Below are 57,671 nucleotides of genomic sequence, written 5' to 3' on the forward strand. Positions count from 1 at the left end.
AATGAGCCCGACACAATATCGGGCTCATTATTATCAAAATTAATTATAAATTTGTCTAAACTTTTGGGTGCAGTCTACCTTGGGCAGCTTTTTTTTTGGAGCAGAACGATTGTTTTCCAGAATTACTTTCGTCCCGCTATGCGCTGCAATCTTCGCTTTTGGCTCCCGCCAAAGCAAAGGATTTTCACTTCTATCGGGGCTATTTAGAGCGTTTTAAGGTTAAAACTTCGTTTAGCAGAAAAAGTAAATAAATAATAATTTGTAAAGGATTATTTATATATTTGTTTTAATAATATATTCTAAATTACTTCAATACTAAATATAAGTTAAGCAAAATCGTATGAAAAGCTAGATTTTCATGCAATTTTGACATTAATAACATAGAAAAACTAACAGAATATAAAGACTTTAAAACACCTAATTATGAATAATTTAGAAGTAGAAATTATAAAATTGATGCAGAAATCTAAAGATTATCTTGCAAATACAAAATACAAACTACAATTTAAAATTACAGCAGTTTCCTTAAGTGTTTTTGCAATATATGCAGCAGGTAAAAGTTTAGGCGAAATAATCTATTTTATCAAAAATTAAGTTTTAAACGATCTTCAAAAGTTATGATAAATCTTCTATCCGCCTGGCGCAAGCATCTCGTTAGTGAAAATTCTTATAGATAGATTACTCTAAATTTCACTAGGCACGAGCGGTGATTAAATAAGATTCCCAGCTAGCGCGCAATGTCATTAAGTTAAGGGATTTTCATATTGCATCTTTCTGATTTTTAAGAACCAAAGGTCTTATTCGAGTTCTATACTTGCCTGTTTCACGTTTGTTACCCCGATCGCGCCGGTATACCACAATCGTTAGCGCAGTTTTGCAAACTGTGCCCACAACAGAGAGCAAAAAACGAAAAAGCTATGAGTACTTCATTACTTTTTGCTATTTAAAAACAAACAAAATGTCTGCTAAGAATAAAGCCCTAAAAACCGAAGACCAGATTAGAAAATGAATTAGAGGTGGTTTTATTAGATTTATATTAATTGCCAATTGAAATGGGCACAGTTTGCAAAACTGCGCTAACGATTGTCTGTAAATAAGAGCGATCGGTTTCATACACAAACTTTAAAGTTGGTTTTGTACTTGGAAGTTGGTTCTTAAATCGATACATTTGGCTAAACAAATCCCCAACTGACGCCAAGCCAAAGGACGTCAAACTGTCTAATAACCTCCTTTCTCTATGTTAGATAATTTGTACAAAAAATCGTTCAAATAATTTATGCAACTCGTTGGTTTTTTGTATATTTAAGCATGAAATTCCCCCGCTAGCGTGAGCGTCCCGCTCGTGAACATTCTCAAGAGTAACTAAATCTAAATTGCAATAGGCTTCTACAGGAATTAATCATATTATACTAAAAACAAATAAATTATGTCAAGAATTGTAATGGTAGTAGGTTTAGTAATCGTTTTTATAGGTTGGATTTTATACCGACTAATAATTAAAAAAGACTTAAATAAAAATTTAAATAATGTATACCTTGGACTATTTTTTATAATAATATGGGCAGTGTTTTATTTTTTTATTGTTGAATATTTTTAAAAATCGTGTACAAGTGGTTATGCACCCTCAGAAGCTAGATCGCGGATTTACTTTTTTTTGACAGCGACAGCGCGGATTTACAATCCGTGCGCACATAGAATATCTACAAAGGGAATTTGCAATTTCAAAATTTCAAAAAAAGTATCCTGTAACATATTTAATTGATTAATTGGAATAGGCACGGATTGCAAATCCGCACTAACGGATTTTCATATTTTGTTTAAGAGAAGTATAAATAAAAACTATTTTTTTATCCTGAAAATGAATTCATGAGATGTACAGGAATAAATAATTAACGCTGCATTTTATATTGGGGTAAAATTGTACAAAAATTAAAAAGTAGTTCAAGTATTTTATAGTACAATATTTCATAAAATTAAATGGGAATGAACACGATTTTTTGAATACATTTGATTTATGAAAAGGGATAAAGGTTGTCCACAATAAAGTTAAAATCAATCAAATCGCAAAAAAAATGAGAAAAATCATATTATCAATAGTGCTCTTATTTTGTAGTCATTTATCAATTGCTCAAGAGAAAGAAATTAAAGCAGTTTTAGAAAAACAACGTTTAGATTGGAATAATGGGGATATGATTGGGTATATGCAAGGTTATTTAAAATCCGATTCTTTACTATTTGTTGAAAAAACAGGACCATTTTACGGCTGGCAAAAAAACTTAGAGATCTATCAACAAGTTTATCCTGACAAAGCTGCAATGGGTACTCTAACTTTTGATATCAAACAAATAAAAATGATTGATAGCGAACATGCCTTTGTTTTAGGTGCTTGGAATTTGCAAATGGAAAAAGGAGAACAAAAAGGATTTTTTACTTTAATAGTAGAAAAATTTAAAGAAGGTTGGAAAATCGTAGTTGACCATTCTAGTTAGTTTTTTTTTAGTGAAAGGTTGTGACGAAATATTTATATGAAATGAGTTTTCTAAATTGCATTCCAAATTACATCATCAGGAGTTGGCGCCAAGATTTCCATATTTTCTTTGGTAACAGGATGGGTAAAGACTAGTTTTCGAGCATGTAAATGAATGCCTCCATCTGAATTACTTCGATCAAAACCATATTTTAAATCGCCTTTTATGGGTGAGCCAATAGCCGAAAGCTGTGCGCAAATTTGATGGTGTCTGCCCGATCACGCCGACATACCACAATCGTTAGCGCAGTTTTGCAAAGTGTGCAAAAAATAGTGAGCAAACAATACAAATAACACAAAAAATGTCGACAAAGTATAAAGCCACAACAACTGAAGACGCTTATTTTATTACTATAACTACAATGGGTTGGGTAGATATTTTTACACGATTAAATCAAAAACAAATTATTATACAAGCGTTACACTATTGCCAAGATCAAAAGGGCTTAGAAATTTATGGATATTGTATAATGCACAGCCATATTCATCTGCTTTGCAAAGCAACAAACGGTTTTATATTATCCGATGTGATGCGTGATTTTAAAAAATATACATCTAAAAAGATTATTCAGGCTATTATTGAAGAACCGGAAAGCAGGAGAGAATGGATCTTGGATTATTTTAAAAAAGCTTGTCAGCATTTAAAACAAGAACAACAATACAAAGTTTGGCAAAACGGCTATCATGCAGAACATATTTACAGCAATAAATTTATTAGACAAAAAATGGATTGCATACACAACAATCCTGTAAATGAAAAAATTGTAACGATGCCGGAAGATTATTATTTCAGTTCTGCAAGAAATTATGCTGCATTAGAAAATGAATTAGAGGTAATTTTATTAGATTTATTTTAGTTGCCAATTGAAATGGGCACAGTTTACAAAACTGCGCTAACGATTCTCTGTAAAGAACATTCATGTTATTACCAATAGTTTTTGAAACAATTAATAAGTGCTACTACATTGGTCAAAGCAACTGTCTAAAGGTGACACAGCACAATTGAAAAATAAATGGGCATCCCAAAAGTAATGTTAAAAGGAAACGTTACTGCCAAAGCCATGGGTAAAAATATTCCTGGATTCGCCTTTGGAACGGCTATTTTCATTGCTGCCGGAACCGCAATATAAGAAGCACTGGCCGCTAAGACAGCAAAAATAAAACGATTCCCAACATCATCGGTAACGAATTGACTTAAGAAAGCCACAATACACCCGTTGATCAATGGGAAAACAATAGCAAAAAAGACGCTAAACCAGCCACTTTTGAAAAAATCATTTAATTTTCGTCCACTAACAATTCCCATGTCCAGTAAAAATAAAGCCAAAAACCCTTTGAAAATATCAGTAGTAAACGGCTTAATTCCTAAAGCCTGTTGCTCACTGGCCAAAAACCCAATAACCAAACTACCTAGAATCAAGAGCACGCTTCCATTAGTAAATGAATGTTTGATAATCGTGGTCATCTTCGTTTTTTGAACTTTTTCCTTACTAAATAATCGGATTAAAATCACTCCGATAATGATTGCAGGAGCTTCCATCAGCGCCATAACAGCAACCATGTGGCCGCTAAAATTGTAATTTTGAATTTCTAAAAAAGAGATGGCCGTTACAAAGGTCACTGCACTCACAGATCCATAAGCCGCAGCAATGGCTCCCGAATTCTCAATGCTAAACTTTTTCTTTAAAATAAAAAAAGTATAAAGTGGAATTAATGCCGCAATCAATACCCCAAAAACAATAGACCAAAGTATGTCAACAGTAAAGTGACTGTGCGCTAGTTCCTGTCCGCCTTTAAAACCAATGGAAAAAAGCAGGTACAGCGATATAAATTTAGAGGTATTCTCCGGAATTTCTAAATCACTTTTGACATAGACGGCTATAATTCCCAACACAAAAAACAACAAGGCAGGATTAGTTAAATTATCCAGTAATAAACTAAGATTCATATTTTAATTATTTTAAAATTATTTTATACATTTTGATTATCTTATCTTTTCAAATCGCAATCTTTTTCCTTTTACATCCGTTTGGACAAGTCCTTTTTCATACACCAAATTTCCATTTACAAAAGTTGAATTGATGCTGCTTTTAAAAACCTGTCCTACAAAAGGAGACCATTTGCATTTATATAAAAGAGAGTCTGGAGTTACTTCCTGTTTTTTATTTAAATCGACTAAAACTAAATCGGCAAAATAGCCCTCCCTTATATAGCCTCGTTCTTTTATTCTGTAAATTTCGGCTACATTATGGCTCATTTTCTCCACTACCTTCTCCAAAGGAATCTCACCACGGTGAAATAATTCTAACATTGCTAAAAGAGCATGTTGTACTAATGGTCCGCCGGAATGCGCCTGAAAATAATTCCCTGCTTTTTCGGCAACAGTATGAGGAGCATGATCCGTTGCAATAATATCTATTGAATTATTGAGCAAATACTGCAGTAAACCTTTTCTATCTTGCTCTGTTTTTATGGAGGGATTCCATTTGATCTTGGAGCCCAGTCTTTCATAATCGGCATCCGAAAACCAAAGATGATGTATACAAGCCTCGGCGGTGATTCGTTTTTCTCTGATCGGTGTATGATTATCAAATAATTTGGCTTCCGCCAAAGTTGAAATATGAAAGAGATGCAAGCGTGTTTGGTGTTTTTTAGCAATTTTCAATACTCGTTCAGTTGCTTTTAGGCAAACTTCCTCATCCCGAATAAGAGAATGATAAAAAAAAGGAATTTCAGTTCCGTAAATTAGTTTATAATCCTCCGTATTCTTTTTTATCAGTGAATCATCTTCGCTGTGCAAAGCTACCAAGGTATCGGTTCTTGAAAAAAGTTGCTCCAAAAATTCTGGATAGTTGGCTAAAATTCCCTCGTCATTATTAAAATAAAGCCCATCATCCGTAATTCCACATACATTTTCGGTATTTGTTTTTAAAGCTTCTTCCAAGTTATTTTTTGAAATTCCCATAAAAAACGAATAATTAGCAATTGATTTTTCCGCCGCCATCTTGTATTTTTCTTCTAATAACTCTTGAGTCAGCGTATTGGGAATCGTGTTGGGCATATCCATAAAGGAGGTGATGCCGCCAGCCACAGCGGCAACCGACTCTGAAAAAATAGTGCCTTTATGTGTTAGTCCCGGATCTCTAAAATGAACCTGATCATCAATGACTCCCGGAAGCAGATAAAGTCCTGTCGCATCAATTTCGATATATTTTTTTGCAGGATTTAGTCCAATTGATGGTGCTATCTTTTCAATTCTTTCTCCTGAAATCAGAAGATCTAAATTAAGTATTTGTCCTTCATTGACCACTTTTGCATTTCTTATGATGGTATCCATATTTTATTTTTTGGTGGCTCTTTTTAAACGATCGTTTATCGTTTTGCCTAAACCCACATCTGGAAATCGTTCCGCTATAATGCAGTCGAGATGGCACTTATCTAATCTATGCAAGGCAGCATACAATTGCGATGCGGCTTCTGCTAAATTGCCTGTTGTCGATAGAATTTCCTGTTGTACAATTTTTGGATCATCAATCCCTTTTTGGAATACTAAAACTCCAATTTTTTGATCCGGAAACATTTTTAGCTTCTCCGTCACATCAGCTGTCAAAAAAGTCGTCGTCGAAGGAGCATAGTGCTTAGAAAACATGCCTGGTGCCGCTGGAGCAATATCATCATGGGTAATCATTTTTACCGGCCCAACAATTGCTTCAATATCCTCTACAGCCAAAGAACCCAAGCGATATAAAATAGGCTCCCCATTTTCAAATCCGATGATCGTTGACTCTATTCCCCTTTGACAAGCTCCACCATCCAAAACCATTGGTAACACCTCTTCAAAATAGTCAGCAACATGTATTGCTGTAGTGGGACTAAGAGAGCCAAACGGATTAGCACTCGGAGCCGCTAGAGGATAGGCTAACTGATTCAGCAGGGCTAAGGCTACTGGGTGATTTGGAACTCTGATCGCTACGGTATCTTTACCACCGGTAACCAAATCCGGAATGGAAATTTGCTTTTTTAAAACCAAAGTTAAAGGTCCCGGCCAGAAAGCTTTTGCTAACAAGTTCGCTTTTTCAGGAATGTCTCTCGCTATTTCAGAAAGGACAGTTGCCGATTTTATATGAACAATTAACGGATTAAAAAACGGACGTTTTTTAATCGAAAATATACGCTCTACCGCCTTTGAGCTGTAAATATTGGCGGCTAAACCATAAACCGTTTCGGTAGGAATTCCTATGGTTTGCTCCTGATTTAAAAGCGCAACAGCTTTTGGAATCGAACTACTGATTACACTCATATCTTATGGATTACAGGAATCGCAGAATCCTGGTTCTTCGGTTATTTTTTGATGGGGATACATTTTTTCGGAACTAAAACAACACTTTTTACAACTATAAATAAAACTCAAGGTAGATCGTGTGGGCGCTGAACACCATGAACAAGGCAAGCCCTGTTTCGCATCTATCACACAATAACCCGGTGCTTTACAGCTTGGGCATTCCGTTTTTATAGTTTCCAATAATTTTTGCGCCGCTACTTTTATCACACCCATACGAGTGGGGTTGTACAGCGCACGCATATCAGTTTCAGCATAAACACTCCCATATTTGTTCACAAGGTGCTGAAAAGTATCTTCCAATTCACCTTTTGTGGTAATCCCTTTAACTAGTGTTGTTAGATCATCAGGCTTGCTTCGCAAAATTATGGCATGGGCAGGAAATTGAATCTTATTTGCAAAATCCAAGAGCATTTCTTTACTAGAAATATTTTCTCCATAAAAATTAGTCTCCAAACTGAGTTCTCTGGCAATGATTTCTAAGTCGTTTTTTTTATCGATAAAAATTAAAAACTCATCATCGGCCTGGGCAAAAAAGATAGAAGGATGTGAACCAAAAGAGCCTTCGCTGGCAATAGCCAAATCGCAGTCAAATTCTTCCATTGCCGCCAAACATTTAGCCCTGACGGTTTCAACTGCCGTATTTTTCCGCTCCACTTCACCTGAAAAAGTGCCGAAAATATCCGAATCATAACTTTCAGGAACAAAACAGTGAACACCTAATCCTTTTTCAAAAATTGGAGCAATCACTTTTTCTTTGTGATGCTTGGTGGCAATGAGTAATTGTCTACCCTCAAACATTCAATTCAGTTTTTACTTTAGGACACAGTACAATTTGAATTACACTGTCAATTTTCAGTTCCAAATCCTTTGACGACGCTTCTTTGATGAGTTCCTTGATGTATTCAGAGGCTTCTAAAAGAGTTTCAAGCCTTATTTTTGAATGCGAACAGTCTTCATCAAATCGAATTTGATTGCTAAATTTTTCTAAATTATGATAATTAATCTTATTGTTGATTAACGAAAACAGTACTTTTCCTGCTTCTGATGGTGCAAACTGACCTTCAACTAGCTTAAATTGATATTCTTTTTCCATAATACTTTATAATGAAATTTTATTTTTTTGTAATGTGTAGATCGTGAAAAATATTCCCAAACCTAGAAACAGTGTGAAAAATAAGTTATTAGGTGCTACGATTGTCAATAGTATTCCACCAATCAACCAAACTATTCCAAAGACCAAACTAATTTTTTTATTTTTATTTTTCATAGGGACTAATTTTTTTTACTACTTAATGGAGCGTGTTAGGAATAACTCACCTTATTAAATTCTTTAAAGGAAACAGCACATTTAGTGAAAGAGTACCAATTAAATAAAGGAGAAGTTAACGCATTTCTTACTGTCCTTGACCCAATGAAAAAGCCATTTTCCCGTCAAATTTATATAAATTTTCAGTTTTGATGCTATCGATATTATGGTCGATGCATTGCTGCAATAATCCAATGATCTCCTCTTTGTTAACTAGTACTCCATCCTCAGCTTTGAAACGGCATCTCCAGTGATCTGTACAAAAGGTTTGTTTAAATCCTTCGGGCCAAACTTTGATTCCTCTATTGGAAATCATATTCAGTTTTAGATTTTCAGTCCCTATATTTTTTAGAATTTCGGCTAGCGAATTAGGATCGGTTCCATTCCAATGCACAAATACATCGTGACCTACCAATTCTTTTTTTGCAGCTGGTCTTCTCTTATATTTCGGGAGATCTAAGGCTTGAACATTTTTATAATCTACAGCAGGAAGCTGTTTTGGTTTTTGCCCTAAATTTAGGATTACTGCGTCGGCAAATTCTGAAGTCCCTACTTTTGCAGTGCTTACGCCTTCTTTGAAGATATCATAGGTATGTATTCCGTCTTCAAGCGTTTTCAGCCATGCATTTTGTACTTTACTAGCCACTTCGTTTTGCCCAATATGATTCAGCATCATTACTGCTCCTTGTAATAATCCCGACGGATTCGCAACATTTTGCCCGGCTCTTCTGGGTGCAGATCCGTGAATTGCTTCAAACATTGCACATTCTTCTCCAATATTTGCTGAGCCTGCCAGCCCCACAGAACCGGCAATTTGTGCAGCGATATCAGAAATCACGTCACCGTATAAATTTAAGGTTACAATAACATCAAAATTCTCTGGTGTATCGCTCATTTTTGCAGCACCAATATCTATAATCCAGTGCTCGTTTTCAATTTCAGGATACTCTCTCGCTAACTCATCAAACACTTCATGGAATAATCCGTCCGTCTGCTTCATGATGTTGTCTTTTGTGAAACAAGTTACCTTCTTTCTTCCATACTGTTTGGCATATTCAAAAGCATAGCGGACAATTTTTTCACAGCCGGGACGACTGATGATTTTCAAACACTGCACAACTTCATCCGTTTGCTGATGTTCTATTCCCGCATATAAATCTTCTTCATTTTCACGAACAATGACAATATCCATTTTTGGATGTTTTGTTTCCACAAAAGGGTGCAAACTCATACATGGTCTAACATTAGAATATAATCCTAAGAATTTTCTAGTGGTAACATTCAAACTTTTATAACCACCACCTTGCGGAGTAGTAATTGGAGCTTTGAGAAATATTCTATTGTTTATTATAGAATCCCAAGATGACTTTTCAATTCCGGAGGTATTACCTTTTAAATACACTTTTTCACCAACTTCAATTTCATCAAATTGAAGCTGTGCGCCCGCTGCCTTAATAATTTTTAGAGTAGCATCCATTATTTCAGGTCCTATTCCGTCTCCTTTTGCTATTGTTATTCTTTGCATATCTTTTTGTTTATTTTTTTTTACAAAAGTAAAACGGGCTATCCATATATTTTTATTTATATTTGTAATACAAAACATAAAAATTATTTATGAATTATACGCTACACCAGCTGCATGTCTTTTTAAAAATTACCCAAAATAAAAGCATCACTAAAGCCGCAATGGAACTGCACCTTACACAACCCGCAGTATCCATTCAATTAAAAAATTTTCAAGATCAATTTGATGTACCGTTAACAGAAGTAATCGGAAGAAAGCTGTTTGTTACTGATTTTGGCAAAGAAATCGCCACGGCTGCAGAAAAAATTCTAAATGAAGTACATGCAATCAATTATAAAACAATGGCATTCAAGGGACAACTGACAGGACGATTAAAAATTTCTGTCGTATCAACCGGGAAATATGTAATTCCTTATTTTTTATCTGATTTTTTGAAACAAAATCAAGGTGTCGAATTGATTCTGGATGTGACCAATAAAACTAAAGTGTTGAAAAACTTAGAAAGAAATGAAGTAGATTTTTCTCTGGTTTCCGTGTTACCAGAAACCCTGCAAATCGAGAAAGTGGAGCTTATGCCTAATTCCCTTTTCCTAGTTGCTAATAGTGATCAAAAAATGGGAAAAGGAATTCAGGAAAAAAAAATCATAGAAACCTTACCCATCATCTATCGCGAGCAAGGATCAGGAACAAGATATGTGATGGAAAAATTTATAGAACAGAATCAATTAACCGTTTCAAAAAAAATGGTGCTGACCGGAAATGAAGCGGTAAAACAAGCCGTACTGGCTGGACTTGGATGCTCGATCATGCCTTTAATTGGTATAAAAAACGAGCTTAATAATGGAGACCTACAAATTATTCCGGTAAAAGGCTTGCCTATTCAATCCAACTGGAATTTAATTTGGTTAAAAGGCAAAAAGTTTTCACCTGTAGCCGATGCCTATTTAAAATTTATTCAAAAAGAAAAAACTAGAATCATCGAACAAACCTTTAACTGGATTACACTTTAAAAATTTAAGTCAGTAAAGGAAAACTCCTCTTATTCATTGCAATACTAAAATGCATCAAAAGATTAGCGATCTTTGCCTTTACAATGATTCTATTAAATTATGATTTTACAAATAGAAACTCCAGCATTACTTTTTAGCGCAACTTCGTTGATTTTATTGACGTATACCAACCGGTTTTTGGCTAATGCTGCAATCATAAGAGGATTAAAAAAAACCTACCACGAAAAGCAAAATGATGTAATTTAATTGGAAATCAAAAACCTGAATTTATGGTTGACTCTGATATTATCTACCAATTCACACCTTATAACTAGGAACTAAACCCTATCTTTGCCCGCTTTTTAAAATTAAAAAAATGATAAAAAATAGTGTCTTAAAAGGAGTTTTCTTAGTTGGTCTCGGCGCAACGAGTTACGGAATGCTGGCTACTTTTGTAAAGATAGCCTACGGTCAAGGCTACACCACACCCGAAGTTACCGTTGCCCAATTTGTATATGGAATCATGGGAATGCTGCTGATCAATATGTTTCAAAAAGCTAAGAAAGGAAAAACCGTTATAAAAGCATCCCAAAAAAACATCACTCAGCTGATGCTTGCCGGAACTTCTTTAGGATTTACGAGTATCTTTTATTATTTGGCAGTAAAATACATTCCTGTTTCTATTGCGATTGTTTTATTGATGCAAACCGTCTGGATGGGTGTTTTATTCGAAATGATTTTAGAAAAAAAAATTCCTTCTACTCAAAAAATAGTTTCCGTATTTATTGTCTTAACCGGAACTATCCTTGCTACCAATGTCTTCAAGAATAGTATCGTTTTAGACTGGCGCGGTATTGCTTTAGGGCTTTTAGCAGCAGCTTCTTTTACTACAACTATGTTTACCGCTAATCGTGTGGCAACTCATATTTCCTCGGCACAACGCAGTTTATTCATGTTGTTGGGAGGTGCTGTCATCGTGACCTTTTTTGCAATCTCAACACAAACTACTCCTTTTAACTTTGAAATTTTCATGAAATGGGGAATCATTTTAGCCCTTTTCGGAACCATAATTCCACCTTTATTGTTGAATGCCGGTTTTCCGCTGACTGGAATCGGACTGGGAAGTATTGTTTCGGCACTGGAACTTCCCGTATCGGTACTTATGGCATATCTCTTATTGAATGAGCAGGTAAACCTGATCCAATGGCTTGGCATTATTTTAATTATTTTAGCAATTATCATAATGAATGTAAACCTGAAGCGAACCTCCTAATTGCAGTTTCAATCCATTTGCACTGATTTTAATAAAATTTTTATAAATTCGTATTAAATAACTTTACTATGAATTTACCTTGGCATTTATATGTGATGGCTTTCGTCTACTTTATCGCAGGATTAAACCATTTCAGGAATCCCAGACTGTACTTGAAAATCATTCCTTCGTACTTTCCAAATCCAAAATTATTAAATTACATCAGTGGTTTAGCAGAAATATTTCTGGGAATTTCGCTTTGTATTCCGTTACTTTCCAACTATGCCGCTTGGGGGGTGATCGCTTTGTTGATTGCTATTTTTCCAACACATTTGTATATGTATTTTGATGAAAAAGCAAGAATGGGTCTGCCAAAATGGGCCTTACTATTGCGAATGCCACTACAATTATTTTTAATTTACTGGGCGTACCAATATACTTAATCTCGTGAAATCACTTTTCGAATCCACATCAGAACCCGTATTTATTGACTTGCCAGATGCGGAGATCATCTACTATCCTCATTTTTTTGACCAAGAACAAGCCGATATTATTTTTGCCGAATTAATGCAAGATATCCCTTGGCAACAAGACGATATTCGTGTATACGGGAAAATTCATCCGCAGCCTCGTTTGACGGCTTTATTTGGAAACGAAGGAAAACCTTACTCGTATTCGAATATAACGATGCAGCCACATCCTTGGAATTTGCTTTTGCAAAAGCTAAAATCTCAAGTCGAAAAAAGTGCTGATACTACTTTTACAACCGTCTTACTCAACCAATATCGCGACGGAAAAGACAGCAACGGTTGGCATGCTGACAACGAAAAAGAATTAGGAATCAATCCCATAATTGCGTCGTTGAGTTTTGGAGCCCAACGAACCTTTCAACTCAAACATAATTTAGATAAAGACCTAAAAAAAACTATCATACTGGAACATGGAAGTTTGTTGCTGATGAAAGGAACGACACAACATTTCTGGAAACACCAGATTCCAAAAACCACAAAACCTATTGGCCCCAGAATAAATGGCACTTTCCGGGTAATCAAATAATTACTTTCATAAAAAATTATTAAATTTGGAATAAATATCTGAATTATGAATGATATCATTACTTATTTTTCTACCATTCCATCGTCACACCGAAGTTTAATTCTTGTGGGCGGAATCACTTTTTTCTGGCTGATCGAAAATGCTTTTCCGCTTTTTAACTTCACCTATAAAAAATGGCATCACGCCGGCATCAATATTTTTATGACCTTCACGACTATTGCTGTCAATTTTTGCCTAGCTTTTATTTTATTAAAAGCGGCTGACTGGACAATTGCTGCAAATTTTGGAATTTTACAATGGCTTCCTGAAATGCCGCTATGGCTTTACGCCCTTATTGGATTGCTTTTATTGGATTTAATAGGCGCTTATCTGGTGCATCTAGTCGAACATAAAACCAAGTTCCTGTGGCGTTTTCATTTGATTCATCATACAGACACCTGGATTGACACCACAACCGCCAATAGACACCATCCAGGAGAAAGTGTGATCCGATTTACATTTACCGCTTTGGGTGTTTTAATCATTGGAAGCCCCATGTGGATGGTTTTTCTATACCAAACCTTATCTGTTGTAGCCACGCAATTCAATCATGCTAACATTTCACTTCCTAAAAAAATAGATACTATTATGAGCTATTTTATAGTATCGCCAGACATGCACAAAGTACACCACCATCATGTTTTGCCTTATACGGATAGTAATTATGGCAATATATTTTCAATCTGGGATCGGTTATTTGGCACATTTATGACACTTCCAAAAGAAGAAATTATTTACGGAATTGATACCCATCCCAATCCTGAGGAACACAATGCATTAAAGAATTTATTGAAAATACCGTTTCAAAAACAGCCATTAAAGAAAAAAAATTAAAAAAATTAAAAAAAATCATCTTTTGAGAAAAAGTAATTATAATTTTTCTTAATATTGAATGAAATTAAAAAATTTAATTTAATAATCATTAACACCTATTTGAATTAATTTTCACGTGATGAAAAAGAGTAACCGCAAAGAATTGAACTGGGAGCAAACAGAAAAACTTGTTACAATGGCTTTAGAAGAAAAAAATCCTTTTGAAATCATTAAAAAAGAATTTGGTTTGGCCGAAAAAGAGATCCTAGAGATAATGAAGAAGAAGATGCCGGCAGAAAAATTTGAAATGTGGAAAAAGAAAGCTACCGCAAATAAACCAAAACCAAAACCCATAAAAGTGGATGATTTTGACGAAGACTTAGACGGTAAATATTACATAAAAAACAAACTAGATTAAATTTAGACTCCCTTTTTAGGGAGTTTTTTTGTTTTAAAAAATAAATATTAACAATAAATATATAAACAATGTTTATTTATTTATAAATATTATTTAAATTAGCATAAAATAATCTTACTATTATGCAGCCAAAACTTCCTGTTCAATGCCCAAGTTGCGAAAACTCACTTTCGGTTACACAGCTTAGCTGTGAAAATTGCTCAACAATTGTTTCCGGCAAGTATTCTTTACCCTTACTTCTTCAAATTTCTGAAGAAGAGCAAAACTTTATCCTTCAATTTTTCCTAAGCAGTGGCAGTTTAAAAGAAATGGCTTCTCAAATGGGTAACAGCTACCCCACTGTCAGAAACAAACTGGACGATATCATCCAAAAAATAAACCAGCTAAAACCAAAATCATAATACTATGAGGACACTGCTATTTAATCCTTTCGAAAAATATTCGGATAAGATTTTAATCATTTTTGGATTGCTATTTACCCTAATTGGTGGTTATTGGGGTTTTGTTTTTAACGCTCGCTTTGATGGAGTCATTGATCTCCATTTTGTGAAAAATGTTAGCATTTACAACCCTTTATTAGATATCGGTATTGATATTCTAACGTTAACGATTTGTCTTTTTGTTATTGGAAAACTAATCAATAATAAAACACGATGTATTGATATTCTTTCTGCAACTATGATTGCCAGAATTCCTTTTTATTTCATCACTTTTTTCAATGCAAATAATAAAGCTTATGCCATTTCTGAAGGTATTTTAACCTTAGCTAAATCAAACCAAATAAATACTCTTGAAGCTTCAGGTATTTTTTATTTAATGATAATGACATTTGCAATTATAGCTTCTTTAATTTGGTCTATGGTTTTACTTTTCAACGGATTCAAAACAGCTGTAAATGCCAAAGAAACTAAACACACCTTGTTTTTTATTGGCGCATTGATTTCTGCTGAGATTCTTTCTAAAATTCTAATCATAACCCTTAATTAATAATGGTAGCCGTAACATCAAACGAGAATGAATTTGTTTTTGATATTCTCGGAAGTCATAAATTCTGGGCTTTCGAAAATAAGATTCGAGTACCAAAAGATAAAATAATCCGAGCGTATCAAAGCAACGATGAATTTACATTTTGGATCGGCTGGAAAATGCCAGGCACCCAATTACCATGGGTCATAACTGCTGGCACTTATATCAAAAAAGGAAAACGCAACTTTTGGGACGTTTGCAATAAAAAAAATGTCATTATTGTTGAACTCAAAGATTCCTATTACAATAAACTAATTATTGAAGTCGAAAATCCGGAAGAGATAATGAACTTATTAAACACAAAATAAAATGAAAAAAATACTACTAATTTTGCTTGCAGTTTTTACATCGTTAACTATTTACAGTCAAGAGATCACTGGACAATGGAACGGAATTCTAAAAGTCCAAGGCATTCAGTTAAGAGTTGTCTTTAATGTTTCCAAAACTGAGAATGGTTTTAACGCTACAATGGACAGCCCTGACCAAGGAGCAAAAGGTATTCCTGTGACAACAACTACATTTGAGAATTCAAAATTGAAATTAGAAATTACTAATGCAAGAATTGAATTTAACGGCGAACTTAAAGAAAACCTAATAACTGGAACTTTTAAACAAGGCGGACAAGAGTTTCCTATGAATTTGTCAAAAGAAAAAATTGAAAAGCAAACTGTTATAAGAACGCAAGAACCCAAAAAACCATATCCCTATTATACAGAAGAGGTGACTTTTCAAAATAGTAAAGAAAATATCACTATGGCTGGAACCTTAACTTTACCAAATAAGGAAGGTAATTTTCCAGTTGTAATTTTAATATCAGGAAGTGGTCCTCAAAATAGAGACGAGGAATTATTGGGACATAAACCATTTCTCATAATTTCAGACTATTTTACAAAAAACGGAATTGCTGTGTTAAGATATGATGACAGAGGAGTTGCTCAATCAAAAGGAGATTTCAAAACTGCAACTTCGTTAGATTTTGCATCAGACGTTGAAAGTGCTATTACTTATTTAAAAACAAGAAAAGAAATCAATAAGAACAAAATTGGATTGGTTGGACATAGTGAAGGTGGAATTATTGCGCCTATGGTTGCTTCTAAATCGAAAGAGGTGAATTTTATTGTTTTGTTGGCTGGGACAGGAATTCAAGGCGACAAATTATTACTGTTACAACAAGAATTAATAAGTAGAGCCTCAGGTGTATCTGAAACAGAAATACAAAAAAATAAAAAAATAAATTCAAAAGCATTTGAAATAGTTTTAAAGTCAAAAGACGCTCCAACTTTAAAAACGGATTTGACAAAATACATAAAGAAAACTTTAAAGGATAATCCAAATGATAATAAACCAAAAAACATGACAGATGATGAATTTGTTTCTCTTCAAGTGGATCAAATGACAAGTCCTTGGATGCACTATTTTATTAAATATGATCCAGCGACCACATTAGAAAAAGTAAAATGTCATGTTTTGGCAGTAAATGGAGAAAAAGACTTGCAAGTTCCTCCAAAAGAAAATTTGACCGCTATAAAAAATGCACTTGAAAAGGGTGGAAATAAAAAAGTAACAATAAAAGAGTTTCCAAACTTGAATCATTTATTTCAAGAATGCAAAACGGGTTCCCCAAATGAATATGCCGAAATCGAACAGACTTTTTCACCAACAGCATTAGACGAAATAACAAAATGGATACTAAACCAAAATAAAAATCCCCATTAATAATCTCCTTATAAAAGCGTTCAAGTTTGTAACAATTTTATAATCCGGAAGACTAACACTTGAAACAAAAAACAATACAAATGAAAAAAATATTTTTTGCAATAGCATTTGCTACTCTTCTTTGGAGCTGTAAAACTGTTGGCACTTCAGCAAATGTTTCAAAATCAATTACCGATGTAGTACACGTAGCAATCAACTTAAATGATGTTAAAGAGGACAAAGTAATGGTTACGATTACCGCACCAAAAATTAGCACTGATGAAGTCACTTACAGCATTCCTAAAATTGTCCCTGGCACCTACTCTATTGATGATTATGGAAAATACATTGAAGATCTAAAAGCTTTTGACAGTAAGGGCAATATACTTCCGGTTAACAAAACGGATGACAACACCTGGAATATCAAGAATGCCAAAACTGTCACTAAAATAACCTATTGGGTTAACGACACATTTGATACTGAAAAGGGAAGCGGCTTTGGCAAGAATGATGTTTTCTCTCCTGCCGGAACAAATATAGACGCAGGAGTCAATTTCATGCTAAACATGCATGGCTTTGTGGGCTATTTTCAAGACAAAAAAGACCTTGCTTATACGGTAAATATAGCCCATCCGGAAACACTTTGGGGAGCAACTTCCATGACAGATCAAGACGCAAGTACTACAAATGATGTATTTACAACAGCTCGTTATGCTCAATTAGTTGAAAATCCAATTATGTATGCTAAACCGGACTACACTACTTTTACTGTAGACGGTATGGAAATATTGATCAGTGTTTTTTCGCCTACCGGAAAAGTAACTGCTGAAAGTATTACTCCACAGATGAAAACCATGATGACTGCTCAAAAAACATTTTTAGGAAAAATAAACGCTACCAAAAAATATACCGTCTTGTTGTATTTATCAAGCATGAAAGATACTGATGCAAAGGGATTTGGAGCCTTAGAACACCCTACAGCCACTACAGTGGTTTTACCGGAAATGATGCCAAAAGAAGAATTGGTACAATCAATGAAAGATGTAGTTTCGCATGAATTTTTTCATATCGTAACTCCTTTAACCATTCATTCTAAAGAAATTCACTATTTTGATTACAACACGCCTAAAATGTCAGAACATTTATGGCTGTACGAAGGGGTGACGGAATATTTTGCCAATCTTTTTCAGATTAATCAAGGATTAATTACAGAAGAGGAATTTTATACGCGTATGTCTGAAAAAATTGCACATGCAAATGCAATGAATGACACGATGCCTTTCACAACGATGAGCGCAAATGTGTTGACTGAACCTTACAAAGCCCAATACTTGAACGTATATGAAAAAGGAGCTCTTATTGGAATGTGTCTGGATATCATTATCAGAGAAAAAAGCAACGGAGAAAGAGGAATTCTTGATTTGATGCAAAAGTTATCAAATGAATATGGCGCTTCAAAACCGTTTAATGACAAGGACCTTTTTGCAAAAATAACTTCATTTACCTACCCTGAAGTAGGGACTTTTTTAACAACTTATGTTTCCGGACCAACACCAATACCGTATGAAACGTACTTAGCTAAAGTAGGCATCACAAAAGCTATGGCAAAAGTACCTGGTAATGTGTTCTTAAAAGGACAATCCCCGTACATAACCGTGAACCAACAAACAAAGGAAATTATCGTAATTCCAACTATAGAACTAAACGATTTTTATACCACTTTAGAGCTAAAAGGAGGTGACATCATCATCTCTATAAATGAAAAACCTTATTCGTTAGACAATATTTATGAAATGATTGCTGAAAGTCAAAACTGGAAAGAGAACGATACAATCACAATTAAGATAAAACGGGATGGAAAAGAACAAATAATCAAAGGAAAAGTTACACTTCCTTACGAAGAAAAAGAAGTTCTTAAAGCCACTGATACGTCCAAAACCGTTTTAAAAGAAGCCTGGTTAAAAGCTTAAATTGATAATTTAATGAGGAACATCTCAATTTAGAAATAAATTGGGATTTTTTTTGATAAATTTGAATGTGTTAGCAAAATCATTCCAACAATTTTCTTTATTTTGCGCCAAAATCTAAACACTAATCAAATCGCCAGGATTCTATCCCGAGATATCAGGACAAATCATAAAAAATGACGATGCCATGTCCTAAAAAACAAATTTTAACTTCACATGAAAAAAACTATTCTAGCATTTATCACTTTAATCCTTTTATCGTCCTGTAATAAGGAGGAACCTGGAGGGAATGTACACATTACCGGAAATATTAAAGGATTAAAAAAAGGAACTTTATACATCCAAAGAGTCGTTGATACAATGCTGGTTGCAATTGACACGATTCATATTGACGGAAGCGCCGTTTTTGAAAGTCACTTAGATCTAAAATCACCTGAAATGCTATACTTGTTTCTAGACAGAGGCGTGAGTAATTCCATGGACAACAACCTGCCTTTCTTTGCTGAGCCGGGAAAAATAACTATTGAAACCAGTTTAGATCGCTACTTATCTGATGCTACAATTACAGGTTCTAAAAACAATGAAATCTTTGAAGAATTTAAAAAAATAAACAGCCGCTTCACCGATGAAAGTCTTATTTTAATAGAAAAAAAATTCAATGCAGTAAAAAGTCAAAACATAAAAACCATTGATAGCATAGGAGCAAAACAGGATTCTAACTTGAAAAGAAAATACTTATTTGCCACAAATTTCGCTCTAAACAATAGACACTACGAAGTGGCACCTTATATTGCCTTATCCCAGATTTACGACATCAACATAAAATACTTAGATACGATTCAAAAATCAATGTCTCCTAAAGTGGCAAAATCTCTTTATGGAAAGCAATTAACAGAGTATGTAGCAACAATCAAAAAACAGCAATAATCATACAAATTAAGAGAAGTACTATTAGAACCTCCTCGTATTCTATCCTGAGTAGTGTTTTTTCATAATTTATGTTCTAAAAAAAAATGAAACAAAAACCATCTTGTTAAGGCAAGATGGTTTTTTGTTTTATAATTACAGTCCGATTAACATACTGAATAAAAGCAGTTTAAGGACCTAAAAACACACTATAGCGCACTAGAAGTTATTCCAGCAACAATCATTCCTACAAATAGTAAAAGATAAAGAGAGAAAACAACCAGAGTCATAATTCCAATGTATTTATAATGTGACTTTAGGTATTCTAACGAAGTAGTCAAGGCATCTGAATCATTGTTTTGGAATGCTGCTTTGGCATTTGAAGCAAACTTATTCAAGTAATATACTGGAAAAAAATAAAGAATGGCTATCAAAAAGTATACAAAAGCCATTACAAACCCAAAAGAAGATCCCATCATTCCCATAGCAGGATTCACCTTAGCCATAGCAGAGAATAGCGTTCCGGCGAATAAAGCGGCAAAAATAATAAACCCAATTCCGATGTAACCAAGAATGGACAAAAAATAGGCCCACTTTGCGGTTTCTTTCAAAAAGCCCTTAGCAGAGGCGCTAAGTTTCATTTCGAAACTTTCAATCACTGAATGCTCTTCCATATGTATTTGTTTTTTTTGTTAGAACCCAAATTTAACAAAAAAAATTATGAAAAGCATTAAATAGGAATCAATTGTCATGTCCCCAAAAACAAAAAACCATCCCGCTTAAGACGGGATGGTTTTATCAAAGAGCCGGCGGAGGGACTCGAACCCACGACCTGCTGATTACAAATCAGCTGCTCTAGCCAACTGAGCTACGCTGGCGACTCATTACGGGTGCAAATATAGGTCTGAATTTCTGTTTTCCAAAACAAATTCAAACTTTTTTTGCTTTTTTTTTGACTACAATTCGTTGATTTTAGCAATCAATTGATTAGCAGTTTGTTCCAATTCAACATTAATTTGTTTGAAGTGTGCTTTTTTATTTTCTACTTTTTTAACATTTACCTTTGTGATTAAAGTGTCAAAAGCAGCAATCGCTTCGTCAATTAAAGCATTCGTTTCTGTTGTTGGTTTTCCTGTTGTAGAAATTTCGAACAAGTAAACTGCTTCAATAATATCTCCTAAAACGTAGTTGATGTCTTTTTTTAAATTCTTAATGTTTGCCATTTTTATTTTTTTAAAATTTGAATTTTAATTTGCGTCTGCAAAAGTACACATAATCTTTCTATTACCGACTATGAAATGTAAATTTCTAAAATTGAAGCTTTTCCATTGATAATGAATGCATGCATGGCAGCAGGAATCAAAACGGTATCTCCCTTTATATATTCTAGTTTTGAATTGTCAAATTCTATTTCAAATGCTCCTTCCACACACATATATACGGTAAAGCTTTCTCCAGATTTAGAAACTGAAATAGCTCCATCTAGCGGGATAAAGTTAGTGGTAAAGTAAGGACAATCAACCACTGGATTAGACTCATTGCTATTCTTAGAGTATTCTTTTTTAGTTTCAACTGTGTTGTAATTGATCGCTTCCAATGCCAAATCCACATGCAATTCTCTGGTATTCCCATTCGTGTCTACTCGATCAAAATCATACAATCGATACGTAATATCCGAAGTTTGTTGAATCTCGGCCACCATTAACCCAGCACCAATAGCGTGAACAGTGCCGGTTTCCAGAAAGAAAATATCTCCTGCTTGTACCTTTATATCATCCAGAATAGAGAGCAGGGTTTTATTTTTTAGGTTTTCTAAATAGGCTTCGGGATTCGATTTTTCTTTGAAACCTACAATAATTCGGGCGTCATCATCTGCTTGCATGATATACCACATCTCTGTTTTACCAAAAGAATTGTGGCGTTTTTTTGCTAAGGCATCATTAGGATGTACTTGAATAGACAAATCTTGACGGGCATCTAAATATTTAAAAAGCAACGGAAATTGCTTTCCAAAGCGATTATAAACCGCTGTCCCTAGGATTTTCTCAGGAAACTCATTAATAATATCTGTCAATGCACTGCCTTTCCAATCTCCGTGAGCCACAATACTGACATCTCCTGCTACAGTCGATAACTCCCAACTTTCGCCAATATGCGTTGAGGCAATGGGTTTATTAAGTATTGTTTTTAATTTTTCACCACCCCAGATTCTTTCTTTCAAAATGGGTTCAAACTGTAAGGGATAAAATGTCATGTAACTATTTTTTTTGAGTCCCAAATGTAAACAAATCAATATTGTTTTCTACCAAAATAGGTTTCCATTTACAGGAGTCCGTTAAACTACCGAAAAAAGTATAAATTAATTCCAATCAGAAAGGTAGCAAATCACATCTTGTAATTGATTATACTAATTTTTTAATGGCTTCAAGTGCTTTAGGAATATGTTTTGTTGCCAGAATACTGTCAAAAATCATTTGTACTACTCCGTTTTTATCCGTTACATAAGTCACTCGTCCCGGAAGCAACCCGAACATTCCAGAGGGAACCCCAAAAAGTTTTCTTATTTTTTTATCAGAATCGGACAAGAGAATAAAAGGCAGTTTGAATTGTTTGCTGAATTTTTGATGTGAGGCAACGCTATCGCTGCTAATCCCTATCACTTCTGCACCCAAATCCTTAAAATCTTCGTATTGATCCCTAAAACTACAGGCTTGCGCAGTACATCCAGGCGAATTATCTTTAGGATAAAAATAAATTACAAGCGGTTTTTGGCCTACTACGTTTCTACTGTCAAAATCAGTTCCATTGGTGTCTTTCGCCATGAAATGGGGAATAGTATCTCCTACTTTTAGCTCCATTATTCTCCTTTATAAGTTACAAAATTCCGAGGTGTTTCGTACAAAACCACTTCTAATTTAAACTCTGCCTTGATTCTTTTTCTAATTTTATTCCAAATGACTACTACAATATTTTCAGCTGTTGGATTCAAATCCTGAAACTCCGGAACATCCAAGTTCAGATTTTTATGATCAAACTGATGCTCAACTTCCTCTTTAATAATATCACTCAGAAATTTCACATCCATTACATAACCCGTTTCCGGATCAATTTCCCCAGTCACACTTACTATCAGTTCATAGTTATGCCCGTGGAAATTTGGATTGTTGCACTTGCCAAAAACGGCATCATTTTGTTCAAAAGTCCAATCTTTCCTATGCAATCTGTGAGCCGCATTGAAATGGGCTTTTCGTGAAATAGTCACTTTCATAAAACGTATAAATTAGGGGTTATCTGTGCTCGAGTTCAGAGACAAAGGGCTTTTATGTTCTTCCAGAAAATAATAAAACTCGTCAAAAATTATTTTGAACCAAACGGTATATAAGGCCGGCTGCAATTCCATATCCATTTTAACATCCTCAATTTTCATCCATTTCCAGTCTTCCACTTCCTCCGGATTGATGACCGGTGCGTCGTTATAATAGCCAATCATCACATGATCAAGTTCATGCTCCGTCAAGCCATTATCAAACGGCGCTTTATAAATAAAATGAAAAAGTTCTTTGAGTTCTGTTTTAAAACCCATTTCCTCAAATAACCTTCGGTTTCCCGCCTGAATATTTGTTTCTCCCTCGCGTTGATGACTGCAACATGTATTAGTCCACAATAACGGGGAATGGTATTTTTGACCTGCCCGCTGCTGCAGCATGATTTCATTCGTACTGTTTAGTACAAAAACTGAAAAGGCACGATGCAGAACTGCTTTTTCATGCGCTTCAAGCTTAGGCATCAGCCCTATCTGCTCATCATTTTCATTAACTAAGATTACATTTTCTTCTAACATGTGGCTTTATAATTAGGTCAAAAATACAAAAAAAGAACGGGTATCTATACCGTTTTTGAATTTGTGAAAAGTTTAACGAGTGTTGAATACCCTAATATTCTAATTTTATATTCTTTGTATTAGTCTTCTAATTTACAATTTAGCGTGGGTAAGACCCGCAAAACTAAATGGCTGTTTTTTTCGTAAATAATAGAGGAATCAAAAACTTAAATAAAAGAAAATTCAATTGCAAAGTAGCCGACATTTTAAAATAAAAAGCGCTTTACATTTGTACTGTAAATAAAAAAAAGATGAAAACAAAAAACCAATTCGTAAGTGTATTATTTTTAACCTCTTTATTCATGTTCACTGCCTGTGCACAAACAACAAAGAAACAAGATCCTATAAAAAAAACTGTCACAATGAAAAACACAATTGAAAAACCTGGAAACCCATATTACTCCAATACAGATACTGCAAAACTCAAAGTAAGTAATGCCGAATGGAAAAAAGTTCTACCCGAAGATGTCTATGAAGTAACTCGTAATGCGGATACGGAAAGACCTTTCACAGGAAAATTCTGGAATACAGATGACAAGGGGACTTATTATTGTGCCGCCTGTGGCAACAAATTATTTCGTTCCGGCGCCAAATTTTCCAGCACTTGCGGCTGGCCAAGCTTTTTCGAACAAGACAATAAAAACAGTGTGGTTTATAAAACCGATAATTCACTGGGAATGGAAAGAACTGAAGCGCTCTGCGGAAGATGTGACGGTCACTTAGGTCATCTTTTTGATGACGGGCCGGAACCAACCAAAAAAAGATACTGCATGAATTCAATCGCACTGGACTTTATACCTGATACCAAATAACATGAAAAAATTATTTTTAGTATGTATTTTAACGACCAGTAGCTTGTTTGCGCAAGGTCAAACACCAAAGCAATCCAATCTTGAATCCATTACTTTAGCCGGTGGATGTTACTGGTGTGTTGAGGCCGTTTATGAAAATCTCATTGGAGTACAATCGGTAATCTCAGGATATGCAGGCGGCAAAAATACCAATCCTACCTATGAAGATGTGTCAACTGGAAGATCGGGTTATGCGGAAGTGGTGAAAATTACCTATGACAAAAACGTAACGAATCTAGATGAGATTTTCAAAGTCTTTTTTACGGTACATGACCCAACTACACTTAACCGACAAGGTGCCGATGTAGGAACACAATACCGCTCCGCTATTTTTTATAAAAATGAAACACAAAAAAAATCAGCACAAACGATAATCAACGCAATGAAAAAGGCCAAGATTTATGATAGTCCGGTAGTAACAACACTTGAACCGTTGACTAAATTTTACAAAGCAGAAGATTACCATCAAAATTACTACGCCAACAATAAGAACCAACCCTATTGTCAAATGGTAATTCAACCTAAAATGGAGAAATTCGAAAAGCTTTTTAAAAACCGATTGAAGAAACAAAAATAAAAGAGTAAGAATACCGTCTTGTTTGAAATGACAAGACGGTTTTTTTATATCCTACTCAAAAAAAAGACACTTTACACCCCTATTTAAAATTAATGCCAGACGAAATAATTTTGCTATATTTGTTTCTAACTGACCTTCTTTAGAATCGAAACAGCTGTGTTTTTAACTAAAATAAAGGCTGTTTAGCAACCAAATTTTACACTACCAACTAATGAAAAAAATTATTCTTTTTGCTGGCTTATGCTCCTTCTCCTTTTTTGCTACTGCACAAAATTCCGTTCTTAAAGCCACGGTTGCCCAAAAAGCAGCCTCCTTAGAATCTAAAGTCAGTACCTGGCGGAGAGACTTTCACCAAAACCCTGAATTAGGCAATAGAGAATTTAAAACTGCCGAAAAAATAGCAACACATTTGCGTTCTTTGGGCATGGAAGTACAAACTGGTGTGGCCAAAACTGGCGTGGTAGGAATTTTAAAAGGCGGAAAACCCGGTCCGGTTGTAGCACTTAGGGCAGATATGGATGCCTTGCCTGTAACAGAAAGAGTCGCCATTCCTTTTGCCTCAAAAGCAATGGGAGAATACAACGGTCAGGAAGTAGGTGTCATGCATGCTTGCGGACATGATTCGCATATAGCCATGCTGATGGGAACTGCTGAAATTCTGGCCGCTATCAAAAGTGAATTAAAAGGAACGGTTAAATTCATTTTCCAACCTGCTGAGGAAGGCGCTCCCGATGGTGAAGAAGGTGGAGCTGCACTAATGGTAAAAGAAGGTGTTCTGGAAAATCCAAAAGTAGATGTGATTTTTGGCTTACATATCAGCGCAGACACCGAAGTCGGCAAAATCAATTACCGTCCAAAAGGAGCGATGGCTTCCTCAGACTGGTTCAAGATAAAAATAAAAGGAAAACAATCACACGGAGCCAGCCCATGGCAATCCGTAGATCCTATTGTTACGGCGTCCCAAATAATATTGGGATTACAAACTATTGTGAGTCGCAATGTAGATTTAACGGAGTCCGCGGCCGTGGTTAGTGTTGGAAAAATTACATCTGGCGTAAGAAGCAATATTATTCCGGAAGAACTTGAAATGGCAGGAACGATTCGGACCCTAGACAAACAAGTTCAGGAAATGATCCATAATAGATTGAAACAAATTACCACCAATATTGCAGAAAGTGCCGGAGCTACTGCCGAGGTGATCATCACTAAACAAACCCTGATTACCTATAATGATCCTATATTGACTGAAAAAATGCTCCCTACATTAGAAACTGTAGCGGGGAAAAACAATGTGGTATTGACTCCTGCAGCAACTGGAGCCGAAGATTTTTCGTACTATCAAGACAAAGTTCCCGGACTTTTCTTTTTCCTGGGTGGAATGCCAAAAGGCAAAAATCCTGCCGAAACAGCCTCACATCATACCCCCGATTTTTATATCGACGAGGGTAGTTTTGTATTAGGAATGAAAGCGATGTCCGACCTAACTATAGATTATATGGAAATGAGTGCTAAAAAATAAATCAGTACCTGAATAGACAATTTTAAAAAGTTTTTAAAACTACAACCGAAAAGAAATTTTCGGTTTTTTTACACCTTTGTATGATTCAAAAAAATAATATTCAAATGATTTATTTAAAGCAACTTAACCTGTTTTTTTTAACGATTTTTAGTAAATTTATGTCTGCATCTTAAAAGTTGATTCTGTCAAGGAAACACTAAACATATTCAAAAGAAATCTCTAGGAAAATTGCCAACTAAAAAGCTGTAAAATGAAAGCACTTGAAACCTATTTTAAATACCAAAAAGGGCGTAGAACCTCGTCTTATAAAAAACGTCTGACTCCTATACTGTTAAAACTTTCCATGAGTTGCGGGTTGAAATCAAGAAACAGAGAGCTTTATTTGAATTGGTTGCCTTTTGTAACAAAAAAATAAGCCAAACAATTTCATCTTATGAGCATAATACATGTGAAAAAACCATCTTAAAAGCATTAAAATCATAGTAACTTCAAAAAGAGAATTGTTGTTTAATAAAATAGATGCAACTTTACCGTACAAGACTCTTTCACACCTATTGGAGACAAATAAATACTAAATAACGCTAGGAATCATAAACTCCTTCAAGAATACTTAAAACCATATTTATATAACCATTATGAAACTAACCATCATGCTCATATTCGCATTTATTATACTGAGTTGCGGCGGTAATTCTATCTATAAATCTCAAAGTAAAAGTAAGGATTGGGCAATGCTCGACTTTGTAAAAGTAGATAGCCTAAACCCTATTTTAGAACCACAGTTACATCCTGTTTTTCAATCTCCAATAAGCAACAAAAAAGTCCACTGGGAAGAACGAAATGTTCTTAATCCATCCGCTATTGTCAAAGACGGAAAAGTATACCTCATCTACAGAGCGCAAGACAAAGACATGACATCAAGATTAGGCCTAGCTATCAGCGATGATGGACTGCACTTTAAAAAACAACCCACACCAATATTCTATCCGGACAACGACACGATGAAACAATACGAATGGAAAGGAGGCGTTGAAGATCCTAGAATTATAGAAAGCGAGAATGGGACTTACATTATGACTTACACATCCTATGATGGTAAAACTGCGCGTCTTTGTTTAGCCAGTTCAAAAGATTTAAAAACATGGACAAAACACGGTTTAGTATTAAGGGAAGAAAAATACAAAGACTTGTGGTCAAAATCCGGAGCTATAGTTTGCAAATTATACAAAGATAAAATCATAGCTACAAAAATTAAAGGCAAATACTGGATGTATTTTGGGGATACTGATTTGTATATAGCAACCTCTGAAGATCTCATCCATTGGGAAGTAGCCGAAAATAATGAAAACAAAAAAATGATTACTGTTTTACATCCCAGAATGGGATATTTTGATAGTCGTTTAGTAGAACCCGGTCCTTTTGCATTACTTCAAAAGCAAGGTGTCGTGCTGATTTACAACGGAAGTAATGCCGAAAATTATAATGATTCAAGTTTACCTAAATTCACTTATGCAGCAAGCCAGGCGCTATTTGACAAAGAAAAGCCCTATAAATTAATAGACCGAATGGATAGTTATTTCCTTCATCCGGACAAGCCTTATGAAAAAACAGGCGAAGTAAATGAGGTTTGTTTTGTAGAAGGATTAGTTTACTTTAAAAAACAATGGTTCTTGTATTATGGAACGGCTGATTCAAAAATTGCCGTTGCTGTCAAAAACAGATAATACCCATCTTGTTGACATTAATTAATCAACTACTAAACTTCCTAAATAAGCCAAAAATCTGAATATTATATCCCTTTTATTTTGGGGATTAATTCTTTTTTTTTAACTTTTTCAAATTCATTGAAAGTAGAAATAAAGAACGCTATAAAAAACTGGTTAGATTTAGTGGGGAAACTTAAAGTTGGCACGGCTGCAATTCTAAGTATAAGCCACCAATGCCAATTAATAATAATTGATATTGGTGGCAATTAGTGAAGTTTATTTCAAAGCTGGAAAATCTGTAGTAAAACCTAAATTCCTATTCAGATTATTTTTGGTTTAAAATCGCTCCAATCATCAACGCACATTTCTCGCCATCAATAGCGGCAGAAATAATTCCGCCTGCATAACCTGCGCCTTCTCCACAAGGATACAGCCCTTTTATTTGAACATGTTCATAGGTCAAGGGATCTCTGGGAATACGCACCGGGGATGACGTTCTGGATTCTGGCGCATGAAGCACGGCTTCATTAGTCAAATAACCTCGCATTGATTTTCCAAATTCAGTAAATCCTTCCCGTAATATTTGCGTTAAAAAATCGGGGAAAACCTGTCCCATTTCTACCGAAGTAGTTCCGGGAACATACGATGTTTTTGGGATATCCGATGAAACTCGGTTTTGTGTAAAATCAATCATGCGTTGTGCTGGCACTTTTTGGCTTTCGCCAGCTAAATGCCAAGCGCGTTGCTCGATACTTTTTTGGAATTCCATTCCGGCCAAAGCACCAAATTTAGCAAAAGGTTTAAAATCCTCCAGTTGCAATTCGATTACAATTCCCGAATTAGCAGTAGCCTGATCCCTTTTGGATGGGGACCAACCATTAGTAACCACTTCGCCGGGACTCGTGGCGCAAGGAGCAATCACGCCGCCAGGACACATACAAAAGGAATACATTCCCCGGCCTCCTACTTGTTTCACAATAGAATACGGAGCGGGAGGTAAAAACTCCCCACGGTAATCACAACTGTACTGAATGCTGTCAATCAAAGATTGCGGATGTTCTGCCCGCACGCCCAAGGCAAAAGGTTTGGCCTCGATAAAAATCTTTTTTCGGTCTAACAATTCGAAAATATCACGAGCTGAATGTCCCGTAGCCAAAATGAGTTTATTGGCAAGAATGGTGTCGCCGTTTTGAGTAACAACACCCTGAACTTCATTATTTTTTAATAAAATATCGGTCAATCGGGTTTCAAATAAAACCTGTCCACCACATTCGATGATTTTCTCTCGAATGTCCTGAATAATCTGAGGTAATTTATTTGTTCCAATATGCGGATGCGCCTCAATCAGAATATCTTCAGAGGCTCCAAAAGCGACAAACAATTCCAAGACACGCGTTACATCACCTCTTTTTTTAGAACGCGTATACAACTTCCCGTCTGAATAGGTTCCGGCACCGCCTTCGCCAAAACAATAATTGGAATCTTCATTGACGATATGATCGAGATTGATGGCTTTCAAGTCTCTTCGTCTGCCCCTAACGTCTTTTCCACGCTCGATAACTATAGGCCTTAACCCTAACTCGATCAATTGCAAAGCAGCAAAAAGACCGGCGGGTCCAGCGCCAACAACAATTACTTCTTGAGCTGAGGAAACATTTTTATACTCCGGAAGTTGTGTTTTTTGCTCTTGAAAAAGCTCTCCTTTTAAATAAATCACAACTTTAAGATTGATTTTAATGGCTTTTTGGCGGGCATCGATCGACCTCTTTAAAATAGAAACATGCTGAATCTCATTTACAGAAACGGTAATTTGTTTTGATAAATGATTTTTTAGCAACACATCATTTGCTGCAATTTCCGGGGATACTTGTAATAAGAGTTCTTGAGGCATTTTTTTAGATTATTCGATTTTCAGATTATTTGACTTTTAAAATGTCAAAATAATCCACGTACAAAAGTAGTATTTTGTACTGACTTCTTCTTGTAGAAAAACAGAATCCGTTTTCAATTTTTAAAATTGACTAGTTTTCGAATTAGAGGTTGTAACTTTGTATGCTAAAACAGTTACCCAGTTAAACCATTAACCGATTAATCTTAAGGAAAAATGTCCAGAAAAATAAAATTGATATGGGATTTCCGTGGGCCAGCTTCCGCAAAAACTGCCGAACACCATGAAATCCATTTAAAAGAATACATCGCTATTGAAAAATTGCCATTGAATATCACTGGGTTCGAAATCCAAAGCGAAATGCTTGCCATTGCTTTTATGGTGGTCACCGATGAAAACATGATTCAGGTACGAGATGCTTTGAAACCGCATCGTGGAGAATTATTTACAGTCTAAAGTCATAAAGCCGAAGGTCTAAATGTACAAAAAAATCAAAACAACGGTTGTTATCAAAATTTAAGCCTAATCATAGAACCTTACATCACTTTAAATCAAGTTTGTAATCACTAAATATATAGGTATCATTGTTTTCCCCAGACAGCCGTATACTTTTAAATTCAACGACTTCATCATTTTTGACTTCATAATTATAAACATCTATATCGTTAGTACTTTCTGAAGACTCGTAAAATTTACCCTCTTCGGTCCACCATTTCCCTTTTTCGGTAAAAGTCTCGACTTCACAGTCTTCCTTTGATGTAAACATTATTACATAAGTGCCGTCAGTAAATCTTTGTTGAATCCAATGTTTTTCAATTCCTTCTATTTGCCCATCTTTTTCAAAACCTTTCCAAATACCAACCAGCTTCTCGTCTTGCTCTTTTTTATCGATTGTAAAACTCAAAATTAAAACTGAAAATACTGCCAAAGCAACTATTTTAAAAAATGGGTATCTTTTTTTCATAACTATTAATTTGTTGGGATTTCTATTGTTTTCATATAATCATTTAAAAATGCAAACAGAAAAGCATCAACTTGCTTATCCGTTTTAAACTCGGCTTCTTTTTTCTTAAGTGATTCGTTTTTTCTTCCTAAACCTGGATTCTCTATAAAAAAAGACCCGCTAGAAAGATTGGACTGCATCGATATTTCTTTAAAATCGTTAGCCTTTATTTTATATTCTTCGGTATGTTTAAAGTATTTAAAATAATCTCTTCTAAATTGATAAAACTCTCCCGCAGTCAATTTTTTGGATTTGAGATTGATTCCGTTTTTTATTTCTATAAGATTGTAGTTTTCAAAAAGAGAACTATACCCCATATGGACATATTGCACTATTTTTCCTGAAGGACATATTAATAAACCCGAATAATAATTGCATTCAAAAGTAACATTTGTCCCAAAAACATCTTTATAAATAGAGGTCAGAAAATAATCAGTCTTACCGTTGCTATTTTCTTTATAATCTTCTTTATAAATGTTTTCAACAACAAATTTTCCATCTATAAATTTAAAATAAGCAACATAACCTCTCCAATTGGCACTGGAAAGGTTAGTTATTAATTTTTCTGGAATTGGATGATCTTTAAAATACCCTTCTAAAGGATTTGATTGTATGGCTAAAGTATCTTTTTCGATAATTAAATAATCCGGAACCTGACCGGTTGCAAATGAGCTGACTGATACTAAAAAAGCAAAAAACACTTTTAAAAACTTCATAAAATTATTTTAATTCGCCACTTCGCTAATGAATTTTATTCGCATCAGACGCAATTCACAAAGATCATATTCACCGTCAAATTCCTTGAGCGCTGCTTCAATATTATCCGATTCGGATTCCATGAAATACTCGTGAATTTCTTCTTGTTGTTCATCGTCAAGCATGTCGTCAATCCAATATTTTATGTTCAGCTTGGTACCGGAATACACAATTTGTTCCATCTCTTTTATTAAAACATCCATCTTAATCCCTTTTGCGGAAGCAATATCATCGAGCGATAATTTTCTGTCAATATTCTGAATGATATAGAGTTTATTTACTGAATTGACTCCTGTCGATTTTACGACAAGATCTTCCGGACGCGTAATGTCATTTTCTACAACATAGCGGCTGATTAATTCCAGAAATTCCTTTCCATATTTTTTGGCTTTCCCTTCTCCAACCCCATGAATATTAATCAATTCTTCTTGAGAAACCGGATATTTCAAAGCCATATCTTCTAGTGATGGATCCTGAAAAACCACAAATGGTGGAACGCCAACTTTTTTGGCTACTTTTTTACGTAAATCCCGCAACATACCCATCAGAACTTCATCTGCAACTCCGGTAGATTTTGATGCGGTTACAATAGCCTCATCGACTGACTCATTGTATTGATGATCTTCCGACATCATAAAGGATTTTGGTTTTTTTATAAAATCCAGTCCTTTGCCGGTAATTTTGACAATGCCATAGGTTTCTATATCTTTTGATAAATAGCCAGCTACCAAAACCTGTCGCAGCAAGGCCATCCAATATTTTTCATCGTGTTTTGAACCGCATCCAAAAAAAGACTGCGCATCCGTTCTATGCGCCTTGATCACTGCATTGACACGACCAATCAAGGTAAAAACAACTTCTTTTGATTTGTATAAATGTTTGGTATCACGCACCACTTCCAGCAGTTGTACTACTTCCGCTTTAGCTTCTGTTTTTGTTTTTGGATTTCTAACGTTGTCATCCATATCTGCTCCTTCGCCCGTGACATCGTCAAATTCTTCTCCAAAGTAATGCAACAGAAACTTTCTTCTGGACATCGAAGTTTCGGCGTAAGCCACAACCTCCTGTAATAAAGCAAATCCAATTTCCTGTTCTGCAACGGGTTTCCCGGACATAAATTTTTCTAATTTCTCGACATCTTTATAGGAGTAATATGCCAAGCAATGGCCTTCACCACCATCTCGACCGGCACGTCCTGTTTCCTGATAGTAGCTTTCTAATGATTTAGGAATATCATGGTGAATTACAAAACGCACATCCGGCTTGTCTATTCCCATCCCAAAAGCGATGGTGGCCACTACGACATCGACATCCTCCATAAGGAACATGTCCTGATGTTTGGCACGGGTTTTAGCATCTAATCCCGCATGATATGGCACGGCACTTATCCCGTTGACTTGCAACACCTCGGCAATAGCCTCGACTTTTTTACGGCTCAGGCAATAAATAATACCCGATTTGCCTTTATGCTGTTTGATGAACCGAATAATATCCGATTCAATATTTTTTGTTTTAGTACGGACTTCATAATACAAATTGGGTCTATTGAAGGATGCCTTAAAAGTGGTAGCATCACACATATCCAAGTTTTTGAGAATGTCTTCCTGTACTTTAGGAGTAGCAGTAGCCGTTAGTCCTATAATAGATAAATCACCCAGTTGTTTTATGATGTGTTTCAGGTTCCGGTATTCTGGTCTAAAATCATGTCCCCACTCTGAGATACAATGAGCCTCATCTATGGCTACGAAAGAAATGGGTACGGTTTTTAGAAAATTGACATATTCTTCCTTTGTCAACGATTCTGGCGCAACGTACAAAAGCTTAGTCAATCCAGAGGTAATATCCTTTTTTACTTGCGCAATTTCAGTTTTGGTCAGGGAGGAATTTAAAACATGAGCAATCCCGTTTTCTGAGGATAAACTTCGAATGGCATCAACTTGATTTTTCATCAAAGCGATTAAAGGCGATACTACTATTGCAGTTCCTTCCTGAATTAAAGCTGGCAGCTGGTAGCAAAGTGATTTTCCCCCACCAGTTGGCATTATCACAAAAGTGTTCTGCTTATTCAACAGACTTTTTATGACTTGTTCTTGCAACCCCTTAAATTGGCTGAAGCCAAAATATTTCTTTAATTCTTTGTGTATTTCAATTTCGTTTGAATTCATTCTTTATTATGTGGTATTTTGTATAAATTTGCATCATCTAAAGGTACAAATTTCTTTTACACACACAAATTTTAATTATTCAGTTTTGATAACTACAGAAAATATATTGGCCAGTGCCAAAAAAACTATTTTATCGGAAAGCCAATCCATTGCAAAACTCGCTGATTTTCTGGATGAAAACTTTATTAGTGCCACACAAAGCATCTATAATACTGCCGGAAGACTAGTAGTAACAGGGATAGGAAAAAGCGCTATTATTGCCCAAAAAATGGTGGCTACTTTTAACTCTACCGGAACTCCGTCGTTGTTTCTTCATGCCTCCGAAGCCATTCATGGTGATTTAGGAATGATACAAAATGACGATGTGATTATTTGTATTTCGAAAAGCGGCAACAGTCCGGAGATAAAAGTACTGGTTCCGTTATTGAAGCGTTTTGGCAATACCTTGATTGCCATTACTGGAAATACGTCCTCTTTTCTTGCCAAAGGATCTGATTTTGTATTGAATACTACCGTCACCTCCGAAGCCTGTCCAAACAATCTTGCGCCTACAAACAGCACTACCGCACAACTTGTCATGGGGGATGCACTTGCGGTTTGCCTGATGGAAATGCGCGATTTCAAACCGGAAGATTTTGCAGTCTACCATCCTGGGGGCGCATTAGGAAAAAAATTATTGCTCAAAGTGAAAGATATGTTAGAGCACAGTCTCAAACCGATGGTTACTCCGGATGCTTCAATCAAGAAAGTTATTTTCGAAATTTCAGAAAAGCGTCTTGGCGTCACTGCAGTTGTAGATCAGCATAAGGTAATCGGAATCATTACGGACGGAGATATAAGAAGAATGCTCAATGAACGAGATAATTTCACTGATTTAACCGCAAAAGATATTATGACAAAAAACCCAAAAATGACTTCTTCGGAAGCTATGGTAGTTGAGGCATTCAACATAATGGAAGATTTTTCTATCACCCAATTAGTAGTGGTTGATCATGGCGAATACAAAGGAGTTTTACATATACACGACATTTTAAAAGAAGGAATACTATAATGGCAAAGAAAAACTTAAACGAAATGTCCTTTTTAGATCATCTTGAAGAATTAAGATGGTTATTAGTTCGAAGTACTGTGGCTATATTAATCCTGGCCACTGTTACATTTTTTATCAGTGACTATATTTTTGACGTTATCATCTTTGGACCAACCAATCCAAATTTTATTACCTACCGTGCTTTTTGTGATTTATCACATTATTTAGGTTTTGCTGATAGTATTTGCGTAACCGAAATGGCTTTTATCATTCAAAACACCAATATGGAAGGACAGATCAATGTATTGATCTGGACCTGTATCACCGCCGGTTTTATATTGGGATTTCCTTTTGTATTATGGGAAATCTGGAAATTTATAAGCCCAGCATTGTATGAAACCGAAAAAAAACACGCAAAGCTTTTTGTGATCACCTCCTCCTTGCTCTTTTTCATGGGTGTCCTTTTTGGTTATTTCGTAATTGTCCCCATGTCGATGAACTTTTTTGCTACATTTACCATAAGTGATGTAGTAAAAAATCAGTTTAGCGTTGATTCCTACATTGGGATGGTAAAAACCAGTGTTATCGCTTGCGGATTATTTTTTGAATTACCAATAATTATCTATTTCCTGACTAAATTAGGCTTGGTAACCCCTGAATTTTTGAGGAAATATTGGAAATATGCCGTAGTCATCATCCTTATAGTAGCGGCAATTGTAACGCCTCCGGATGTGGTGAGTCAAATAATTGTAACCATCCCGATGTTGTTAATCTATGAAGCAAGTATCTTAATATCGAAAATAGTTGTAAAAAATCAAAAAAAAGTAAATGGCTGATATCATAAATGAATTCAACGAGTACCGTTCGAAAATGAACGAAAAATTATTGGCAGACAATAATAAAATTGTAAAGCGAATTTTTAATTTGGATACCAATGCGTATGCTCCAGGCGCTTTGGATGTAAAAACAAAAGAGCTTTTAGGCCTTGTTGCTTCGGCTGTTTTACGCTGCGATGATTGCGTAAAATACCATTTGGAGACGAGCTTCAAAGAAGGTGTCACCAAAGAAGAAATGATGGAGGCGATGGGAATTGCTACACTTGTTGGCGGAACTATTGTTGTGCCCCATTTGCGCAGGGCTTATGAGTTCTGGGAAGCACTGGAGGAAACCGCAACAAAATAATTTGTTAAGAAGTTCTATCGTTTAATTGTTTATTCGTTTATTTGACGATTGAACAATTAAACTATTGATGCGTTAAACGATTAAACCAAAAAAAATGAAATTACGAGCCGAAAATCTAATCAAAACCTACAAAGGACGCAGTGTTGTCAAAGGCATTTCGGTAGAGGTAAATCAAGGCGAAATCGTTGGACTCTTGGGGCCTAACGGTGCCGGAAAGACAACTTCATTTTACATGATTGTGGGATTAGTAAAACCCAATTCCGGAAATATATTCCTAGATGATTTGAACATCACAGATTACCCGATGTATAAAAGAGCACAGCAGGGAATTGGTTATTTAGCTCAAGAAGCTTCCGTTTTTAGAAAACTAAGCATCGAAGACAATATATTAAGTGTTTTGCAATTGACAAAATTATCCAAAGCGGAACAAGAAACAAAAATGGAAAGTTTAATTGATGAGTTTAGTTTAGAACACATTAGAACCAATCGTGGGGATTTACTTTCCGGCGGTGAACGCCGCAGAACTGAAATAGCCCGTTGTCTGGCTACAGATCCAAAATTCATTTTATTAGATGAACCATTTGCCGGTGTCGATCCTGTTGCCGTTGAAGACATTCAGCGAATTGTGGCGCAATTAAAAAATAAAAATATCGGAATTCTTATTACAGATCACAACGTTCAGGAAACCTTAGCCATCACTGATAAAACCTACCTAATGTTTGAAGGTGGCATCCTTAAAGCCGGAATTCCAGAAGAATTAGTTGAGGATGAAATGGTACGTCGCGTGTATCTGGGGCAAAATTTCGAGTTGAGAAAGAAAAAATTGGAATTTTAAAAAGTGATCAATTCTTAAGTGATCAGAAGCTTGGTTATAAAATTACTATTTCATAATTTTTTATTTAAACCTAAAATTCACAAAAATGGTAGATCAAGACAACCCAAGTCAAGAGACATTAGAGAAATGGAGTAAAGATCCCGACAACTGGATTTGGGGAGTGTTTTATTACAACAAAGGAGATAAACGTATTTTACCCCCTAAAAAAAATGCTTGGATGGGCAACACAATAAATTTTGCCAATCCTAAATCAGTACTTTTTTTGATTGGAGCCCTATTATTTTTTGCCTTTGTGACCTTTTCTATCCTAAAATAGCAATAATTTATTCCACAGCAATATAGCGCAACTGTTGCAAATCTCCACTATAAATATTAAAATCGACATTCCCTTTTATCCCCGGAACTGATGCCTTTTCAGTGAATTGCTAAAACAACCTCCAATCAGACGCATTAAAATAAATTTAAGTCAAACCACATAGAAGCATAGTATTTATTCCTGTGAAAAAAAAAATTGATGGTGATAAGAGTTCACAATAGAAAAAAAAGCAGTGGCTTTTTTTCTATGTCACCTAAATTTCGACTGTTCGTAACAGATTTAAATCAAAAATTAAATTAAATTCTATGCTTCTATGTGGTTCAATTTTAATGCGTTTGACCTGCGACCTTTTCAGAAACTCACAACATATAAGAAAAAATCTATATCTTTGATATATGAATCTAATAAGCCTAAATAAAGAAACAATTAAAAATTTATGTGAAACACATAATGTAGAAAAGTTATATCTTTTTGGTTCTGCAACAACTTCTTCTTTTAATGAAAAAAGTGACATTGATTTCTTAGTGAAATTTAAATCTTTTGACCTTAAATTATACTTCTTAAACTACATTGATCTTAAAACTAAACTTAAACATTTACTGCAAAGAGAAATTGATTTAGTAGAAGAACAAACTTTAAAAAACCCCTACTTAATTAGTTCTATTGAAGAAAACAAACAATTAATTTATGGATAAAAAAATCCTAAAACGGCTTTATGATGTCCAAGTGTCTATTGATGAAATAAACAGTTATTTTATAGATGAAAAGATGGATTTTTTTGAATACAGAAAAAACATAATGAGAAAAAGAGCCGTAGAACGGAATCTTGAAATTATAGGAGAAGCAATAAACAGCATATTAAAAACTGACAGTTCTTTTACTTCCAAAATTACTGATGCAACCGCAATCGTTGGATTAAGAAACCAAGTAATTCATGCCTACGATAACATATCCGATGAAACTATTTGGGCTATACTTACCAATCACTTACCAAAATTAAAAATCGAAATAGATACAGTATTGAAAAATAACTAAAGTAAAAATTCAATAACTTATTTTACTCTAAAATCGTAAGAGTTGCAAATCAGAAGCTAAAACCTTTCACTAATTTATTTTTCACTATTCACTGAACACTGCTTATTAACTACTGCTCACTGACTACTGAATACTGAACACTGCTCACTTCTCACTTCTCACTGACCACTTCTCATTAAAAAAAAACTACTCCACGGTAATATACCGCAACTGCTCCAAATCTCCATTGTAAATATTGACATCTACATTGCCATTTATTCCTGGAACAGAAGCTTTCTCCGTAAATTGCCAAAACAACCAGTCTTTGGCTATTTCCTCCCTGTAAAAATTATAATTGGCTATCCAAAAAAGATAATCGCCGAATTCCTCTTTCAAAAAATCATCGTAATAGCGCTCGCCGGTATAAATAATAGGCTTTACTCCGTAATGGGATTCTACAGCATTTAACCACCTTTTCAAGCCTAATTTAAGATTTTCAATCGACTGGTTTTTAGGTAATTTTTCAATATCCAAAACAGGCGGTAAATCTCCCTTTTGAAGGGTGACGGTTTTGATAAAAAGTTGGGCTTGTTCAATTGAATTTTCGTTAGGACGATAATAATGATAGGCGCCTCTAATCATTTTATTTTCTTTGGCACCCAGCCAGTTCCGCTCAAAATTTCGGTCTTTCCGGTCTTTCCCAACCGTAGCGCGAATAAACACAAAATGTAGTGGATATTTATTTTCTAAAGTATCCACATAAGTCCATCTGATTTTACCTTGGTATTCTGAAACATCTAAACCGATACTTTTTCCTTCGTGCTTTTCTAAAACCTGAAAATTTCGAACATCAGAAATGCGCTTGGCTTCAGTTTCTTCTTGTAGAATTTTATCCGATTTAAAACTAAAATAATACGCTAAACCATCTCTATAATGATATCCAACAGCAGCCATCAGTGCTACTAAAAGAGTACCAATAGAATAGCGTAAAAACTTTCCGGAGAAAACAGTTGCTTTCTTCTTATGTTTACGGACAAGGGTAGTTTTTCTTCGTACGGTTTGTTTTCTCATTCAAAAATTACTTTTTGACTACTTTATTATTCAAAACCGACAGTAAAACATAAAACAGTATCAGTAATGGAATTCCTAAATAGCGAAAGAAAACCAACAATAGAAAAGCACAGATCAAAAAGACAATTTGAAGGGTGTTTTCTTTGAAACTGAACTTCTTGATTTTCAGAGAAAATAACGGAATTTCCGCATTTAGCATAAAGGCGCTCAATACGGTTAGCACTAATAAAAACCATGGGTTGGTCAATAGTTCAACAATAAATATAGAATCGGTATATTTCAAAACCAACGGCAGACTCAGAATAAACAGTGCATTGGCAGGCGTTGGCAAACCAATAAAAGAATCTGTTTGACGGGTATCGATATTAAAATTAGCCAAACGATAACAAGAGCCCAACGCAATTACAAAACCCAAATAAGGGAAAAACTGCAAATAACCTGCTGGTGCTGTTGTTGCATGACTAATCATCATTTGATACATCACTAAACCCGGAACAACTCCGCTGGTCACCATATCTGCCAAAGAATCCAACTGCAAGCCAAGCGGACTTGACACCCTGAATAATCGGGCAAAAAAACCATCAAAAAAGTCCAAAAATATACCCAGACAAACAAAATAAAAGGCCATTTCAAAATCTTTATTAAAAGCAAATACCAGCGCAATGCACCCACAAAAAAGATTCAGTAACGTAATTAAATTCGGGATATGCTTTTTAATAGTCATCATAATAAAGTTTAAGTACACAAAGATGGCAAATTTAACATAATAAGTGAATGAAAAGTACGTTTTGTAATAGAGATTTAAACCGCTACAGCCAAGTAGCTTTTTAAGGACTCAAAACTCTGAAAGAGCCATTTCTAAATTATGTACAAATAATTCAAACTACAGCTGTAAAAAAGGTATTCTTCCTTTTGTAATTTACTATGATTCTAAAAAAATGAATAAAAACAAACTTTTCAAGTACTATCCGCGTGTTAGTTTAATTCTTTACGACCATTGTTACCCATAAATTTTTCAGCTCAAGGAACTAGAAGATCCAATAAATTCAGGACTAATCCACACTAAATTGATCCGCAATACTAAATTCAACAGCAAAATGAAATATCCTCAGTAAAAAATTATATTTTTGATAAAAATTAAACAGACTTTTAGTTCGTAAAAATGATGCCCTTAAAAAAAAGCTTTTTAGTAGCAATCCTCTTGGCAAGCACCCTCACGTATGGCCAAGCGGTTAGAAAATACTCCAATGAATTCATGAATATCGGGGTTGATGCGGCTGCATTGGGCATGTCAAATACTGTCGTGGCTTCAACCAGAGATGTCAATTCAGGATATTGGAATCCCGCTGGCTTGATTCATCTGGAAGACCATCAGGTTTCAGTAATGCATGCTAATTATTTTGCAAATATTGCCCAATACGATTACTTGGCCTACGCCAGCCCAATTGATGATCACAGTGCTTGGGGCATTTCATTAATACGTTTTGGAGTTGATGATATATTAAACACCACTGAATTAATCGATAGTCAGGGTAATATTGACTACAACCGGATCAGTCTTTTCTCTACGGCTGATTATGGATTTACCTTTTCCTATGCCAGAAAACTACCCGTTCCCGGATTTCAATATGGTATAAGCGCTAAAGTGATTCGCCGAATCATCGGGAAATTTGCTAATTCTTGGGGATTTGGTTTTGATGCTGGAATCCAATTCGAAAAAAACAACTGGCAATTTGGGCTAATGCTCCGCGACATTACAACGACGTATAACGTGTGGAATATTGACGAAGACGAGTATAAAAAAATTGCTGGTGCCATTCCTGAAGAAAACCAAGAATTACCGGAAAGCACTGAAATTACTGCCCCAAAAGCACAATTGGGACTTGCTAAAAGGTTCATCATTCGGTATGATTACAGCATTCAGGCTGCAGCCAATGTGAATATGCGCTTTGCCAGAACCAATGATTTAATTGCAACTAATTTTATAAGTATTGATCCCGCTTTAGGACTGGAATTTGGCTACACTGATTTGGTCTTCGTTCGTGCCGGAGTGGGTAATTTTCAGAATGTACAGCAATTAGATCAGACGGAAAGAGTAGGTTTCCAACCTAATATTGGCTTGGGATTTAAATACAAAGGCATTCAGATTGACTATGCATTGACCGATTTAGGAAATCAAAGTACCGCTTTATACTCAAATATTTTTTCGGTGAAAGTAGATTTGGGAATGTTCCGAAATTAATTTAACAGAACCTTTATAATCAAATAATGCTGTGGATTATGATTCCATTTTTTAAAAGTTCACGATACGTTAGAAAACATGAATTCTGATTTTAACCACCAAACTTTCTGCTTCATTTTTGTTTCTTTGAGTATCTTTGGAAAACAAATACAATCAATGCGGACGCAAATTTATTTTTTAAATACATAAGCGCCCTATTACCCTTTAAAAGCTAACGAATGCAAACCTCTTCTTTCAAAAAAATAATTTTCTTCCTGTTTTTATTTTTAACGGCACCGTGTAGTTTTGGACAAAACATCCAATTATCAAAAAACACGAAGGTCAGTGTACTAACCTGTGGAACAGGCAATGAATCGTATTCTCTTTTTGGCCACACGGCAATTCGCGTTCAGGATACAATAAATGCAATTGATGTGGTATATAATTATGGAGCTTTTGATTTTAACACCCCTAATTTCGTGATGAAATTTATAAAAGGAGACCTACAGTATTTTGCTGTAGCAAATTCCTATCCAGATTTCATCAATCAATATCAGTACGAAAGAAGATCTGTTTATGAGCAGGAGCTGAATATTCCTAAACATTTAAAACAAAAACTGTTTGACAACCTCAATACATCCTTAGCATCAGGAGAAAGTTATTACACCTATAAGTTTATCGATAAAAACTGCACCTCTATGGTTGTTGCCATTATCAACAAAACACTAGACACAACCGCTATTGTAAAAAATGCTGATACTGACCTCACCTACAGAACTATTTTGTATCCGTATTTTGACGGTCATTTCTATGAAAAGTTAGGAACAAGTATCATTTTTGGAAAAAAAGTAGATCAATTAGGCACGCAATTATTTCTTCCCTTTGAATTGCAAAAAAGCCTAAAAAAAGTTTTTTTTCAAAACCGTCCGCTGGCACCGGAAAACAAAACCATAATCGAATTCAAAAATGAAGTTCCCTTTTCTTGGTGGAACAATCCGTATACCTATTTTTTACTGCTTGCTCTGATCGTTTTTATAAACAAAATGGGTATCAATTTGTTGTACCTTATCCTGATGGCAACAATAGGACTATTCTTTACGTTTGTTGGGTTTTATTCAGATCATCTTGAGCTGGGTTACAACTACAATATTTTGTTGTTTAACCCAACCTTATTAGGATTATTGTATTTTTATTGGAAAAAGAGCCAAAGAGGGATCTATAATTTGGTTTTATTTAATCTATTCTCCGTTGTACTCTATTTCTTTTTTATAATCAACAAAGCACATTTAGTAATAGTTTTACCCTTAATGGTAACCAGCGGAATTATTTTAGTGCGACTGGCACTGGCCATTCAAAATAAAAAAAGAATCCCTACACTTCTGTAATACTCTCATTTACGCATACTTGAATTACTCTAAACAAATATTAATTTTTTTTAACTGCCAAACCTCTAGTTTACTAAAATTAAAAAATCATACTATTCGTCACTGAAATAAATATGAAAACAAAAGTACCTTAAAAGAATAGTTTAGGCTCAATGCGCCTTTAACGTTACTATTTTGGCTACTAACAGAAAATAGAGTTAGTGAACTCAGCTGTTCAGTTGATGCAATATTCGTTCAAATATTTTTATAAATATTCCTTTTTGACAAAAAACGAATCCTTTATTGTCATTTGTACCGAATGCCTGATCGTTTGTATTTCTTGGAAGTTCCCAAAGGAATGCTTTTGTGTGGGATAATTGTACGGGTTTTAATAATAGCACCTAATGTACACTGGTTTTTCTTGATATTACAGAAATCGCAACTAAATCATCCTATAAAAAGAGATAAAAATCAAACGTCAAGAAAACCAAAAGACATAAAAAAACCGGCATAAAGCCGGTTTCTATAGGGAATATTAATTTAATTAATATCCTGCATTTTGTTGAATAGTAGGGTTTGCATTCAACTCAACCTGAGGAATTGGCAATGCAAATTTAGGACTAGTCAATGGTAAATTAGATGGATTTCCAGCCGGATAGTTCGCTGAACTTGAACTATAGTCCGCAGGATCTCTATTGATACCTGCACCTGCTAAAACACCTATTCTTTTTAAATCTATGAAACGGTATCCTTCAAAAGCGAATTCTAGTCTTCTTTGATCTAAAATAGCTTTCCAAGCTGCCGTAGCATTAGCATATACTGGTAAAGTTTGTGCAGTAGAATAACGTTTATCTAAAATAGATTTTATTGCTGAAGCAGCACCTGCTAAATCGCCCGCAGCCACTCTTGCTTCGGCCTTGATAAAATACATCTCAGATAATCTAACGATTTTAAAATCACTATTTAAATTCCCTACTGTAGAACTACCTGGATGTTTAGCTAAAACTAATACATCCGTGTTTCTATAATCAGTAGAAGTTGCATAATTAGCATCTGGAACTGATGTTGGGTGCACTATAGTTGATCTTCTTATGTCGGTTGTACTTAAAGCATTGTACAACGATCTACCTATTTCATAGAATGGAGAACCATCCTTCGTAGGATTTACAGAGGCATAACCATTACCAAGGTTAGCTGCTTGAGAAGATTGTTGCAATGTTCTTTTCAGTCTAAAAATTACTTCTACATTGGCTGGTTCTGAATCCGTGTGAAAAACACTGTTGTAATTAGAGACATCCGCTAACACTAGACCTGATGTACTGATCACATCATTAGCCCAAATTTCAGCATTAGTATAATCGCCTTTTAGAACAAATGCTCTAGATTTTAACGCTTTTACTAAATTCTTACCTGCATATAATTTCGCAGTAGCTCCTGAGTACGGACTTGAAGTGGCGGCATTAAACAACACCAAAGCAGCATCTAGGTCACTATGAATAGACGCATAAAAAACACCATTTGTAGATCTTTGCATCCCCGGTTCAGCTGAAGTAACTACTCTGGTAATTAAAACTGCAGCCAACGCATCGTTGCTCTTAAGATCCGGAGAAAAATAAGAAAGCAACTTCATGTGAGATAGTGCTCTTACCGTTAAAGCTTCTGCTTTAAGCCTGTTCAAATTTGCTTTTTCAGCTGCATCAGTTGTAGTTGCCAATAATTGATCCGCAAATACAATTACACGATTAGCTCTTGAAAGAGTGAAATAAGAAGCGGTCCAGATATTAGAAGGTGATGCAGAACTTACGTTCAAAAAGAAAACATAATCATCATTAATTCCCTGACCTCCGTTAGCAAATCCAATACCAACTTCATCAGTAAAAACAGAACTAAAAATAATATCCTCTCTGTTGGTTAATAAACCATAAGTGGAGTTCATCAACCTTTGTAAATCCGTAGAACTAGTGAACGCAACTTCTTCTGTTAGCGATCCCGGAGTAAAAGGGTCTAATAAATCATTATTGCACGATACAAAAAGAGTACCCGCTAATATTGATAAAATAAATATTTTTTTCATTTTCATAAGATTTTATAAATTAAAATTTCAAATCTACCCCAAAAGTAAATTGTCTGGCAGTTGGGTATTGGTATACATCACTAGCTCTTGAACTTTCAGGATCAAAACCTTGCCATTGTGTGATGTTAAATAAGTTTTCACCTTGCAAAGTGAAAGAGAGATCAGTCAAGAATGTTTTAGCTAAAAATATTTTTGGCACTCTGTATCCGATTTGAGCATTTCTAAGCCTAACATAAGAAGCATCTTTGATAAATCGATCTGAAAGATTTTGAGCCGAAATATTTCCAGCTCTTAAAGAAGGAACATCAGTAGCTGTATTCGTCGTTGTCCAAGCGTTCAACAAATCATCCGTTACATTAAATGTACCAATATTACCTGGACTGTACAAGTTAGATAAATCGAAATCATAACGCACAACATCTTGAGCAAAAGTAAAAGTTGATGACACGAAGAACCCTTTATAGTCAAAATCAAACCCAAAACCACCTTGATACTTTGGAACATTGTTTTTACCTAATGGCTTTCTGTCAGCTGCTACTGGAGTTTCTGTTGGGTTACCATTTATGTCTTGAAATAATAAATTACCATTTACTGGATTAACTCCTAAATAATGATACACAAAAGGTTCTCTGATGCTACCTCCGTTCTGAGTAATCAAATTCCCCGTAATAATTCTTCCATTATTTGCTATAATTCCACCAACGCTATTGTCATTACTAGATCCGTTAGCACGAACTGTTAATCGTAAGTCATTGGTTCTAACAACATCATATCCAATACTTAATTCAAATCCTTTGTTAACAATAAAAGCATCTGAATTTTTCGTAAGCGATGTTGCTCCTGTTGAAGGCACTAATGGTTCACTTATAAATAAGTCAATTGTTTTTTTATTATAATAATCAAAAGACCCTCTAATTCTGCCTCTTAATAGTTCAAAATCAACACCTACGTTATACTGTTCAGTAGTTTCCCATTTCAACGCAGGAAAACCAAGGTTAAGATTATATCCAGTACCATTATTGTAAGCGTTATTTGAACCTGGATAAATATCTGCAAATGCGGGAGGATTTATTCCTGCGAAAATAGTACCATCTACAATTCTCTGATTTCCAGAAGTTCCTATTGATCCTCTAAGTTTCAAAACATTAATAAAATCTAATGATTGCATGAACTCTTCTTCATCTATATTCCATCTACCACCTAAAGACCAGAAATTATTAAATTGATTTTCTTCAATAAATCGACTGCTTCCATCAATTCTATAGGAAGCAACAAGTCCATATCTACTATTGAAATCATAATCAAATGTTGTGAAATAAGAAATCAAATCATTTCTCAATTGAGAGGCTGAAATAGTAGGCACGTAGAAATCATTTGCTGAAGTATCCGAAATATAACCCGCTCCTGTATTAGGTACAAAAAGTTTTGGATCCAAGCCTCTTTGTCTAATATTATTCGACGTTAATCTTGAATGATTGTACTCAGACGCTGCAGAAACATTAAACGTATGTTTCCCAAACGTTTTATTATAATCCAACATAAACAAATTATTGAATAAAAACTCTCTTCGTTCATTGATATCCTCAAAACCACCAAAAACTTGACTAGGAGCTAAAAACAACAACGCATTAAATGATCCTGGAAATTCCGCTTGATGAAATCTATTTTGCAACAATTGTCCTGAAGTTCGTACTCTACCCGTTAGTCCATCAACAAACTCATAAGAAAGCTCCGTTGCCAGATCAATTCTGGTTTCCTGAGTACTATTTTGATACGTTTTCAATTTATCAACCAACATCAGTGGCGTATACAACAATGTACCATTAGCCTGATACAAACTGAATAATTGTGCAGAATTTTGATATTCATTAGGAGAAACATAAGGCGCACCTAAATAAGCCCCAGTTACATAATTTCTATTAATAGCACCTTCTCCTAAGTTCGTTGCTTCATTATTTCTTGAATGTCCAAAAGCTGAATTTACAGAGAATTTAAATTTCCCATCATCTGACTTTCCATTCAAATTATTTCTTACTGTAAACCTTTTAAGACCTGTAGATTCTAAAACCCCCTCTTGATCAAAGAAACTGGCCGAAGTAAACGAATTTATGTTTTTACCATTATTCTCAATACTAAAATTGTGGTTTGTAGAAGTCCCTTGGTTAAAAAAATAATCTACCCAATTTGTATTAATATTATACGCATTAATCTGAGCATCTGTTAACGTAGCTCCACGACCCGCTCCGAAATTCTTCTCAATTTTCAACAATTGTTTTGAATTGGCATAAGAATATCTTGGAGTTTGTAAATCATTAATACCAAATTGTGAAGAATATCTAAAAGTAGTTTTTGGTTCACTGTAACTTCCTTTTCTTGTTGTAATAACAATTACACCATTAGACCCTCTAGAACCGTATTGAGAAATTGCAGCAGCATCTTTCAAAACGTCTAAGCTTGCAATATCATTTGGGTTAATCGATCTAAAGTTATCACTATTTGAAGGAAACCCGTCAATTACATACAAAGGATCTGTATTTCCATTGATTGTTCCTGCTCCTCTAATAATAACTGAAGATTTAGCTCCTGGCTGACCTGTACTTGCGGTAATATTAACACCTGCCAATTGTCCTTGAATTGTATTCAAAACATTTGCATTTGGTCGGTTTTCAATTGTTTCGCTGTTTACTGTGGCAGCTGCAGTTACGGCTGTTTTCTTTGTTACCGTTCTGTATCCTTGAACAACAACAGCCTCTAAAGTATTTCCGCCATCAATCATACTAACGTTGATTGAATTAGCAGTTCCTACCGTTCTTGAGACATTTTCCATGCCTATAAAACTAAACACTAATACCTCTCCAGCACTTACTCTGATAGAATATTTCCCGTCTAGATCCGTTTGTATTCCTCTTGTAGTTCCTTTGACTACGACATTCGCCCCAGGTAAGGATCCCGTGGCATCAGACACTACACCTGTAACAGTTTTCTCTTGTGCGAACACAAATTGCATTGACAAAGCCAACAGCAACGAAAAAATCCATTTGAATTTTGATCTCATATTAAATTTGTTTTTTGAATTAGTTATTTTACAAATTTCTTAATAATTTCTTAAAGAAACAAGCTTTTATAAAATTTAACATATTATATTTTTGACACCATTCCTTTTCAAAAAATAAACATACCAATGAAATTTAGTTATTATAACACTACAAACTGCGGATAATCACTTCAAAAATCTTATTTTTGTCAAAATTAATTTAATGTTAAGTCCTTTTTTTTAACGCCATATTTAGAAACTGGAGCGGATTTAATTATCAACAATTATTAGGTCCAAAAACTGAAACTATTCTTTAAATATGAGACTATTTGAATCTTGTATGCCTGAAACAGTTCAAAAGACACAAAAATCAAGGATTTTTTATCAAGACACTCGACATAGTAAACTTGACAACCTATTAGAAAAACCAAACAGAAAAGTTGATTTAAAAACTTATTGAAAAGACAAATTGGTCAAACTTTAATATCAGTAACAGATTTTTCATTTTGAGTGAACAAACCAAAACGAGCTTCATCTTGAAAACATAAGTTAACTTAGTTAAAATCACCTACCGTATTTAGTACTATTTCTATATTATATTTTCGTTTGGTATAACTCAATGAATTTTCTTATCAAATAAGCCATGAATTTTTACCTTTATAACGCTGAAATACTAAAAATCATTAAATAAAAAAACCTTCCACAATCAAAATGACTGGGGAAGGCTCTCTCTTGTTAAAATATGAATCTACATTACCAGCCTGGATTTTGCTGAGCAGCTAAAATTTTATTAGTTGTTGTTACTAATAATGGTATTGGCCATAAGAATCTAAAATCACTTCCTGGGATAGCAGCATTTGTTCTTGGACCTGTGTACGATGTTCCCAAAGTAAATGAACCAGCAGGAGGATTACCATTAGCTAATTTAGAAGGAATTCCATCAATTGGAAACAAATCATCCCCTTGTAATCTGTGAATATCTGACCATCTTCTTCCTTCACAAATAAATTCTATTCTGCGTTCTTTTAATATTGCACCAACTAAATCTTTTGCTGTTGCAAAACTTGCTGTAGTATAAGTTTGAGTAGATGGAACAGCTAATGATCTATTTCTTACTCTATTCAACTGTGTCAAAGCTGATGTTAAATCCGGCGAAGTTTTTCTAGCATTAGCTTCTGCCATATTCAAAAGTACTTCTGCGAAACGAATTACTGGAGCGGGATCAGTTGAATTTGTAATATCAGTATATTTGTTTGTTAAAACATTACCCGCATTGATCGTTGTCATCACACCATTCTCTCTTCTTTTATCATCATTTAACCACATCGCGTCTCTCCAAATGATTGGACTAATACAAATTAAAGCTCTATTTTTATACATTGACGCAAGTGAACCGTTGACACCAGGGTTTTGACCAGCTGTGGCACCATGTTGAATTGAAAAAATAGTTTCAACATTCGTACCTAACGTAAAAGCACCGGCTGGAGTTGGAGCTAAAGAAAGAGCAGATAATTTCGACCCTTCAACTACAACATTATCCCAATCTCTTTTTTGCAGATACACTCTAGTTTTAAAAGCGATAGCAGCTTCTTTTGTTGCTCTAAATTTATTAGTACCAATGAGGTTGCTCTCAGCAAAATTCAAATCAGCTAAAACTTTAGCATAGCACTCCGCTACTGAATTTCTTCCTTGCGCTTTTTCGCTCTCTACTTCCGCGTCAGTATCAACACCTACCTCTCTGTATGGTAGACCAGGGTGACTAGCACCGACAGTAAAATTGTAAGGCCTTGCGAAATAATTCAACATTTCAAAATGTGTTATTGCTCTTAAAAACCTTGCCTCCGCTATGTAACTATTTCCAAGCTGAGCTGTAATAACATTTTTACTTACAGCATCAGTTACACCTTCAATAATTAGATTACATCTGTTAATTAATCGGTAACCATCAACAAAATAATAGGTGTTGTTTGCCGTACCAGCATCGTATGTACCTGTATATGTTAACTGATAAAATCCGGCTAAATTAATTACATCTTCTCCTCTATTATCTCCTTGCTGAACAAAAGCTGCACCCCAGATATAACCTCGACCACTATTCGGATTGTTTGCTGTATTATTAAAAATACCAACCGAAGCCGCGTTATACATACCGTTCATTGAAGCCGTTATCAAAGTAGGTGTTGTGAATGCAACATCAGACGCTACCGCATTTATAGGAGTTAGTTCCAATATTTTCTCATCTGAACAAGAAAACAATCCCATTACTAGCATTACACTAGTTACTATTTTTATGTATTTTTTCATTTTTTTATAAATTTACGTTAATACCAATTGAAAAAATTCTTGCTCTTGGTGTACCGTTTAAATCAACTCCAGAAGTTTCTAATTCTGGATCTAATCCTTTGTATTTCGTTATTAAAAATAAATTTTGTACCTGAGCTGACAATCTCACTCCTTCAACGCTTATTTTTTCGGTTAAAATTTTTGGAAACGAATACCCTAAACTTATGTTATCTAAACTAATAAAGTCTGCATCTTCTACAAAACGAGTTGTTAGATTACTTGCTTGGTTAATAAATGGATTTTGGTTAGCAACTAATCTAGGCGTAACTCCGTCACCAGGATTTGTTGGACTTTGCCATCTACCAAGGATTTCTGTGCTATTGTTGCTTAAACCTAAATTAAGTAAATCTCTTCTAGTACCATTAAAAACTTTGTTTCCACCACTGAAACGAATCAAGAAGCTAAAATCAAAATCCTTATAGCTCATTCTAGAATTAAATCCACCAAAATAAGTAGGAAGTGAATTTCCCTGAATCTTTTTATCGGCTTGTGTTAAAGACGATGCAACGGATACATTTGTGGGATCGGCTGGATTAAATACTTTGTAATTAGCTGTTGCGATATTTCCTTGAACCAAGCTACCATCAGCTTTATAATAGACCGGATTACCGTTTGCAGCGTTTACACCCCAATATGTAAATCCATAAAGTGAGTTTAATGATTCACCTTCCCGAATAATGATATTTGGCTGAATATTTATATCTCCTGAGCTTCCACCAATGATATCTGCACCATTATTTGGCAAATTGTAAACTTTATTTTTCTGTAAGGTTAAATTTGCATTGACATTCCACTTGAAATCTTTAGTGTTTATAACACTATAATCTACTCCAAATTCATACCCTTTGTTTAATACATTTGCAGCATTTCTATCTATTGCATTTCCTGGAACGCCTAATGAAGGATCTATCGGAAACTGAAGTACTACATCTTCAGAGGTATTCTTGAAATAATCAAAGTTTAAAGTCAAACGATTATTAAATAAAGACAAATCTACTCCATAATCAATTTTAGTACTTGTTTCCCATTTTAAATTTCTGTTTGCAAAAGTTGTAAATGCGATACCATTGTTTGGTCCATAAAATGAAGGAGAATATGTACTCAAATAAGGATAATTACTTCTTCCCACATTTGTGTTACCCGTTAAAGAGTAAGACCCTCTGATTTTGAATTGAGAAATGACACTTTTAAAATTTTCCATAAAACTTTCATTCGCAATATTCCAACCTCCAGAAACACCAGGAAAACTTTGGTAGCGAATATCTGAATTAAATTTCGATAGTCCATCACGTCTTATAGTACCTTGAACAAAATATTTTTCTTTATAATTATAACTTGCTCTTCCAATATAAGAAATAATACCTTCTTCGCTGACACCACCCCCTGATTCTTGAGTACCAAAAGCCCCTGTTACCACATTTTCATTAAAAAATGGATCAGTTATATTGGTACCAGTACCAAAAAAACCTTCATTTCTCTCTTTTTGAGCTTCATAAACTGCTGTCAAAGATAAATTGTGATCATCACTAAATGTTTTATTGTAGGACAAAACATTTTGAACATTCCAACGAGTTAAAGTATTATTATTATTACTTAATCGTCCATTAGTTCCACGTCCATCACCATGTAATGGATTCCAATATAAAAATCCGTTTGTTGAAGCGTTATCAACTCCAATTTGGAAACGATAATTTAAACCTTTAAGGATATCAGCGGATAAAAAAGCACTGGATATAATCCTAGTTACCTTAGATTCAAACTTGTTGTTTGCTAATACAAAGCTAATATTGGATAAATTATCCGTGGCTTGTGTAAGATTTGTACCTTGACCAATATTTCCGGATGCATTAAGGTTAAAACCTGTTGGGTTTGTTGCATCAAAAGGAGAAGTATTAGGCAACTGTCTTATTGCACTAAAGATATTTCCTGAAATAGAGTTCCTTCCTGTATTCAATCCGTAAGTATTAGTTTTGGTAACCCCAATGTTAGCTCCGGCTGTTAACCATGACGTCACTTCATGTTCTAGATTTGACCTAAGAGAATAACGATCTAAACTGTTTGACTTCGCAATACCATCTTGAGTAGAGTAACCTAAAGACATGAAATATCTAGTCTTGTCAGAACCTCCACTAAAAGATAGAGAATGATCTGTTTGAACAGCACCTTTATTCAAAACCTGACTTTGCCAATCAGTATCAAAATTACTTCCAGCTGCCCAAGCCGCTTGACCAGCATTTAATCTTTTTTCGTTATTAATAACTAGAAAATCAGCAGTTTTAAGTAAATCAAATCTTTTTGTTGCTGAAGCAAATCCAGTAACATTACTATAAGAAACTTTCATTGTTCCTTTTTTACCTCTTTTAGTAGTAATTAAAATCACACCGTTTGCAGCTCTAGAACCATATATTGCAGTCGCAGCACCATCTTTCAAGACTTCGAAAGACTCTATATCGTTAGGATTAATATCGGCCAAACCATTGGTGTCAGCAGAACCTCCAATATCTCCAGAGTAAATTGGTAAACCATCCACTACATACAAAGGTTGAGTACCACTATTAATGGTAGCCACACCTCTAATTCTAACCCTCGGCGCTACACCTAAAATCCCGTTCTGAGTAGTAACTTGTACACCTGCAGCTCTTCCTGCTAGTTGACTTTCAAAACTAGGTGTAATTAAACCTTTTATAGCTTCTCCACTAATTGAGGAAATAGAACTAGTAAGGTCTTTCTTTTTCTGAACACCATAACCTACAACAATAACCTCTTCTAGGGTATTATCTGCTTGTAACATTTTAATGTTAACTGTGGATGAAGCTCCAATATTTGCTGTCATATCTTTCATACCAACAAATGAAAATACTAAAACTTCCCCATTACTTCCTTTAATGGAATATTTACCATCAAAATCTGTTTGTGTGCTTCTATTTGTTCCTTTAATAATAACATTCACTCCAGGAATAGGTCCTGTAGCATCAGACACTACTCCTGTAACGGTCTTTTCTTGTGCGAACACAAATTGCATTGACAAAGCCAACAGCAACGTAAAAATCCATTTAAATTTTGATCTCATATTAATTTGTTTTGAATTAGTTATTTCACAAAAATCTTAATAATTCTTTAAATAAACAAGCTTTTATAAAATTTAACACTTTGTGTTTTTGACACCATTCCTCTTCAAAAAATAAACATACCAATGAAATTTAGTTATTATGACACTACAAACTGCGGATAATCACTTCAAAAATCTTATTTTTGTCAAAATCAATTTAATGTTAAGTCCTTTTTTTTTAACGCCATATTTAGAAACCGGAACTGATGAGGCCGGTCGGGGTTGTCTGGCGGGCCCCGTGACTGCAGCAGCCGTAATACTACCTGCGCATTTCCAAAATGAGTTATTAAATGACAGCAAACAATTGTCTGAGAAAATAAGAGAAAAATTAAAACCTATTATAGAACAAGAATGTGTTTCATTTGCCGTAACCCATCTGGAACCGTTGATTATTGACCAAATAAATATTTTGAACGCCTCCATAAAAGCAATGCAGGAAAGTATTTTAAAACTAAATCCAAGACCTGAATCCATTATTGTAGACGGAAATACTCCATTGATTCCTAAGGGTGGGATTAAAAATCGAGGAGGAAAGATTTTTACCGATGCTGAAATTGAAATCCTACATTCGATTCCGAATGCCAGTATCATAAAAGGAGATTCAAAATTTATGAGTATTGCCGCCGCTTCCGTATTAGCAAAAACGTATCGGGATGAATATATGAATCGGATTCATGAGGAATTCCCAATGTACAATTGGAAACAAAATAAAGGATATCCTACCAAAGAACACCGGGAAGCCATTCGGAAATATGGGGTTACAAAACACCACCGAATGACATTTCGTTTGTTGCCGGAACAGTATTGTTTTGATTTTTGAATTTAGATTGCTTCGCCAGTTCGCCTTACAGGCACGTGTAACGATTTTTGAGTGCAGGTTTCTCAAAAGTGGCATCAAAAAGAATGGCAAAATGTTTCAGGATTTTTTCTTTGACTTCTTGTTCATTCACTTTGGATACGCCTAGTTCTACGTTCAAAGAAGTTACGGCTTTACCGCGAATCCCACAGGGAATAATATTGTCAAAATAACCCAAATCAGCATTTACGTTTAAAGCAAATCCGTGCATAGTGACCCAACGGGAAGCGCGAACGCCCATTGCACAAATTTTTCTGGCAAATGGTGTTCCTGCGCCTAACCAAACGCCGGTTTCGCCTTCGCTTCTGCCACAAACAATTCCATATTCTTCAAGGGTAAGAATAATAGCTTCCTCCAGAAACCGTAGATATTTATGAATATCCGTAAAAAAATTTTCTAAGTCTATAATAGGGTACCCTACGATTTGTCCAGGTCCGTGATAGGTAATATCGCCACCACGATTGATTTTATAAAAAGTAGCTCCTTTAGCTTCCAATTGTTTTTCAGACAAAAGTAAATTACTTAAATCACCACTTTTGCCTAATGTATATACATGCGGATGTGCTACAAAAAGGAAATAATTGGGTGTTTGTAAACTCGTTTCTTCTCTCCTATTTTTAATTTTTAAGTCAACTATTTCTTTGAACAATTCTTCTTGGTATTCCCAAGTTTCTTTGTAACCTTTAGTTCCTAAATCTTGAAGTTGGATGTTTTTATTCATGTGTCATTGCGAGGAACGAAGCAATCCTATTTCGTTCACTTATTTTTGAATGACAAAGGTACAACGTTTTGAGTTTACTGTTTTTTCCTATAAGGTTTTTTTTCAAACCTTGCAGGTATGATATAAAATTATGAATCAAAAATAATTAGTCTCGGACTTGAACTAATTTCGATGTTTTATCATTGCGCCAAAAAAGTCACCTACAAGATTTGAAAAAACCATTGAAGGATTAACTCATATTTCTGTCAAGTTGAGCGCAGTCGAGACTAACCAAATGAGTCTCGACTGCGCTCGACTTGACCATAAGGCGATTATTTAAGTCCAATATTATTATTCCAAAACAACTTCAAGATTTATACTCTCCGGGTTTTTAAACAATCTGTGATTAGAAATTGCATTTCCAGTGCTTTTTTGTCATCGCTTATTTTTGAATTTATATTTGAAACCGATTTTATTTTTCGAGGAAAATGATATTTTAAAACAAAAGACTGCCTGATTTTGAATTTTAAAAAGCGGGATTTCAATCCTTCAATTTCTTCTTTTTGTTTTTTTAGTTCAACTGCATTTGTTGTTTTTACTATTCTCCTGAAAAACACTTGCATCAAAAGCATAGTTCACACTATAATAATGTTCTTCGGCAACCAGTGCGTAATTATTTTCTATATCATCCGCCTATTCTTCGGTTTTGTATAAATCAGCAACTTCGGCTATTGTATTGAGTTTTTGACTGATTGTTGTGCAAAATTCTTTCTCGAAGGAACTTTTCTTACTATGGACTTTTACCGTAGTAATTTTTTAAAAAATGGCTTTTTCGGATGCTGGTAATTTGGAAAACGTCTCGGAATTTTTGGTTATCAGATCTTTAAAAACATAATTTGTATCAAGAAAAACGTCTTCTTTGGAGTGATTTTTAGCTATAAATTGCATACAACGATGTTCATCGCGGAGTAATTCTGTTTCAATTTCTCCGGTTCCGTCTTGGTTTAGACAAATGGTTTCTGTTACTTGGCAACTGATCAAAAATAACACTAAAAGCAGTAAATCGTGTTTTTTTTATTTAGTAATTTAAAATACTTATTGGTTTCTATATATGTTATTTGTACTATTTTTCATGTTGATTTAAAAAAATAAAAATCGTAGCATAGCCCCGATAGCAGTGGCATCCTTTTTTTCTTATTTTTTTTGAACAAGGAAAAAAAGATAAAACGAATAGCGGGACGGATCGTCTTGAAGAAACAAAATATTCTGCTCCAAAAAACGGTACATTTTAAACTTTAAATTTTAAAACTTATATAGTATCTTTGCGCTCTTAAAATCAGCATAAAATGGCATTATCCGAACAAGAAATATTACGTAGAGAAGCACTTACAGAATTACGCAATTTAGGTATTGAGCCTTATCCTGCAGCCGAATTTATTACAACCGCATATTCTAGCGAAATCCTGGCTGATTTTGCAAAATACGAAGGTAAGGAAGTGGTTTTAGCAGGTCGTTTGATGGGGAAGCGTATCATGGGAAAGGCGTCATTTGCCGAATTGAAAGATGCTGAAGGGCGTATTCAAATCTATGTTTCGAGAGATGATATTTCGACAGATGAGGAGAAAACCATGTATAATGTCGTTTTCAAAAAACTGTTGGATATTGGCGATTTTATTGGGATTCGCGGAACGGTTTTCAAAACGCAAGTGGGAGAAATATCGGTTCATGTTTATGGATTAACAGTTTTGGCCAAAGCCTTGAAACCACTTCCGGTTGTAAAAACGGATGCTGATGGAAAAACACACGATGCTTTTGCTGATCCGGAACAAAGATACCGTCGTCGGTACGTGGATTTGACCGTGAATGATCATGTAAAAGAAACGTTTATCAAAAGAACAAAATTGTTCAATGCAATGCGTTCTTTTTTTAATGACAAAGGATATCTTGAAGTAGAAACGCCTGTTTTGCAACCAATTCCCGGTGGTGCTGCAGCGCGTCCTTTTATCACGCATCACAACTCGCTTGATATGCCTTTGTACATGCGTATTGCGAACGAATTATACTTAAAAAGATTGATTGTTGGTGGTTTTGAAGGGGTTTATGAGTTTTCGAAAAATTTTCGTAACGAAGGAATGGACCGTACCCACAACCCAGAATTTACTGCCATGGAAATATATGTAGCCTACAAAGACTACAACTGGATGATGAAATTTGCCGAAGACCTTTTAGAACATTGCGCGATTGCCGTAAATGGAAGCTCAGAAGTTACTTTTGGAGAACATACCATCAATTTTAAAGCGCCTTACGCCAGAGTGA

At 34.9% G+C, this 57,671-nt stretch carries 56 protein-coding genes, 1 tRNA gene and 1 pseudogene (1 of these 58 running past the window's edge); 33 read left to right on the plus strand and 25 right to left on the minus strand.

Annotated features, from left to right (window positions below):
- The first annotated feature begins 423 nt into the window (after nucleotides 1–423).
- Together EKM03_RS14990 and EKM03_RS08595 are read left to right on the plus strand one after the other, a co-directional pair.
- Nucleotides 424–594 carry a hypothetical protein gene (locus EKM03_RS14990; protein WP_158614923.1) on the plus strand — a complete coding sequence of 57 codons (171 nt, stop codon included), beginning with the start codon at nucleotides 424–426 and terminating at the stop codon, nucleotides 592–594.
- 1,478 nt (nucleotides 595–2,072) lie between these two features.
- Entirely contained in the window at nucleotides 2,073–2,489 is a 417-nt protein-coding gene (locus tag EKM03_RS08595; RefSeq protein WP_126740187.1) for a DUF4440 domain-containing protein, read from the plus strand.
- A 50-nt stretch (nucleotides 2,490–2,539) separates the two neighbouring features.
- Here the strand turns inward: EKM03_RS08595 and EKM03_RS15270 are convergent.
- Nucleotides 2,540–2,746: pseudogene (locus tag EKM03_RS15270) on the minus strand (RNA pseudouridine synthase); the annotation flags it as partial.
- A gap of 83 nt (nucleotides 2,747–2,829) precedes the next feature.
- Between EKM03_RS15270 and EKM03_RS08605 the strand changes: the two are divergent.
- Entirely contained in the window at nucleotides 2,830–3,384 is a 555-nt protein-coding gene (locus tag EKM03_RS08605; RefSeq protein WP_126516040.1) for a transposase, read from the plus strand.
- A gap of 125 nt (nucleotides 3,385–3,509) precedes the next feature.
- On the opposite strand, the gene EKM03_RS08610 is transcribed toward EKM03_RS08605, so the two are convergent.
- The 6 genes from EKM03_RS08610 to EKM03_RS08635 form a co-directional block, all read right to left on the minus strand.
- Nucleotides 3,510–4,475 (minus strand): sodium-dependent bicarbonate transport family permease, encoded by a 966-nt coding sequence (locus tag EKM03_RS08610; RefSeq protein ID WP_126740188.1) that lies wholly within the window; start codon nucleotides 4,473–4,475, stop codon nucleotides 3,510–3,512.
- 36 nt (nucleotides 4,476–4,511) lie between these two features.
- Nucleotides 4,512–5,864, minus strand: coding sequence for a dihydroorotase (locus EKM03_RS08615; protein WP_126740189.1), 1,353 nt, complete (start codon nucleotides 5,862–5,864; stop codon nucleotides 4,512–4,514).
- Nucleotides 5,865–5,867: 3 nt separating this feature from the next.
- Complete coding sequence (locus EKM03_RS08620) at nucleotides 5,868–6,827, minus strand: L-threonylcarbamoyladenylate synthase (RefSeq protein WP_126462134.1); 960 nt, start codon at nucleotides 6,825–6,827, stop codon at nucleotides 5,868–5,870.
- Between the two features lie 3 nt (nucleotides 6,828–6,830).
- Nucleotides 6,831–7,667: a DUF6671 family protein gene (locus EKM03_RS08625; RefSeq protein ID WP_126562271.1), complete on the minus strand. Its 837-nt coding sequence runs from the start codon at nucleotides 7,665–7,667 to the stop codon at nucleotides 6,831–6,833.
- Nucleotides 7,660–7,962: a hypothetical protein gene (locus EKM03_RS08630; protein ID WP_126462128.1), complete on the minus strand. Its 303-nt coding sequence runs from the start codon at nucleotides 7,960–7,962 to the stop codon at nucleotides 7,660–7,662. The genes EKM03_RS08625 and EKM03_RS08630 overlap by 8 nt, the downstream gene beginning before the upstream one ends.
- A 301-nt stretch (nucleotides 7,963–8,263) precedes the next feature.
- On the minus strand, nucleotides 8,264–9,700 hold the full coding sequence (locus EKM03_RS08635; protein ID WP_126740190.1) for an NADP-dependent isocitrate dehydrogenase: 1,437 nt from the start codon (nucleotides 9,698–9,700) through the stop codon (nucleotides 8,264–8,266).
- Between the two features lie 89 nt (nucleotides 9,701–9,789).
- Between EKM03_RS08635 and EKM03_RS08640 the strand changes: the two genes are divergently transcribed.
- The 13 genes from EKM03_RS08640 (at nucleotide 9,790) to EKM03_RS08700 (ending at nucleotide 19,882) form a co-directional block, all read left to right on the plus strand.
- Entirely contained in the window at nucleotides 9,790–10,710 is a 921-nt protein-coding gene (locus EKM03_RS08640; RefSeq protein ID WP_126555109.1) for a LysR family transcriptional regulator, read from the plus strand.
- Between the two features lie 99 nt (nucleotides 10,711–10,809).
- Nucleotides 10,810–10,956 (plus strand): DUF2721 domain-containing protein, encoded by a 147-nt coding sequence (locus tag EKM03_RS08645; RefSeq protein WP_126740191.1) that lies wholly within the window; start codon nucleotides 10,810–10,812, stop codon nucleotides 10,954–10,956.
- A gap of 109 nt (nucleotides 10,957–11,065) precedes the next feature.
- Nucleotides 11,066–11,962, plus strand: a complete 897-nt coding sequence (locus EKM03_RS08650) for a DMT family transporter (RefSeq protein ID WP_126740192.1) — start codon at nucleotides 11,066–11,068, stop codon at nucleotides 11,960–11,962.
- 68 nt (nucleotides 11,963–12,030) lie between these two features.
- The gene (locus tag EKM03_RS08655) at nucleotides 12,031–12,384 is read left to right on the plus strand and encodes a MauE/DoxX family redox-associated membrane protein (protein ID WP_126462116.1); all 354 of its coding nucleotides are present in this window, start codon (nucleotides 12,031–12,033) and stop codon (nucleotides 12,382–12,384) included.
- Between the two features lie 4 nt (nucleotides 12,385–12,388).
- The gene (locus tag EKM03_RS08660) at nucleotides 12,389–12,997 is read left to right on the plus strand and encodes an alpha-ketoglutarate-dependent dioxygenase AlkB (RefSeq protein WP_126563837.1); all 609 of its coding nucleotides are present in this window, start codon (nucleotides 12,389–12,391) and stop codon (nucleotides 12,995–12,997) included.
- A gap of 45 nt (nucleotides 12,998–13,042) precedes the next feature.
- On the plus strand, nucleotides 13,043–13,870 hold the full coding sequence (locus tag EKM03_RS08665) for a sterol desaturase family protein (RefSeq protein ID WP_126740193.1): 828 nt from the start codon (nucleotides 13,043–13,045) through the stop codon (nucleotides 13,868–13,870).
- Between the two features lie 118 nt (nucleotides 13,871–13,988).
- Nucleotides 13,989–14,267, plus strand: a complete 279-nt coding sequence (locus tag EKM03_RS08670; protein WP_126462107.1) for a DUF2805 domain-containing protein — start codon at nucleotides 13,989–13,991, stop codon at nucleotides 14,265–14,267.
- Between the two features lie 122 nt (nucleotides 14,268–14,389).
- Complete coding sequence (locus tag EKM03_RS08675) at nucleotides 14,390–14,668, plus strand: DUF2089 family protein (protein ID WP_126740194.1); 279 nt, start codon at nucleotides 14,390–14,392, stop codon at nucleotides 14,666–14,668.
- A 4-nt stretch (nucleotides 14,669–14,672) separates the two neighbouring features.
- Nucleotides 14,673–15,254, plus strand: coding sequence for a hypothetical protein (locus tag EKM03_RS08680; RefSeq protein WP_126740195.1), 582 nt, complete (start codon nucleotides 14,673–14,675; stop codon nucleotides 15,252–15,254).
- A 2-nt stretch (nucleotides 15,255–15,256) separates the two neighbouring features.
- Nucleotides 15,257–15,601: a hypothetical protein gene (locus tag EKM03_RS08685; protein WP_126740196.1), complete on the plus strand. Its 345-nt coding sequence runs from the start codon at nucleotides 15,257–15,259 to the stop codon at nucleotides 15,599–15,601.
- A 1-nt stretch (nucleotide 15,602) separates the two neighbouring features.
- On the plus strand, nucleotides 15,603–17,009 hold the full coding sequence (locus EKM03_RS08690) for a S9 family peptidase (protein WP_126740197.1): 1,407 nt from the start codon (nucleotides 15,603–15,605) through the stop codon (nucleotides 17,007–17,009).
- Nucleotides 17,010–17,089: 80 nt separating this feature from the next.
- Nucleotides 17,090–18,958, plus strand: coding sequence for a peptidase M61 (locus EKM03_RS08695; RefSeq protein ID WP_126740198.1), 1,869 nt, complete (start codon nucleotides 17,090–17,092; stop codon nucleotides 18,956–18,958).
- Between the two features lie 213 nt (nucleotides 18,959–19,171).
- A complete protein-coding gene (locus tag EKM03_RS08700) occupies nucleotides 19,172–19,882 on the plus strand; it encodes a DUF4369 domain-containing protein (RefSeq protein WP_126563834.1) in 711 nt (236 codons plus the stop codon).
- Between the two features lie 188 nt (nucleotides 19,883–20,070).
- Here EKM03_RS08700 and EKM03_RS08705 read toward each other — a convergent pair whose 3' ends face one another.
- The 7 genes from EKM03_RS08705 to idi all read right to left on the minus strand — a co-directional run bounded on the left by EKM03_RS08705 (nucleotide 20,071) and on the right by idi (nucleotide 23,702).
- Nucleotides 20,071–20,535, minus strand: a complete 465-nt coding sequence (locus EKM03_RS08705; RefSeq protein ID WP_126555133.1) for a hypothetical protein — start codon at nucleotides 20,533–20,535, stop codon at nucleotides 20,071–20,073.
- 130 nt (nucleotides 20,536–20,665) lie between these two features.
- A tRNA-Thr gene (locus tag EKM03_RS08710) sits at nucleotides 20,666–20,739 on the minus strand.
- A 78-nt stretch (nucleotides 20,740–20,817) separates the two neighbouring features.
- A complete protein-coding gene (locus tag EKM03_RS08715) occupies nucleotides 20,818–21,084 on the minus strand; it encodes a hypothetical protein (protein ID WP_126453511.1) in 267 nt (88 codons plus the stop codon).
- 68 nt (nucleotides 21,085–21,152) lie between these two features.
- A complete protein-coding gene (locus EKM03_RS08720) occupies nucleotides 21,153–22,115 on the minus strand; it encodes a type I phosphomannose isomerase catalytic subunit (protein WP_126740199.1) in 963 nt (320 codons plus the stop codon).
- Nucleotides 22,116–22,263: 148 nt separating this feature from the next.
- A complete protein-coding gene (locus EKM03_RS08725) occupies nucleotides 22,264–22,719 on the minus strand; it encodes a peroxiredoxin (protein ID WP_126562251.1) in 456 nt (151 codons plus the stop codon).
- Complete coding sequence (locus tag EKM03_RS08730; RefSeq protein ID WP_126555142.1) at nucleotides 22,719–23,129, minus strand: 6-carboxytetrahydropterin synthase; 411 nt, start codon at nucleotides 23,127–23,129, stop codon at nucleotides 22,719–22,721. Before EKM03_RS08730 ends, EKM03_RS08725 begins: the two co-directional genes overlap by 1 nt.
- 12 nt (nucleotides 23,130–23,141) lie before the next feature.
- Nucleotides 23,142–23,702, minus strand: coding sequence for an isopentenyl-diphosphate Delta-isomerase (gene idi / locus EKM03_RS08735; protein WP_126462079.1), 561 nt, complete (start codon nucleotides 23,700–23,702; stop codon nucleotides 23,142–23,144).
- 290 nt (nucleotides 23,703–23,992) lie between these two features.
- On the opposite strand from idi, the gene msrB reads away from it, so the two are divergent.
- From msrB to EKM03_RS08755, 5 genes are all read left to right on the plus strand, one after another.
- Nucleotides 23,993–24,553, plus strand: coding sequence for a peptide-methionine (R)-S-oxide reductase MsrB (msrB, locus tag EKM03_RS08740; RefSeq protein ID WP_126568738.1), 561 nt, complete (start codon nucleotides 23,993–23,995; stop codon nucleotides 24,551–24,553).
- Nucleotide 24,554: 1 nt separating this feature from the next.
- Nucleotides 24,555–25,169, plus strand: coding sequence for a peptide-methionine (S)-S-oxide reductase MsrA (msrA, locus tag EKM03_RS08745; RefSeq protein ID WP_126555148.1), 615 nt, complete (start codon nucleotides 24,555–24,557; stop codon nucleotides 25,167–25,169).
- 211 nt (nucleotides 25,170–25,380) lie between these two features.
- A complete protein-coding gene (locus EKM03_RS08750; protein ID WP_126555151.1) occupies nucleotides 25,381–26,688 on the plus strand; it encodes an amidohydrolase in 1,308 nt (435 codons plus the stop codon).
- 250 nt (nucleotides 26,689–26,938) lie between these two features.
- Nucleotides 26,939–27,103 (plus strand): hypothetical protein, encoded by a 165-nt coding sequence (locus tag EKM03_RS14995; protein ID WP_156063255.1) that lies wholly within the window; start codon nucleotides 26,939–26,941, stop codon nucleotides 27,101–27,103.
- A gap of 220 nt (nucleotides 27,104–27,323) precedes the next feature.
- A complete protein-coding gene (locus tag EKM03_RS08755; protein WP_126740200.1) occupies nucleotides 27,324–28,412 on the plus strand; it encodes a glycoside hydrolase family 130 protein in 1,089 nt (362 codons plus the stop codon).
- 307 nt (nucleotides 28,413–28,719) lie between these two features.
- Here EKM03_RS08755 and EKM03_RS08760 read toward each other — a convergent pair whose 3' ends face one another.
- Nucleotides 28,720–30,285 carry an NAD(P)/FAD-dependent oxidoreductase gene (locus EKM03_RS08760; protein ID WP_126740201.1) on the minus strand — a complete coding sequence of 522 codons (1,566 nt, stop codon included), beginning with the start codon at nucleotides 30,283–30,285 and terminating at the stop codon, nucleotides 28,720–28,722.
- A 213-nt stretch (nucleotides 30,286–30,498) separates the two neighbouring features.
- Between EKM03_RS08760 and EKM03_RS08765 the strand changes: the two genes are divergently transcribed.
- A complete protein-coding gene (locus EKM03_RS08765) occupies nucleotides 30,499–30,738 on the plus strand; it encodes a hypothetical protein (protein WP_126462062.1) in 240 nt (79 codons plus the stop codon).
- Nucleotides 30,739–30,823: 85 nt separating this feature from the next.
- On the opposite strand, the gene EKM03_RS08770 is transcribed toward EKM03_RS08765, so the two are convergent.
- Genes EKM03_RS08770 through EKM03_RS08780 form a run of 3 tightly spaced genes read right to left on the minus strand, consistent with a single transcriptional unit; the run spans nucleotide 30,824 to nucleotide 34,206 of the window.
- Nucleotides 30,824–31,246, minus strand: coding sequence for a hypothetical protein (locus EKM03_RS08770; RefSeq protein WP_126555157.1), 423 nt, complete (start codon nucleotides 31,244–31,246; stop codon nucleotides 30,824–30,826).
- A gap of 5 nt (nucleotides 31,247–31,251) precedes the next feature.
- A complete protein-coding gene (locus tag EKM03_RS08775; protein WP_126555160.1) occupies nucleotides 31,252–32,001 on the minus strand; it encodes a hypothetical protein in 750 nt (249 codons plus the stop codon).
- Nucleotides 32,002–32,010: 9 nt separating this feature from the next.
- Nucleotides 32,011–34,206, minus strand: coding sequence for an ATP-dependent DNA helicase RecQ (locus EKM03_RS08780; RefSeq protein WP_126555163.1), 2,196 nt, complete (start codon nucleotides 34,204–34,206; stop codon nucleotides 32,011–32,013).
- Nucleotides 34,207–34,291: 85 nt separating this feature from the next.
- Here EKM03_RS08780 and EKM03_RS08785 point away from each other — a divergent pair, with 85 nt between their 5' ends.
- From EKM03_RS08785 to EKM03_RS08820, 7 genes are all read left to right on the plus strand, one after another.
- Nucleotides 34,292–35,257, plus strand: coding sequence for an SIS domain-containing protein (locus EKM03_RS08785; protein ID WP_199740693.1), 966 nt, complete (start codon nucleotides 34,292–34,294; stop codon nucleotides 35,255–35,257).
- Nucleotides 35,257–36,072 carry a twin-arginine translocase subunit TatC gene (tatC, locus tag EKM03_RS08790; RefSeq protein WP_126453463.1) on the plus strand — a complete coding sequence of 272 codons (816 nt, stop codon included), beginning with the start codon at nucleotides 35,257–35,259 and terminating at the stop codon, nucleotides 36,070–36,072. The genes EKM03_RS08785 and tatC overlap by 1 nt, the downstream gene beginning before the upstream one ends.
- A complete protein-coding gene (locus EKM03_RS08795; RefSeq protein WP_126453460.1) occupies nucleotides 36,065–36,418 on the plus strand; it encodes a carboxymuconolactone decarboxylase family protein in 354 nt (117 codons plus the stop codon). Before tatC ends, EKM03_RS08795 begins: the two co-directional genes overlap by 8 nt.
- A 94-nt stretch (nucleotides 36,419–36,512) precedes the next feature.
- Nucleotides 36,513–37,253 (plus strand): LPS export ABC transporter ATP-binding protein, encoded by a 741-nt coding sequence (gene lptB, locus EKM03_RS08800; RefSeq protein ID WP_126740202.1) that lies wholly within the window; start codon nucleotides 36,513–36,515, stop codon nucleotides 37,251–37,253.
- 85 nt (nucleotides 37,254–37,338) lie between these two features.
- Entirely contained in the window at nucleotides 37,339–37,569 is a 231-nt protein-coding gene (locus EKM03_RS08805) for a DUF5808 domain-containing protein (RefSeq protein WP_126562237.1), read from the plus strand.
- Between the two features lie 395 nt (nucleotides 37,570–37,964).
- Nucleotides 37,965–38,264 (plus strand): nucleotidyltransferase family protein, encoded by a 300-nt coding sequence (locus EKM03_RS08815; RefSeq protein WP_126562235.1) that lies wholly within the window; start codon nucleotides 37,965–37,967, stop codon nucleotides 38,262–38,264.
- Complete coding sequence (locus EKM03_RS08820; RefSeq protein WP_126562234.1) at nucleotides 38,257–38,604, plus strand: DUF86 domain-containing protein; 348 nt, start codon at nucleotides 38,257–38,259, stop codon at nucleotides 38,602–38,604. Before EKM03_RS08815 ends, EKM03_RS08820 begins: the two co-directional genes overlap by 8 nt.
- Before the next feature lie 186 nt (nucleotides 38,605–38,790).
- On the opposite strand, the gene EKM03_RS08825 is transcribed toward EKM03_RS08820, so the two are convergent.
- A complete protein-coding gene (locus tag EKM03_RS08825) occupies nucleotides 38,791–39,654 on the minus strand; it encodes a glycoside hydrolase family 25 protein (protein ID WP_126740203.1) in 864 nt (287 codons plus the stop codon).
- A gap of 7 nt (nucleotides 39,655–39,661) precedes the next feature.
- A complete protein-coding gene (locus tag EKM03_RS08830) occupies nucleotides 39,662–40,378 on the minus strand; it encodes a phosphatidylcholine/phosphatidylserine synthase (protein WP_126462173.1) in 717 nt (238 codons plus the stop codon).
- A 531-nt stretch (nucleotides 40,379–40,909) separates the two neighbouring features.
- On the opposite strand from EKM03_RS08830, the gene EKM03_RS08835 reads away from it, so the two are divergent.
- Entirely contained in the window at nucleotides 40,910–41,896 is a 987-nt protein-coding gene (locus tag EKM03_RS08835) for a PorV/PorQ family protein (protein WP_126462170.1), read from the plus strand.
- Between the two features lie 218 nt (nucleotides 41,897–42,114).
- Nucleotides 42,115–43,260 (plus strand): DUF4105 domain-containing protein, encoded by a 1,146-nt coding sequence (locus EKM03_RS08840; RefSeq protein WP_126740204.1) that lies wholly within the window; start codon nucleotides 42,115–42,117, stop codon nucleotides 43,258–43,260.
- 523 nt (nucleotides 43,261–43,783) lie between these two features.
- Here EKM03_RS08840 and EKM03_RS08845 read toward each other — a convergent pair.
- The 4 genes from EKM03_RS08845 to EKM03_RS08860 form a co-directional block, all read right to left on the minus strand.
- Nucleotides 43,784–45,313: a RagB/SusD family nutrient uptake outer membrane protein gene (locus tag EKM03_RS08845; RefSeq protein WP_158616369.1), complete on the minus strand. Its 1,530-nt coding sequence runs from the start codon at nucleotides 45,311–45,313 to the stop codon at nucleotides 43,784–43,786.
- 19 nt (nucleotides 45,314–45,332) lie between these two features.
- Nucleotides 45,333–48,368 carry a SusC/RagA family TonB-linked outer membrane protein gene (locus EKM03_RS08850; protein WP_126740206.1) on the minus strand — a complete coding sequence of 1,012 codons (3,036 nt, stop codon included), beginning with the start codon at nucleotides 48,366–48,368 and terminating at the stop codon, nucleotides 45,333–45,335.
- Between the two features lie 732 nt (nucleotides 48,369–49,100).
- Complete coding sequence (locus EKM03_RS08855) at nucleotides 49,101–50,651, minus strand: RagB/SusD family nutrient uptake outer membrane protein (protein ID WP_126462039.1); 1,551 nt, start codon at nucleotides 50,649–50,651, stop codon at nucleotides 49,101–49,103.
- Nucleotides 50,652–50,655: 4 nt separating this feature from the next.
- A complete protein-coding gene (locus tag EKM03_RS08860; RefSeq protein ID WP_126462036.1) occupies nucleotides 50,656–53,760 on the minus strand; it encodes a TonB-dependent receptor in 3,105 nt (1,034 codons plus the stop codon).
- A 199-nt stretch (nucleotides 53,761–53,959) separates the two neighbouring features.
- Between EKM03_RS08860 and EKM03_RS08865 the strand changes: the two genes are divergently transcribed.
- Nucleotides 53,960–54,619, plus strand: a complete 660-nt coding sequence (locus tag EKM03_RS08865; protein WP_126462167.1) for a ribonuclease HII — start codon at nucleotides 53,960–53,962, stop codon at nucleotides 54,617–54,619.
- 25 nt (nucleotides 54,620–54,644) lie between these two features.
- On the opposite strand, the gene lipB is transcribed toward EKM03_RS08865, so the two are convergent.
- Entirely contained in the window at nucleotides 54,645–55,376 is a 732-nt protein-coding gene (gene lipB / locus EKM03_RS08870; RefSeq protein WP_126740207.1) for a lipoyl(octanoyl) transferase LipB, read from the minus strand.
- A 1,325-nt stretch (nucleotides 55,377–56,701) separates the two neighbouring features.
- Between lipB and lysS the strand changes: the two genes are divergently transcribed.
- Nucleotides 56,702–57,671 carry the 5' portion of a lysine--tRNA ligase gene (lysS, locus tag EKM03_RS08880; protein ID WP_126555192.1) on the plus strand. It continues 740 nt past the right edge of the window, so the window shows 970 of its 1,710 coding nt (coding positions 1–970); the start codon lies at nucleotides 56,702–56,704; its stop codon lies off the right edge, out of view.

This window comes from Flavobacterium sp. GSP6 (assembly GCF_003984855.1).
In the GTDB taxonomy this organism is placed as follows: domain Bacteria; phylum Bacteroidota; class Bacteroidia; order Flavobacteriales; family Flavobacteriaceae; genus Flavobacterium.

Coding starts and splice junctions, on each gene's coding strand:
- EKM03_RS14990 (WP_158614923.1), top strand. CDS start 424: ATGAATAATTTAGAAGTAGAAATTATAAAATTGATGCAGAAATCTAAA.
- EKM03_RS08595 (WP_126740187.1), top strand. CDS start 2,073: ATGAGAAAAATCATATTATCAATAGTGCTCTTATTTTGTAGTCATTTA.
- EKM03_RS08605 (WP_126516040.1), top strand. CDS start 2,830: ATGTCGACAAAGTATAAAGCCACAACAACTGAAGACGCTTATTTTATT.
- EKM03_RS08610 (WP_126740188.1), bottom strand. CDS start 4,475: ATGAATCTTAGTTTATTACTGGATAATTTAACTAATCCTGCCTTGTTG.
- EKM03_RS08615 (WP_126740189.1), bottom strand. CDS start 5,864: ATGGATACCATCATAAGAAATGCAAAAGTGGTCAATGAAGGACAAATA.
- EKM03_RS08620 (WP_126462134.1), bottom strand. CDS start 6,827: ATGAGTGTAATCAGTAGTTCGATTCCAAAAGCTGTTGCGCTTTTAAAT.
- EKM03_RS08625 (WP_126562271.1), bottom strand. CDS start 7,667: ATGTTTGAGGGTAGACAATTACTCATTGCCACCAAGCATCACAAAGAA.
- EKM03_RS08630 (WP_126462128.1), bottom strand. CDS start 7,962: ATGGAAAAAGAATATCAATTTAAGCTAGTTGAAGGTCAGTTTGCACCA.
- EKM03_RS08635 (WP_126740190.1), bottom strand. CDS start 9,700: ATGCAAAGAATAACAATAGCAAAAGGAGACGGAATAGGACCTGAAATA.
- EKM03_RS08640 (WP_126555109.1), top strand. CDS start 9,790: ATGAATTATACGCTACACCAGCTGCATGTCTTTTTAAAAATTACCCAA.
- EKM03_RS08645 (WP_126740191.1), top strand. CDS start 10,810: ATGATTTTACAAATAGAAACTCCAGCATTACTTTTTAGCGCAACTTCG.
- EKM03_RS08650 (WP_126740192.1), top strand. CDS start 11,066: ATGATAAAAAATAGTGTCTTAAAAGGAGTTTTCTTAGTTGGTCTCGGC.
- EKM03_RS08655 (WP_126462116.1), top strand. CDS start 12,031: ATGAATTTACCTTGGCATTTATATGTGATGGCTTTCGTCTACTTTATC.
- EKM03_RS08665 (WP_126740193.1), top strand. CDS start 13,043: ATGAATGATATCATTACTTATTTTTCTACCATTCCATCGTCACACCGA.
- EKM03_RS08670 (WP_126462107.1), top strand. CDS start 13,989: ATGAAAAAGAGTAACCGCAAAGAATTGAACTGGGAGCAAACAGAAAAA.
- EKM03_RS08675 (WP_126740194.1), top strand. CDS start 14,390: ATGCAGCCAAAACTTCCTGTTCAATGCCCAAGTTGCGAAAACTCACTT.
- EKM03_RS08680 (WP_126740195.1), top strand. CDS start 14,673: ATGAGGACACTGCTATTTAATCCTTTCGAAAAATATTCGGATAAGATT.
- EKM03_RS08685 (WP_126740196.1), top strand. CDS start 15,257: ATGGTAGCCGTAACATCAAACGAGAATGAATTTGTTTTTGATATTCTC.
- EKM03_RS08690 (WP_126740197.1), top strand. CDS start 15,603: ATGAAAAAAATACTACTAATTTTGCTTGCAGTTTTTACATCGTTAACT.
- EKM03_RS08695 (WP_126740198.1), top strand. CDS start 17,090: ATGAAAAAAATATTTTTTGCAATAGCATTTGCTACTCTTCTTTGGAGC.
- EKM03_RS08700 (WP_126563834.1), top strand. CDS start 19,172: ATGAAAAAAACTATTCTAGCATTTATCACTTTAATCCTTTTATCGTCC.
- EKM03_RS08705 (WP_126555133.1), bottom strand. CDS start 20,535: ATGGAAGAGCATTCAGTGATTGAAAGTTTCGAAATGAAACTTAGCGCC.
- EKM03_RS08715 (WP_126453511.1), bottom strand. CDS start 21,084: ATGGCAAACATTAAGAATTTAAAAAAAGACATCAACTACGTTTTAGGA.
- EKM03_RS08720 (WP_126740199.1), bottom strand. CDS start 22,115: ATGACATTTTATCCCTTACAGTTTGAACCCATTTTGAAAGAAAGAATC.
- EKM03_RS08725 (WP_126562251.1), bottom strand. CDS start 22,719: ATGGAGCTAAAAGTAGGAGATACTATTCCCCATTTCATGGCGAAAGAC.
- EKM03_RS08730 (WP_126555142.1), bottom strand. CDS start 23,129: ATGAAAGTGACTATTTCACGAAAAGCCCATTTCAATGCGGCTCACAGA.
- idi (WP_126462079.1), bottom strand. CDS start 23,702: ATGTTAGAAGAAAATGTAATCTTAGTTAATGAAAATGATGAGCAGATA.
- msrB (WP_126568738.1), top strand. CDS start 23,993: ATGAAAACAAAAAACCAATTCGTAAGTGTATTATTTTTAACCTCTTTA.
- msrA (WP_126555148.1), top strand. CDS start 24,555: ATGAAAAAATTATTTTTAGTATGTATTTTAACGACCAGTAGCTTGTTT.
- EKM03_RS08750 (WP_126555151.1), top strand. CDS start 25,381: ATGAAAAAAATTATTCTTTTTGCTGGCTTATGCTCCTTCTCCTTTTTT.
- EKM03_RS14995 (WP_156063255.1), top strand. CDS start 26,939: ATGAAAGCACTTGAAACCTATTTTAAATACCAAAAAGGGCGTAGAACC.
- EKM03_RS08755 (WP_126740200.1), top strand. CDS start 27,324: ATGAAACTAACCATCATGCTCATATTCGCATTTATTATACTGAGTTGC.
- EKM03_RS08760 (WP_126740201.1), bottom strand. CDS start 30,285: ATGCCTCAAGAACTCTTATTACAAGTATCCCCGGAAATTGCAGCAAAT.
- EKM03_RS08765 (WP_126462062.1), top strand. CDS start 30,499: ATGTCCAGAAAAATAAAATTGATATGGGATTTCCGTGGGCCAGCTTCC.
- EKM03_RS08770 (WP_126555157.1), bottom strand. CDS start 31,246: ATGAAAAAAAGATACCCATTTTTTAAAATAGTTGCTTTGGCAGTATTT.
- EKM03_RS08775 (WP_126555160.1), bottom strand. CDS start 32,001: ATGAAGTTTTTAAAAGTGTTTTTTGCTTTTTTAGTATCAGTCAGCTCA.
- EKM03_RS08780 (WP_126555163.1), bottom strand. CDS start 34,206: ATGAATTCAAACGAAATTGAAATACACAAAGAATTAAAGAAATATTTT.
- tatC (WP_126453463.1), top strand. CDS start 35,257: ATGGCAAAGAAAAACTTAAACGAAATGTCCTTTTTAGATCATCTTGAA.
- EKM03_RS08795 (WP_126453460.1), top strand. CDS start 36,065: ATGGCTGATATCATAAATGAATTCAACGAGTACCGTTCGAAAATGAAC.
- lptB (WP_126740202.1), top strand. CDS start 36,513: ATGAAATTACGAGCCGAAAATCTAATCAAAACCTACAAAGGACGCAGT.
- EKM03_RS08805 (WP_126562237.1), top strand. CDS start 37,339: ATGGTAGATCAAGACAACCCAAGTCAAGAGACATTAGAGAAATGGAGT.
- EKM03_RS08815 (WP_126562235.1), top strand. CDS start 37,965: ATGAATCTAATAAGCCTAAATAAAGAAACAATTAAAAATTTATGTGAA.
- EKM03_RS08820 (WP_126562234.1), top strand. CDS start 38,257: ATGGATAAAAAAATCCTAAAACGGCTTTATGATGTCCAAGTGTCTATT.
- EKM03_RS08825 (WP_126740203.1), bottom strand. CDS start 39,654: ATGAGAAAACAAACCGTACGAAGAAAAACTACCCTTGTCCGTAAACAT.
- EKM03_RS08830 (WP_126462173.1), bottom strand. CDS start 40,378: ATGACTATTAAAAAGCATATCCCGAATTTAATTACGTTACTGAATCTT.
- EKM03_RS08835 (WP_126462170.1), top strand. CDS start 40,910: ATGAATATCGGGGTTGATGCGGCTGCATTGGGCATGTCAAATACTGTC.
- EKM03_RS08840 (WP_126740204.1), top strand. CDS start 42,115: ATGCAAACCTCTTCTTTCAAAAAAATAATTTTCTTCCTGTTTTTATTT.
- EKM03_RS08845 (WP_158616369.1), bottom strand. CDS start 45,313: ATGAAAAAAATATTTATTTTATCAATATTAGCGGGTACTCTTTTTGTA.
- EKM03_RS08850 (WP_126740206.1), bottom strand. CDS start 48,368: ATGAGATCAAAATTCAAATGGATTTTTTCGTTGCTGTTGGCTTTGTCA.
- EKM03_RS08855 (WP_126462039.1), bottom strand. CDS start 50,651: ATGAAAAAATACATAAAAATAGTAACTAGTGTAATGCTAGTAATGGGA.
- EKM03_RS08860 (WP_126462036.1), bottom strand. CDS start 53,760: ATGAGATCAAAATTTAAATGGATTTTTACGTTGCTGTTGGCTTTGTCA.
- EKM03_RS08865 (WP_126462167.1), top strand. CDS start 53,960: ATGTTAAGTCCTTTTTTTTTAACGCCATATTTAGAAACCGGAACTGAT.
- lipB (WP_126740207.1), bottom strand. CDS start 55,376: ATGAATAAAAACATCCAACTTCAAGATTTAGGAACTAAAGGTTACAAA.